The sequence below is a fragment of the Zooshikella sp. RANM57 genome (genome assembly GCF_050749885.1).
Lineage (GTDB): Bacteria > Pseudomonadota > Gammaproteobacteria > Pseudomonadales > Zooshikellaceae > Zooshikella.
In genome coordinates this window covers 1-56,879 of record NZ_JBOIUB010000001.1, presented here as the reverse complement: position 1 = coordinate 56,879, position 56,879 = coordinate 1, and the positions used below count along the sequence as shown (strand labels likewise).

Genomic DNA, 56,879 nt, shown 5'->3' with positions numbered 1-56,879 from the left:
GTTGTTTGATGTATTTCTCAATTCTCTTATTCCAGATTTTTGCTTTTTTGGCATATAATGAAAAACCTAATTTTATTATTACTTCATGGTTTTTAATTTTTCTTGAGTTACTCCTGGACTAACCAACCCTTCATTATAAATCATACAAATAGTGCGAGCTAAATACGCTATATTATATGCATTCTTTTCCATATTACATTTTCCAACAGACTCATTTAAAATAATTCCCTCACCCCAACCCATCAGCTTGTACTAACCAACACACTGCAACTTAATTTCATAACTTTTTAATTCACAGTAATTTTTTTCAGAAAGCTCAGACAAATATCCATACATACAACATTGTAAATCGTATTGATTACATGCAGGATCAAAAAACATCCAAGCCGCCCCAGCATCCTCAGAAAAAACACGTTCGTACATAGCTACCATCACTTTTTAATTTTGAGGGTTTATTTTATTATCCTCTTGCCCAAACATTTCAAAAAAGTAGTATTTTTCTCGAATCCTTCAAAGTGGTGAAGTATACCCAAACTTTGATTACTGTCGTATTTTTTGAGGGATATGACATTGATCTCGAGTGACTTCCCAACTTTCATACCTATTGGCATCTGGATTAAATAACTTGGGTATTTTTGAATATTCTAAGGCAAACACACCACACAATGAATGTCCCTATAATCCTTTTTTAGCCAGCATATAATAAAAAAACCCGAAGAGTAAATAGAAAACTCAACGGGTGATCGGAAGAGAAAAATTAAATTACTGATTTTTTTATTTTTGCTTTCTTTTTCTTAAACCAGCGATACCCACCAGACCTAGTCCAAATAAAGCAGCGGTTGCAGGTACAGGAATAGGATCTGGTTGAGGAATAATACGTGGGTTATATTCTACGAAAAAACCACGTGTACTTGTTGAAGGTAAATCATTCCAAGTTCCACTTGAAAGCTCAAGAAAATCTTCTCCAAACAGGTCATTAGGTTCGCCTGGACCCCAGCTTGCGTATGTAGATGTGCTTCCTCCTGGGCCCCCTGACCAAAACTGCGTTCCCGCTTCAGGACCATCGACCCAGCGCCAGTCACCTTCTAATCTTGCATCCGATCCGCCCAACCACCCATCTAAAGACAATGTGGTTAAAAATGTATTTTCGAGTGCGGAGGTCACTGTAGCCAAGTATCCAGGGGCACCTAAGTAACTCATACCTAAAGCTGCTGTACGAGCTGTTGTCCAAGTAGTTGCTCTTGGAATATATTCATAGAAATGCCCTGTCCCTGGAAAAAACACAGGTACAGCAAGAGCAGAATTAAATGATGTAATAGAAGCCACTAAAATAGCCGTTTTAAGCAGTATTTTTTTCATGAGAGTGAACCTAATTAGTGCAAGTTAAAATTCACTATGTACTTTGCTATTTAAGTGCCAATAAAAAAAAACTGAGCGATATCAGAATGATAATTCAACATGTTGATACATATATGTAATTGTTTATTAGAACTGTATAAATGACTGATCATTCACTCAATATATTTTTCAAAATATTATTCGGAATACCCGACGCTGTTTAGACTGATTTATTTCCGCTTCAAGCTGCTGAATATAACGCTCCAAATCTTCAGGCTTGTGATACGTTACCATTGCCCCATCCGCATCACGGATGGAAGCACGCAAATCCCCCGTGCGTAATTTATGCAAAGCCTGTCGTGCTTCAAATAGTGTTAACAGGCCCTAAGGTATGCATCGTACGGCGTACTTCTTCCGCTTTGCACAATAAGCCTTCCTGTTGCTCAAGCTGTAAGCGTTGGATCTCGGATTGATACCAATCCTTGCGGTCCTTGGGTTGCATTTTGTCAGGATCAGAAATCACAGGCAGCTGATTCTGTCCAAATAAAGCCGGTCCAACTTGGTCTGACGGATACACCGAATAACCTTTGACTTTATCAACCGGTTCAATACCCGCTTGTTCTAATCGTTTCGAAATGGTTTTACGGCACATACCAAATAGCAACGCCATTTGGCTGATCGACCATTTTTCATAGGCCTCAGAATTCATGAGCATTCACCTCAGAAGGAATTGGGCAAAAGTAGTGTTTTTTAAGGGGTTAAGGCTAACTGCTGGTGCGGCGTATAGGTGGGGAATTTTTTGCGTTTACCGCGAGGTTGGGTGTAGCGAAAATTAGCATTACCTTAATAAGGACCCACGATCACTAAACCCTATTAAACAAGGCATTTTATAACCTTAAAAGCCAATTATTAATTAATTTATTTTTTAACTTAATTAAACAACAAATACAAATTAAAACAATTGTATCCATTAAAAATTCAGCTTTTTATAGTGATGTATATCAACTTACCAACAACATCTTACCAGTAACATCTTTTTTAATAGTTAGACAATTAGACGGTTTTCAAAAAATGATTAGACGTTACATTAATTTTATTACTTTGGTTCTATTAAGCTCAAGCCAAGTCTATGCCAACGCAGACACAGTGGTCATTAATGGCAAGAAAGTTAAGATCGATACCAATCAAGTTATGGAACAATTAAAAGATTCTATATTAAGACACAGTGATTATAGACTTAAAACCAATGTTCTTTCTCTTCAAAATAGCTTAGATAAATTATCAACGATTAAAGGTGTATCTTATAACTATGACATACCTATGAGTGAAGAACACAATGCATTAATTCAATCATTGCCTGCAGCAGACCAACAAAGTTGCTCCGAAAAATTTAACAAACTAACTCAAATACAAAATGAACAGATCGGTGTTATTGCTCAAGATGTTCAAGCTGTTTTCCCTGAGTTAGTATCAAATAAATGTGGTTATCTTCAAGTGGATTATGTTGGCTTAATTCCTGTAATGATTGAAGCCATTAAAGAACTAAAACAAGAAGTCAATGATTTAAAAAACGAACGTCAAATTTAGTGTTTTTTAAAGATGTTGATTCGCCACCATGAGGCACATAAAGTGTGCCCATGCCCTTAAACACTAATGAAAATCTGCACGCATGCGTTTCAGTTTCACTAAACCTCTACCTGTGATTAATGGCGTTATTCTATCTTTTACGCCTTGTCGTGGATGCTCAAACTGACTTAATTTTAAATCCATATCACCACTTTCAATCTTAGCTTGATAAGGTTCATTAAAGCGATTGATCCAACTATGATGACGTAAGAACTGCATTAAACGATTACGTCCTGTATCCAATATTTTAGCCGCTTCGGCAATGGTCAACGAATCCTCTGACTGAATAACCTGATCATGAAACTTTGCTTTCGGCGTTAACATCGCGATTTCTTCATCCTGCTCCTGAACCCGCTGGAGAGATTGCGCTAAAAAACCAGCTATTTGTGTTGGATTATTCCAATCGATTTGAGTAACACCATAACTACCTGTTTTACGAATGCAGGGTAATACATCTCCAAACACCCACTCTTCAAACCTTTCAGCTTCAGGTAGTTTGGACTTCATTATTAATCTGTATACATCTCGCTCATGTATGATTTTTACTGTTTGAAGTACGCCATTGATAGGGGTCTGTATTTCACCGACCCCTTTACAATGTGTTCTTACTGCGTCTGCTGTTCGTTTGTAACCTAATAAATCAGCCACATCCTTCGCCACAAACCAAGGCTCACCTTCTTTATTAATAACGCGAACAGCGGTTGATTCAAATTGGAAAGGAATTATATTCATTCACTGCTACCTTATTTTAGTTAAAAAAAAGCCCACTGAAGTGGGCTGTGCACAAGAGGTATTTAATAACCTTCTGAAATACTCTTATAGCCATTAACTATACGAATGGATTCAACTTAATCCTTTATCTGCTTTAACAAAAAAATAACTTACTCTGCGCTTATTAGACATTAACTCTTCATTTTCACCACAATCCCTGCTTGCTATTTAATGCCATAATTAAATACGAAACATGAAGTAAGGGTAATAAACTCAAGCATCAAAAGGAGAGGATGCTATGAAAATACTTTCAACATGGAATATCAGGTTAATACCTTATTTATTTTTACTCTTATTAACTATTAACGAAAAGATAAGTGCTAATGAATTTAATTGCTCTGGGTTACCGGATGGCAGTTACTCAGCTTGTCCTTGTTGTCAAAATTTTTATTATTGCGCTGGAGGTGTTTCTTTTTCACTACAATGCCCTGGTAATACATATTATAACCCCGTAACAAATAGATGTGATTCATGGTCAAATATTCCAAGTTGTGGTGGTCAAAATACTACATCTGGATGCCTAAATACCTGTGCTGAACAGCAAGATGGTATCTATCAATACTGTGAAAACTGTAATCAAGCTGTAGTCTGCATTCAGCAAATGAAGTTCATGTTCACATGTAACCAACCTGGGCTAAACGAGTATGATAGTGACTTAGGAAGATGTGTTGAGAAGTCACACACCTGTCCATAGTATATTCGCTACAAGTCCTATAAGAAAATATCAAGAGGACTTGTAGCTTTTAAAGATCTTTTAAGCTTACTAATTTTTCAAGCTCACGTTTATGTCGTTCGACTTCCCGCTTATCCTGCCGATGCTTATACACCCAGTTCACGATGACGGTAATTAAGGTAAGAATTACTCCGATAATGACGCCCCAATCTCTCACGGTAAAACCCGCTATGATGGTAAACGTACTCGCCGCATAGGGCGCATTAGAGATCATTTTTTCGGTAATCATCGGAGTAACCATTTTTTAATATGATAAAAAAATATTCATACATCCTTAATTAGAGTAATTTACTTTGGTTCTGCTGTTCTAAATCAAATAAGGATATTTAAGGGGTTATTGATGGATAAGGTAGCAAAACTCATAGTATTTATTACTATTTTTTGTACTGTTAACGTATATGCTGAACAAGAAAAAGATCAGATCACACTACGTGAAAAGCTCCTCCAGTTAGAAACTGAAATTGCAAATCTAAAAGCGACATCACCTTCCCTCGATATGCCTATTACATCTACATCAGTGGGGAATAAAATTGACTGCCGCTCAATTAGTGGCGTAGGAGACTTTAGATTGTGTCAACATGATACATATGGAACAACTCAGGGAAAAGTTATCATTGAAGGTACATGTGTACAAGGATATATACAGGCATTAGAAATTGAAACCGTCGTAGTCACTTCAGAATCAACAAGCTGTTAAACGTCCAAAAGGGTTATTTCTTTTTATACAAATGAGATAACCCTTCAAACAAAACATCAATGACGTGCAACACCTTTCATCTTTTCCATGGTCCGAATACCACCTAAACCCAGTAGCGTAAGGACTAATGTAATCAGCTGGCTGGTATCAATTGTAGGAAGCAATTTCACTACATCAGGACGATTGGCAAGGGATAAGCCAATAATAATTAAGTCTCTTAACACCCAGGCATACGTCAGTAAGCCTACACATAACCACCCTAAGCCAGGCCGCCAACCTGATACAAAAATGGATGGGTGCTTGGCTTCTTCTAGTGTGGTTAAGGCTTGGAGGATATGCGGCTGGTTGAGTGTTTCTAAGGTTTTATTATGGGCTTTTAACCGTTCTTCATCGCTGGTAAATAAATCATCTAATCCATTCATGATGGAACCAGCGATATCGGGAATTAATTTATTAATACTCATCAATTTGCGAATCCATTACTTTATCAACAATTTTGTTGGAGATTTCCCGCCGCTTTTGGCACTCAGGGTTATCAGGATCATTATTAGCACCTAGCCACGACTTAGGATCTTTTGCATAAGCACGCTTTTGCCTATAAAAATGCTCTTCATACTGATGCCAAGCACTATCCATTAACATTGGTTTTCTTTTTTCTTGTTCAGCTTCAGCCAACCGCATCAACGCTAAAGAATCAAAACAGGATAATGCCGTTAAAGCGCATACTGAGTATCGAAGCTCGTCATATGTAGGCCGTTGTCCAGCTTTCGTTAACTCAACAATGTCATTAAGCGTTCTCATAACGGTTACCTTTTACTTTTGTCCACCACCCTTTCACATCAAAATTTGGACAGGTTTTATGCGGATCTAAGTCGCGATGCCCACAAACCTCAGCATCAGGGTATTTCGCTTTCCACTCTTGTAATACCCGCTCTAAACTTTGCATCTGCGCATCCGTAAACTGATCACGACCAATTAAGCACACGCCCAAACTGGTTGAGTTGAAGCCTTTTACATGGGCACCTTCCCAGTAATCAGGACGCCCCTGTTCAATAACCCCATTACGTCGTATAACACGGTGATAACCGATTCCTGCCCATTTCCGCTGAATGTGCCATTGGTGAATCTCTTCTGCCGTTACATCCCTATCGTTAGGCGTGTCCGCACAATGGACGACCAATTTGGTAATCTTCATGGTAAATTCCTTTCTTACAGGCATAAAAAAAGCCCACCGAGGTGAGCTTTAAGAGTTTGATTTGAAGTACAGAGAATTGATTAAAAAAGAGTCAAAAACAAGAAACCCCGCCATGTAGGCAGGGTTATCCAACTATAGAAATAAGGGTATAAAATTAGTAATCAAGTGTCAAATTGTTGGAGGTAGCGATTTGTGACTTATTGGTTTTAAAGTTATTTAATAAAGCTCTTGTGTTTCGTATCATAATCCTTGAGATCGAATATTTTGTCTACTCCGATATAAACCTCATCGTCTTCGACCATACCCCAATGCAAGCGTTCAGAGGGAACAGACTGACTTTCCGCAATAAACTTTCCTGTTTCATTTTCATATAGCTTACCAAACAGCTCATATGGTTCAGTCAATGTAGATAGCTGATATACAACAACTTTAAATTTTCCATTAGGGCTATCAAACTCATAACGAGGATCGGCCAGCCCTCTTTCAGCCCATTTTAAAAAACCCAATATAGAACTAACAACTAAAAGAAGAACCAAAAGAGCACATTTATTAATTCGCATAAATGAATACAGTATTAATAGAGCTACACATAAAAACTAGTGATGCAAAGGTATGAACCCTAGCATTGCCGCTCCAGCGAAAACGAATGAACCCACAACAAAAAGCACAATAAACAACAATGGTAAAAGTTTTAAAACTATATTTCTTTCTTTCCTATTACGAACGAGACAAATCAATACCACACAAAAAAGGCTTAAAAATAAGAAAAAAGCAATACACAAAAATTCTAATCTATATTCATCAAGAAAGTCTATAGCGGTTAATAAATGTACTAACATCGCTAAAACAAACCAAATGTAGAGTTTTTTTACCATGCAACTAATACTTTTTCTTTACATTAAAATACTCAGCATCCTTTCTCATATCATCATCGCTTTTACTTTTATAAGGATAAATATCATAATACTGAAAATAGTGATCTTTAGTAACCTCTATATCCTTTATATTATTATCACTCGCATCAATGTAATAAATCTCTTTATTATTAAGAATATTAACAGATTCAAGCTTATTACCGTCAATCAGAAGCTGTTTAAGCTTAATATTATTAGATATATCAATCTCAGTCAGGTTATTATTAGACAACCAAAGCTGTTCCAATTCAATATTTTCATTCAAATTAATTGATTCAATATTATTACCTGAACCCCAAAATACTTTTAGCACTTCATTACCTGAAAGATCTACATGCTTAATTTCATTATCAGTTAGCTTCAGTTCTTCTAGCAACGAAAACTTCTTTAACTCATCAACATGCTTTATGCCTTGTTTCCAGCATGTTAATTTTGTTACTTCCTCTGTTCTTTTATAATTATACTTTTCAATACACTTTTTAAAATTTTCATCTTTAAACTTTATACTAGCAATAGGTTCTGATACCACTATTTCAGGGGATGAATCACAGCCACTAGAAACAATAGCCATAACTAACATAACCATGGTTAGTTTATTGACATTTAAACTACTAATTTTCATCTTCAGTTTTTCTATATTCATTTTTTAAAAGTATTTCATCAGCGGAATTTCCACGAAAATCTAACGTATCAAAAAAATAGCTAAACTTATTGTTAGTTATAAAACAGTTAGCATCTGGGGTTAATAACTTCATCCGATAACATTCCAAATTAAAACCATAGTCAGCTGGAAATCTTGAGCTGATGTAATTTTTATTCCATTTTCTAGGTCCTTGGTAAGAGTCCATTATTTCTGAATCAGCTATATACTCTCCAGTTAAGTCATTATAAAGCTTAACATATGTATAATCTCGCGAATCTCCAAATAGTAACCAAGGAGTATAAGACTCAATCCGATAAACTTTATTTGGGCTTATAACGACAGAATAGCGAACAGCCAATCCCTTACCAGCCCATTGTATAAATATAAAAAGTACTACAACAATAATAAACAATGGGTTTCTTATAAATGTCTTAAGCTTCCTGACTATTTCCATAAAATATCTCGGCAAACATTATTTTTGTCTTTCAAATCTTTTTCATCATAATCACTTATACAGTCAAAGAGATTAACGATTGATCCTGGTTGATTTTGCACATCAAACCAAGCTATATCTGAAAGTAAAATAAAGTCACAACCCACTTGGCGTGCTTCTCGCCAAGCATTGAAATGTTGGTTATAAACAGCAACAAAACCCTGCTTTGCATATTTTTTTTTACTTTCAAGTAGAACTGGTGAAAGGCTTCCCAGTTGCGGTCCACTTAACCCCGGAACATACCAAAATTCGCCACCAAAAAACTCTGTTGTTTCTGTTTTATTTAAACAGCGTTCCTTATTCCAAACTCCAAGAAAATTACTAGGAGAGTATGTTGCAATTGTTTTATCAGCCAAAGTAAAGTCATATGTATCTTTTATATAAAACCCAACTTTTTCTATATAAAAAAGGTGCTTTTTAGCAACACCAGATACAGCAATATTTAATGTACCTTTCCCTATAGCACCATACATATCATCTATAGTATCTATGGCTCTACCAAAAGATCTATAGTTTACTTGCGCAGAAACATGAATTTCATCTGTAGGTTTATTCTCGTTTTTAAAATCTAATACTGGTGTATCAGGTGTCCATCCTAAATCTAGCAAATGTGCCACCAATTCCCTGATACCTGCTCTCGACTTCCATCCTAAAAATAGCTCTTCCATTGCTTTTTGAACTTGTGGATACTGCAGAGCCCATTTCATGGTAATCACATCAGTACATTTATGCTCCTTTGGCAAATCTGCAACTTTTATATCTCCAACTCTAGTATCTTTATCCATAACCCAGTATTTTCCAGAAAACCAACGCCTCATTAGCTTTGGCCCCATAACCCAACCCATATTATCCATTGCAGCAGGTATATCGGTAATTGCAAAAGAATCATATTCGACTGTTTTGCCTTTAGTATTACTAACAGGGCTTGTTACTGACTTTGCAATACTCATGGCTTTATTACTGGCTCCATTTGAATAACATAATCAAGCGTTAAATCTTCTGGTGTATTAGAAGTATGTTTTTTGGTATAGCCTTGTTGATTTGTTTTATCTTCAACGGGTTTACCTGCAGCAGTAAACTGATAATAAAACCCAGTTAAAGGCATCTGCGTAGTAAGCTCGATAATTTCAAAGTGCTCATCATAAGCACATTGTTCATTAATGTTATTCGTTGACGTTTGCCCTATCTGGTTTGCCAATCCCAGCTCTTTACTCCTCGATGATGACTTCGATTTTTTCCTTAAAGGTTCCTTCCGCAAAGGATTCCCATCATCTGCTTCTTCAGCCAGACCAGGACGTTCAGGGGTAATGATGTTAACAGGTAGCGGCTGTCCTGATGGACCTTGTACATTTATGGTCTTGCCATCAATAAACACACCTTCCTGAGTAATTGTGATAGAGCTACCTCCAGCCACAAAGGTAATTTCCGTATCCGATTCCAAGACTACTTTATCACCGGATTTAAAGTTCATATCTTTGGCTTCAATCCTGTGCTCACCATCAACATTTAAATGACGGGTATCCATTACGGTTTCGTGATAATCCCCTTTCACCGCCCGCTCATGGTTTTGATCAACTTTAATGTGCTGATCTTGCTTTATATGTTTGAAGTCATGTTGGTAAATGGTAACCGTATTATCACCCACAATATGCTCACGACGATCATTTTTGATGCGAACATCCAGGTCTTTTTCTGCCGTGACCATAATTACTTCTTGGTCTTTTTTATCCTCGAACGTAAATTCATTAAAACCTCCACCGCCCGGAGTTGAATTTGTTTTAAAGCCCGAGCGGGTTTTATGATCAGGTAATTTATACGGCGTTTGGTGTTTGCCATGATAAACAACACCCGTTACCACAGGGTGGTTCGCATCACCATTTAAATAGTCGATGGTCACTTCCTGCCCGATTCGCGGAATCACCATACTGCCCCATTGTGGCCCAGCCCAGGTTTGCATGACACGTACCCAGCGCGAAGAGTTTTCATCCAGTTTCCCTTCGCGATCCCATTTAAACTGAACCTTTATCCGGCCATATTCATCGGTATAGATTTCTTCACCTTCAGGCCCGGTCACAACAGCGGTTTGTTTACCCGGCATTTTCGGTGCTTTATGTCGTTGCTGAGGACGGTACACGGTGATTTTGGGGATGAAGACGCCACGTGAACGATAATAAGCACCCTCACCCACGGCATATTCATCCGAGCCTTGTGGTTGCCGCCCTTCATGGATAACTTGGGTAATGATGTAAGCTTTATTAATGACTTTGACAGGATGATCAGTGATTGCAGCGGTATACCCAGGAATCATCGTTCGGTATGTACCACCGGCTGTGACAATTTCCTTTTTAGCCTGATGCATTTCACACCGAATCCGTGCATAACGCTGACCGGCTTCAATGGTTTTATAGCCACCAGGGTAAATATTCTCTACAGCGTTGGCGTCACCTAAGGTATGTTCCACTTCCAGATTTAAACTGGGTTTGTGAAAATTGTAGTCCCGCATGACTACCTTACCAATGGTACGGCTCACACTCTGCTTTAACGAATCCAAACAGTCTTCATCAGGCACCATGCCGGTTTTCATGTGAAAGGCAAGCGTGTCACCTACAATGGGTTCCAGACTTTCATTACGGTCGACAAAGATCAATTTATGGCTGTCAGCAGTGTGTTCGAAGTAATAAAAAATACCTTCTTTTTCCAATAGGCGGGATATAAAGTTGAGATCAGACTCATTAAACTGGACGATATACGTCTCTTTTTCATAGTCTTCAGTTAAGCGAAATTCAAAGTCGATGCCTTTTTGAAATTCAGCACGAACCAGCACCTGCTCAACGATTTCCGGCACCGTGAGCTTTTGATAAGTGCGACATTCTTCACGGTATTGCAAAAACCACAACTTAGGCACGATTTTAACGGCATATTCGGTATAACGATTACCTGGACTTGCTTCGACCAAAGAAGCCACCAGCCCATGGATAACCCGGTCCTCGTCTTCGCCTCGAATGGTGATACAAGCAGGCTTACGAATAAGGTTTAAATTACCCAGCTCAGGATGACGACTGACTAAACTAAGCTCAATACTGTACGGGTCTGAGATCCCTTCAACACCATTGATCTCCGTTACCAGCAATTCTGCATGGCATCCGGTGATCTCCAATAAAAATACACTGCGATTGGCACCCAATTTCATGACTTCGCCTTACAATCAATAACTGGTCGCTATTGTAAGCGAAAGCCATGAAGGGCTAAGGAATGGACGTCACAAGGCTACGATCTGTTACAAGACTGTTTTTTTGACCAGTTGATAAACTATAATCTCACATGTATTGTGGTATTGGGAAAGCTGAAGTAAGCTGAATGTCAGCTCTTATATGATGACACTTTCTATAAATCTGGTAAAACAGTTGGATCAAAGCCCCATATATGATCAGGGTTTCTTGTACACCTAACAACTGTAGTTTTATTGTTTTTGGGGCCTATTGATCTAAGTTTGAGTTTTCCAGTGCATTTAGGACAACTACCCTCTATCTTAGTAAGATATATTTCGCCTTTAGATCCAGATTCAAGGTTGAAAAATGGTGGAAAACTTATGTGTTTAGTTTGTAATAACACCATACCAATGAAAAATAATATCGCGCTAACAATCATAAAAAAGATAAAAAATAATTGATATTCAGTACCTATAAATCCAAGAATACTTGCGATACTACCAAAAAAACCAAGTAGACCAGAAATAAATAACCAAAATGCTCTTAATTGTGTCCCAGCGATAGCAAGAGGTTTAACTTTTACACGATCGATATATGCTTTCTCAGAATCACCTTCTCTTGAGCTTATATTAATCGTATTACCAGTAACATGATTCTGCAGGCCAAAGTTCACTGAGTTATCTCCAGAGGAAATATTCACACTATCAATTACACATAAATTGCGCCCACATTCAAAGCAAAATTTAGCTTGCTCAAACACCTCTGTTCCACAGTCACTACAGTACTTCATTATTATTTCACCTAAGGTTTAACCAACGCAATTAGCTCAAGCATCTGAATTAACACTCTTGTTAGCTACATTACTGGAACTGATTAAGAAACTCTAGTAGAGCTTCTTTTGGATCACTTTCCGTAGAGGTAATCATTTTTATACCCCATTGATCCAATATTGTTTCTTGAATTGGATTTGGTCTATGTGTAAAGACGTAAGATCTCGGCTGAACCCCACCGCCATTATTGGATTTCCATAATTTAGCAAGCTTATAGAAAAGAAACCTAAGATTTACGTCTGTTAGACTGTAACCAATAAATAGGATCGATTTCCCAAGAACATCCGATCTAAGCTTAATGTCTAAAGGGGTTTCAAACTCTAGGCGCTCATAATAACTTGACTCGTCAAGCACGATAGTATCATCATTATCAAAGTCACCGTGAAATTTTATTATTTGGGTTACATCATCTTTAATCTTTGCAATATCAGATACACTCGCAATTTTTATGTATCGCTTTTTATATAGCTCATATGATTTTTCTAACCATCGATCGTAATTCGTGGTGTAAACTATTGAGAATTTTGAGTTTACAATTAACTTATGTATTTCAGAGCTTTTCAAATCAACGCTGCCAGAATGCCAACTAGTATCCATCCAACTTCTGAGAGGGCCAATACTTCCTGTTTTAACTCTGTAATATTCTGCTAAGGCTAAGTTATCGCCAAAAGACTTATAAATTTCTGGGTCGTACCCAAGTTCATGAGCAATATGATCTATTAGTCCTGACCATGTCGGCAAGCCAAGGTTTTTGGATATGCCAGCACCCACAAAAAGGATAACATTTTTTTCTAGATAGGAAGCAATAAGATTATCCATGTCAAGGCCTCCGACATAAAAACTCTCTAAATTTATCAAAAGCTAGTTTCCTCATGGATATATCATTCTTCTTTTCACCCATTTCAGCAAATGTCTCGTGAAAGCCCTTTGGGATAAAGATGCAGTCCCACTGAAAATCTTTACATCCTCTTGGAGAGGGTGCAATATTTCCTTCTACTTTCCCTTCAAAGATATATATTTTTTTTGCATCACAATATGCGATAACAGTTTTTGCAGTTAAGGATGTTATTGATAACTTACCAAGTAACTCACAAAATTTTTCGGCTTCTAATTTATCCCAGAACACTTGAGTTAATCCCCCAGGAAAACCTTGTAAACTGTCAATATATAGCCCGGTATGCTCAACAAATACAGGACGCCCAATTTGTCTGAACGCTTTTAAAATCTTATCCCTTACAATAAGATTTATATCTTCTGTTTGTATTTCATGAATTTTTAAAGAAGCATGGACTATCGAAACACCAATATCATTTCCCAGGATAGATTGTACCTCTTTTGCTTTATGGGGATTTTTTGTGACGAAGTTAATTTCCATACTCCCCCTTAATAAAGCTATATTTTTTTTGATTACTATACATATCGCGTAAAAGCTGAGACGAATTTGTCTCGCGGTAAAATTCTAAATAATCTTCAGTAAGACTCGAACAATGAATTGCAGGATTATCAGAACATATAACAAATGGAACATTATGCGCGATAAAATCAGCGACAGGGTGAGATTCAGATTCATCCACAGCATTCGTTAATCTGTTACTAATTGGACAGACCTCAATGCATATATTTCGTGTTTTCAATAAGTCCATTACCTCAATTGATTTTGAGGCCGCTGTTCCATGACCTATTCTGTCAGCACCAAATTCATTAACTGCGCTAACTATGTTCTCAACTCTTCCTGTCTCCCCCGCATGAATTGTTACCTTTAGTTCATACTTATCTTTTGCCTTCAAAAAAAGAGAACCTGTTTCTGGTGGAGATTCAGATTCTTCATTTCCAGCTAAATCAAGTCCAACAACAATATCTGGTCTACCTAATTTCTCATATGCATCTAAAAGAGATCGCAAGTGCTCCGGAGCATAATCTCCTCTAGAAATCGTCAAAATCAATGCAGCTTTTATTTTATGTCTTTCTGATGCACACTCAATTTCAGATACTACCCAGTGCATCGCCTCATCTACCGCAATATTATTTAGCAATGCCAAATACAGAATGCTATTACGAATCTCTACAAATGTAATATTCTGAGATTTTAAATTCAGAAAAGCACTTTCTATTATTACCTTAAGACAGTTCTTACTCTTAGGTATGAGCCGTAACACCTGCCAGGGCTTCAAGTATGATAATAGAGAGTCTGCTGGTTGTAATATGTTCAAATCTTTTTCTAAATCAAACCCAAAAGGCAGTTCAGCCTCATCATGTACCAATAAGTTTCGAATAACATCACTACTTACCAAACCATTTAAATGAACGTGAAGCTCCCCTTTTCTCATTAATTGAATTTCATTTCTGTCCATTCATCCTCACTTAGTTTTTGAACTAATCACCATATACAAAAACTATAGCCTTTAACATCCGTACGCTTTGTCTTGTTAAGCTACTTTCTTAGTTTATCTCGCACAACAACCTAGCCACACCACCCAACGCTCTCCCACAATACCCACTCAAAACCTCCTGCATAGACCCATACAACTGACCATAATCCCGCTGAAAGTTTTGGTGATGGATACCCAACAGTTGCGCCCTTTTGTAATCAGAATAAAACTCTCCAGTCCATTGCTGGTTTTTGCATTCCTCAATGGCAATATTGCACATTGTCACTAGCCGTATACATCGAATACGACTCTTGAGGTATGTATCGTCCAATTGTTCCACCAACAAGGCATACAGTCGATCGGCTACGCGTGACTTATACGTTTCAGTTTTAGCATGATCGGGTGCATAGCAATACATTCCCCATTCCCGAATCGGTTTAGGCAACTTCGCAACAGCATCCTGGACAATCCCCTTTTCCAGACTCCGGCCAATTTGGTCCAGGTTATCAACTGAACCATTACCCTCGCACTGAACCAAAGGCTTAGATCTCATACTCATAAACGCCTCATGCCAGGCTATTTTGGCTGAACGCCAGGGCAACACCAGGTTGGTACCATTTTTTTGCTGTGCAGGCTGATAGGCGTCAGTTGTAGCCATCTAATCCCCTCCCCTCAGTGAATCGTCGAGTTCAACGCTTCGTCTAACGTGTCGTAGGTTGGAATCCGTTTCACGATGATCTGTCCCTCGTCACCCCAATACTTACTCACGCGTCCATCCCAAATATGGGCATCGTCCACGAACAAGGCATCCAATAAACCTTTTTCTAGATTGTCCTTATCCGGTGTCGCTTTATGAGGCTGTCCTCGCATCTCAGCTCGTTTTTTCTTCGACCATGACTTGGGCATGGGTAACACGAAAATAAGATGGTAGCCGCTCTCAGGCAGCTCAATAGACAACTCTCGTAGTGCATCCTTGTACGCGCGGTACTGCATGACACAGGGGCGTTGTTTCCATTTGTCGGCACGGGTCATACGGGGCTTGGTGTTGGGGGTAATAGCGTAGGCTTGCAGGTTCATAAGGCACTCGTAGTATGTGACAGATTTGTTTCAAGGAAGAGGTCTAGGCGGGGGTTTTCACAAATTATCACAGAGTTTTCACATGTATATTTGTGAAAACTAATACTTCTGTAAGTGTTTAATATATAAATAAAAAAAATAATAATATATATAAATAATAGTTTTCACATTTTCACATAAAAAGTACCCCCCCTGGCTTTTTTCTGGGGTCTTTCTAGGGGACTTTAGGAATTCTTGTGAAAATGTGAAAAGGCCATTTTTTCTAATAAAATCAAGAAGTAATTTTAACATGAGTTCATGTGAAAACTCGTGAAAACTTGTGAAAACCCCTTGATCCGTGGCCTCAGCAGAAATTGGCATGCACATAAGCCATCCTCGGACGTCCACCGGTTGGTTTAGCTCGGGCATGCCCTCTGGAACAGATGTCGTCTAGTATCTCCTTGCGCTCTTTACTACGCATCTTAGAGAAACAAGGGTTACGACCAATTTCATAGAGGGTGAGACCGCGTTCCTTTGCTTTCTCAATTTCATGAACGCATTCTTTTAATTGAGTTTCAAAGGAAGAACCACCTACACGGTTCACTACGGTATCTACCATATAATAATCGTGATAGCGAACATAATCAATAGCCCAATCCGTCACCTGTCGTGTAATCGTCTCCGCAAACGGATCGACCGACAGGGCCAGAATTAATGCAATACGCATGGCCTTTTCTCGGGTGCGCCCCAGCAACACTTCAATACCATACTGTTCCAGTTCATCCATCTTCTGAATGATTTCCTGGTCAAGCGCTTTTAATCGCTGGAGCGCCGACTCCTCGAACACAAGAATATTCTGTGCGGGCTTATTTTCCGGTGGCATATGGCTGGTTAAGTTACCAGCTAGATTCTCCCGAATAGTCGCCACCCACTTGGTAATGTTCTCGGGGACTTCTATTAGTCCTGGATCACTCGACACCTGTCGTTTTAATTGGCTCTCCATGACAATAAAGCGTCCTAGAAAACCATCTTTTACTAATTCCGGTGACAGTGCACTGTAAAAGGTACCAGGTGTCGTCAACGCTAAGAGCGTTAACGCCGGATGCTTAATACACCGCTTACGCAACTCCTCTGCCGCCTGCTTACTCATACCCATGGTTGAATACACCGGGGGATAGAGTGAAGACCCACACTTGCTCCAGGCCTCGACTAGTCGGGTAATCGCCTCCGCCTTATGCGGATTCATTTTGTGCTGACTGCCTTCCAGGTACTTACCAAACTCATCGATGATACTGATATGGTTCGGTTCATGGAGCAGTTCACTGAACAAGGCACCGGATGACGTATAACCAGAACCAGAAATAAGTCGCCCATAACCTGATGCTTCCAAAATCTGTTCAACAACATCCTTACAGTGCTCTTTACCACTCGCAGACTTGGCAATATTGAGAAAGTACAGCGACGAAAAATTTCCCTTATCCGTTTTGTAATAACGCCCGCATACCACACTGCCCAGTGCCAACGCACTTTGTACTGCCAATGCGGGCTGTTTTCGTCGTGCCGTCTGATTCGCAAACTGCACGACTTCACCCAATACACCCGGTATGTCGTATAAATGGCCAGGCATACCACCACTGTCAGGTAGTGATAGGTTACTCGCCTTGGCGGGTTCGGGCGGTGCCGATTGAACAGGAATCACATCATGAGGATGTTTACGTAAGTGCGTCAATATTGTGCTGGCAATACAGGTATTGAGCTCACTGGGATCTAACGGCGGACTGTTGCCTGTGTTCCAGGTATCCAACATCTGTTTTATGGTGCGTAGATCCATCCCTGAAGCGATATATTGACCTGTTAACGACACAGCGGATTGGTTACGTGAACCTTCACTTACTGCCTCCCCACTGGCTTTTGGTTGGTAATCAGCGGTACTAAAACCTAAGTTACCTGTGATTTCAGGTTCCGGATTTGTTTTAGGTGAGTCAGTCTTCACTTGGCTGCTTTTACTTAATACGTTTCGACCATTAAATTGCTGGATCGCTTGTAAATCTTCTTCAGATAAACAAGGCAAGTCATCAATGCTATCAATCACCCAACTGGCGTCGTATTCCCATTCATAGCGGTTACCATTGGCATGGGTTGAGCCTGGTGCAACGACATAACCACCCTGCCCCCGGATATCGATCTTGGAGTGAGCATTAACTGAATTGCGAATTTCTACGTTGGGATTAACGGCATAATAAAAATGTTTACCTTTGCCAGTCTTCACCTTCCACGGCGTTCGACCGACAGCTCCGGATTCCATAAACTGAACTGCTTCTTCAGAGTCAGCATCCACAACAATGACACGCGCCCCTGTAACAATGGCCCAATTAGCACGAGGATAGGAAGCGGTCCAATAATCCATATCCTCTAACGATGGCGTGTTTTTTTGGTACTTGGCCCACGGTACGCGCGCCTGTTTAGGCCACTCCTGTTGGGCTTTTTCTTTATTGCCGTCAAAGCGTTTGTTGACAAAGTAAGGTGGTGGTGTTTCAAATGGCGAACCTAACGGGATAACGGTGAACCCTCTGTCGTAGAGTTCCCAAGCTGTTTCTTCTGTGATGGGTGGTTTATCAGCTTCCATTACTGGTGATTCCTGTTATTTAAAGTTGACTACTCCCGTGTGAGGGGATAGAAGGAAGCAACCGCAACAACTACATTAGAATGAGAGAAAACTTTTGGACTAGTGTGTAGCGGTTTGTAAAGCTAATAATGCGACACTGTAGACAGTTGTAGCAAACTAGTCAACACATTGCTTGCATTTTTGAAATTTTTATTTACATATACGTTACAATGAGTTTGACATGCAAGAGCTGGAACTATGGGAAAAAATCAGAAACTCAAGGATAGAAACAGGTTTAACCCAGATTCAGTTTGCTCAAAGAGTTGGAGTATCAAGAGCTACTGCCTCTCGCTGGGAATCTGAAGACCCTTCTGTTAGACGAGGACCACGAGTTGAGCATCTTCATAAGATTGCAGAAGTAACAGGTAAAGACTTAAAGTACTTTTTACCTCCAAATAGTAAAAAGGTTGCTGCCGCCAAAGAAGCATTTATTAGGCTGCAAAATGAAACTTATGAGCTAGACCCAGAACAGATTCAAACTCAAATTCAAGAAAAGCTTAGAACTTTAACTAAGGATTTCATGGACTTAGTTATTGATGGCAAGCTGCGCGAAGTAGAAATAGACCTTCTTCAAACCTTAGTATCCAGCATCAAAAATAAATAATCTATCAGACCAATTGGTCTAATAACAAATTACTTATGTAGCACTTGTTGACATATATTCCCTTTTGGGGCGATTATATATTTACATTATGTAAATCGATCAAAAGGGAGTGTTACTCATGGACGACACGATCACCATAGGCCACTGGAAAGCCTACCTGAACAACCTTCAGCTCTCCCCACGACAAACGCTGTATACCTTTGAAGCTCTGCATGGCTTATCGGATAAGGAAATTGCCCGCAAGTATTCGGTTGCGCCGGACACCATTTCCAAGACCATTAAAGCCGCACTGCATAAACACAACCTGAAGAATCGTACTCAACTGGTCGCCGAGCTGATCCGGTCAAAGGTGATCTGCCCGTTGTCCATGGGCATGTTAGCGTTGTCCTTGGTGATCGTTCCTGTTTTCTCTGATGACCCACTCCTACGTAATCGAATTTACCGAACCCGAACGACGCGGTATGAGTCGATCGTCCCTACCCTGCATACAACATAAAACAAGAGGTGCACATCATGTGGTTTAAAAACGCAATATCTTTCCGCTGTGAACAGGTCGCCAAGCTCGATCAGGCGTTACTCAATGAAAAACTTTCAGCCCAGGCCTTTAAGCCCTGCACGCCCCAACAAGCCGAAAGCTATGGCTGGGTTCGTCCCTTCGGTGAAGAAGCCGAACACTTTGCCGAGCATATTGGCAACTTCCAATTACTTTGCCTGCAGAAAGAAAAAAAGATGTTGCCTAACTCGGTCATCAGCAAATACGTCAAAGAACGTATTAAAACCCTGGAAAAAGAACAGGGTGAGTCCATTGGCAAAGGCGAAAAAGACCAAATTAAAGAGTCTGTCATTCACGAGCTGTTACCCAAAGCCTTCAGTGAATACCACAGTTGGTATATGTATTTAGATCCTATTAATAACTTAGTTGTCGTGGACAGCTCCAACGTAAAGCAGGCTGAGGAATGCATTCATCTCTTACGCATTGCCTTGGATGGATTAGCCACACATCCGGTGGTTACAGAATATAAGCCTTATGAAGTCTTAACCTGCTGGTTAGCGCGAAGTACTCAACTGCCTGAAGGTCTACTACTGGACCAGTGTGCAGAACTCCGTTTTGTGGGGAGTGAAGATGCGGACATTGTAAAACTCAGTAAAAGCGATTTAGAGCTGGAAGAAGTCGAACCGCATATTGGCGCGGGCAAAATGGTCACTAAACTGGGCTTTCACTGGACCGATTATTTAACCGGTATTATTCACGATGATTTTCGTTTTACCCAATTAAAGTTTGAATTAACGGATCAGGAAAAAGCTGAAGATTTTATAAGCCAGGCACGAGCCGATTTTATCTTAATGGCCAATGCCCTCTCTCAACTCTACCGCAATTTTATCGAATATTTTGGTGGCTACAAAAAAGACAAGGAGGCTGCATGATGAACAATAATAATAAACAACCCACACCTGAAGAATTAGCCCTGGTGACACTGGATGCTTATCTCGATGCGAACCAGCCTAAAACCTTTATTGATGCGATTAATCAATTGAAAATACTGCAAACGCAGTTAAGTGCAATGAGCTTGAATTTACAACGCATTATTCAAGCCCCTAATACCGAGTCACTGACCGTTCATTAAAAGGAGAAAAATCATGGCTTGCTATGCCGTTTTCCAGCTACGGAACCCGGTTAAAGCAGTAACCACCGGATTGGTAGAACAGATTAATAAAGTACGGCCTTACTGGGTCACCAACCATTACCTGATACAGTTTGCCTCACCGCTCTACGAACATTATGAATATGTGTATGAGAATCCTCAGCACCTCTTAGTGCGGGTGGTGATTACTCATCAATCAAAACTTCAGTATTTTTATATTTTATTTGATAAAGCCTCACACATGGTGTTGGTGGAAAATAAAGACGTTAACACTATTCCCGTCGATTTATTACAGGCCTTCCTCGCCCGTTATATGCCGTTCGATGTTGAGCATGTGAAATGTTTTTCTGATGTACTCGCCTTCGCGAATTATTATAAAACGTTAAAGCACCTTAAATTAATGACGCTCGAAGCGGCTTAAAAAAACAATCAATAAACTCAATTTAATAACCTGATTTTTCAGAGGTTACCACAATGAATATGACAATGGCAGCGCCCGACCCGGTGCGCATGGTGGACTTTTACGCCCAAAAACTGCAGGACATCAAACAGCAGATCACGGATTTAAATCAGGAAAAAGCATCCATTGAGCAGGAATTAATTAACTTGGTGGGTGCTCAAGAGGAAGGTTCTAGCGCTCATGAAACCACGTTTTTTAAAGTCACCACCACCGGGAAAATCGATCGAAAAGTCATTACTAAACACTTAAGCACCGTAAAAGAAGTGGTTACACCGGAAATCTTTAATTCGATTTTTCGCCTTAATATTGCCAGTGATCAGCCACTGGAAAAATTAAATGAAGATCCCAGCTGGTACGAGTGCAAACTCTGCGATCATCATGCTATTTGTCATGGTGAGCAAGTCCCCACCGTTAATTGCCGAACCTGCTTACATGCATCAGCGGTTGATCAGGGCCAATGGCATTGTGCACGATTTAATTTATTGATCCCTGAAAATAATCAACGCGTCGGCTGTCAGGCCCATTTATTCATTCCCGATTTAATTCAGCGTTTTGCGGAAGTGATTGATAGTGGCGAATACTGGATTCGTTATCGCCTGAAAAAATCCGGGGAATGTTTTATCACGGGCGAAGCGCCTGAGCAGTTTAACAGCCGTGAATTACGCGCAGTCGAAGATAAAACCTTATTAACCGACAACCATATTCAAACCTTACGCACGACGTTTAATGCCCAGTTAGTGGAGGACGCGGCATGAAATTACGCTGGTATCAGGACGAATCCTTAAGCGCTATTTATCAATACTGGCAACAACAGCAAGGTAATCCATTGGTTTGTGTACCCACCGGAGGCGGTAAATCAGTCATTATTGCTGAATTTATTCGTCGGGTGATGCAGTTTCCCAACCAACGGGTACTTATGCTCAGCCATGTCAAAGAGATCCTGGAACAAAATTACGCAAAATTAAATCAGCTCTGGCCCACCTGCCCCTCGGGTATTTATTCGGCCAGTTTAAGGCGTAAAGATCACCAGGCGGATGTGTTATTTGCCGGGATTCAATCAGTGTATAACAAGGCGTTTGACTTGGGTCCCTTTAATATCATTATCGTCGATGAGTGCCATTTAATTAATGCCGGTAAAGACGACAGTATGTACACCCGCTTTTTAAATGACGCGAAATTAATGAACCCCTTGGTGAAATTAGTGGGCTTTACTGCCACGCCTTACCGTATGAAAACCGGGTTATTAACTGAGGGCGAAGGTGCATTATTTAATGAGGTGGTGTACAACGTTGATATTCAAAAACTCATTGATCAAGGCTTTTTATCCCCGTTAATTTCACAACCCGGCACTGAGCAAATTGATTTAACGAACGTGAGTATTCGCCAGGGCGAGTTTGTCACCCGGGATTTAGAAAAAGCGTTAAATGCCCAGGACCTTACCCGTAAAGCGTTAAAAGAAATCAGCGAATGGGGGCAGGATCGTAAAGCCTGGTTAATTTTTGGTGTCTCGGTGAATCACTGTTTGCAGATTATTACCATGCTCAAAGACCATGGTATACAGGCAGAGTGTGTGCATGGTCAGACGCCTATCAGTTTACGTTCGCAACTCATTGAAGACTATAAACAAGGCCGTATTCGTTGTCTGGTCAGCCAAGGTGTTTTAACCACCGGCTTCGATGCACCCCGCACCGATTTAATTGCCATTTTACGCGCTATTCACTCTCCAGGTTTGTATGTGCAAATCCTGGGGCGTGGTTTACGTATTTCACCGGAGACGGATAAGACTGATTGCTTAGTATTGGATTATGGCGACAACATCGAGCGTCATGGACCGATTGATAATATCCAACCACCTAAGTCTAAATCCCGTAAAAATGGCGAGTCTGGTGAAGCACCTACCAAACAATGCCCTAAATGTGAGTCACTGTTACAAGCTACTTTACGGGAGTGTCCTAGCTGTGGCCATGCCTTTCCGGCCAGTGAATCCCTGCCCCATAACGATCAAGCATCCAAAGGGGCATTGTTAAAATCACAAATTAAACCCGTGTGGCTCAGTGTGACTGATGTGTCGTATAGCATTCACCGTAAATTAAATGCCCCACCATCATTAAAAGTTACCTATCGCTGTGGCTTTGAATTCGTCAATGAATGGGTGTGCTTTGAACATAAAGGCTATGCCAAGGCGAAAGCAGCAAAATGGTGGTTTAAACGCGCCGGTTTAGGTGGACAACTGCCCCGCTCCACCGAAGAAGCACTACAGGATGCGCCGACGTTAAAAATACCCAACGCCGTACAAGTCAGCCAAGCCGATAAATACCCACACATATTAAATTACGATTTTTCCGAATCACCTCAACAAGCGAGTGCTTAATCATGGAAATTTGTCGTACTTTTTTATCCAAAAAATCTGCAAAAACAATACACCGCGTCCAGCAATATATTGAATATTATCAGCTCGCGAAAAAGCGACGACCGCCGTGTGTCAGTGTTCATCCTGATGAATATCAAGCATTAAAAAATGATATGGCCCAGTGCCACAATCAACCACCCTTTACCCTACAAGGCGTACCTGTCAAAGCCGTGAATACGGTCCACTGAGGAGACTTGAGCATGTTAATTTTAACCTTTCGCCGCTCAGAAAGAGCTTTTATCAACGAGCATACCATTCTGACCTTCGCTGAAAAAGATTACCAACATAACGCGCGAATTACGATTAAAGGTCCTCAACTCGATTATAACCAGTGGCTGAGTATTGGCGATAAACTCACGCTTGAAACCATACCCTTAACTCTTTTTCTTCTGGAACGAAATAGTCGTCACCAAATTCGTATTGGTTTTGATGCGCCTGACAATATCATTATTTTGCGGGAAAAAGTGTATTTACGAAATCGTCAAAAAAGATTGGCCGCTTAATTTGTGCGCGTTGGGAGATAATCATTATGCGTTTGATGCGATTAAATACCTATGCCAAACAGCGTTATCCGCTGGGTGATGGTCCCACACTGCGAACCTTACGCAACCGTTGTGAAAGCGGCTTGATACCTGGCGCCATTAAAGAGGGTGGACTGTGGTATGTGAATATTGATGTCCATGAAAAAGCCAGCAGTTCATTGGTCAGTAAAGTCTTAAGTGAGTCAAAATATTATGGCCGCCCGTCCTAGAAAAAAACGAGGGCTTTGCCCGAATTTATATGAGTCCAATGGTTTATTTCGTTACCGTCATCCCGTCAATAAAACCTGGCATGCCCTGGGCCGCGATAAGCAGGAAGCGGTCCGTGCCGCACGGGAATTAAATAGTATTTTAATACCGAGTACCCAGCAGTTAATTAATTCTATTTTAGCCATAGGCGAAAAAACTATTGCGGATATTATTGAAGCCTTTAAAACGGATATTGTACCGAATAAAGAATTAATGCCTCGTTCTGCTCAAGAATTAGAGTACCGATTAAATCGACTGAATAATGATTTAGGCGACATGAGTATTCGTTCATTATCCGTGGAGCAAGTGGCCAGTTATTTGGATTTAAGTTTTAAGGGCGATGCCTATAAACAACATCGGTCTGTGTTATCCCAGCTGTGTCAGTTTGCAATCGTCAAAGGCTGGTTAGTTGAAAACCCCGTGGCGCCAACGTTATCAACACGACAGAGTCAGCGTATTCGTAAACAACGGCAGCGGATAACTTGGGAAGCTTACCAAGCGATTTACCAGCATGCCGAGGAATGGTTACAGATTGCTATGGACTTGGCCATTATCACCCTGCAACGTCGCTCTGACTTATTACGCCTGAAGTTCAGTGATATTAAAGACGGTCGCTTGTACCTGGTGCAAAGTAAGACCGAAAAACATGGTGACTGTGCACGGCTGGCTATTGGCTTGGGTCCCTCGCTCAAGAAAGTCATTGAGCGTGCGCGGTGTACTGGGATGAACTCTCCCCTACTGATTCATAAGCAACCTCAAAGAATCTTAACGGGCAATGGTCATTGGTCTGCAGTTAAACCTGATTACTTGAGCCGAAGCTTTTCCAAAGCACGTGATGAGTCGGTTATTTATGAAAATATTTCCAAAGATGTATTACCCACATTCCATGAGTTACGATCATTGGGCGGGTTACTTTATGAACAACAAGGTTGGAGTAAAACTCAAGTTCGTCAGTTGATGGGTCACACTTCTGACAAAATGACTGAACATCACTTAAAAGGACATGACACAAGATGGACACAAGTTGAAGCCGATTTAGACTTAGAAAATTAGACGACAGGTTTCGTCTAAGCAGCGTTCAATAAAGTTGAGTTTTGCAGGATATTGCAGAATTTTGCATGATGCAAATGATTATCAAAAGCAAAAAGCCCGTAAGTCATTGACTTACGGGCTAATTTTTGGTCGGAGTGAGAGGATTCGAACCTCCGACCCCCACAACCCCATTGTGGTGCGCTACCAGGCTGCGCTACACTCCGAAAATAAAGAGGCTTCGCCTCAAATGTGGTGCGAATACTACTACAATTAACTAAGCTTGTGAACTAGCAATTTAATGAAGCGTTATTATTTTTTTAACACTCTTAATACATCTTCTAGCTCAATAATCATTTGTCTTATTAACTGTCTATAGTAACTCATATCTTCTTTAGAGTTTTCACTCTCCAGCCGATTACGCGCTCCACCAATTGTAAATCCTTGCTCATATAACAAACTACGAATTTGTCGTATAAGCAATACATCCTGGCGCTGGTAATAACGGCGATTCCCTCGCCGTTTAACCGGTTTTATTTGAGCGAACTCCTGCTCCCAATAACGCAGTACATGAGGCTTTACCTCACATAATTCACTGACCTCACCAATCGTAAAGTAGCGCTTTCCAGGAATGGGTGGCAGTTCATTGTTGTTGCTTGGTTCCAGCATAGGTTTCTACCCGAGCTTTTAGTTTTTGCCCTGGGCGGAACGTAACCACACGTCGTGCACAAATAGGTATTTCCTCTCCTGTTTTTGGATTACGACCGGGACGCTCTCGTTTATCTCGCAAGTCAAAGTTGCCAAAACCAGAGAGCTTAACTTGCTCATTTGCTTCCAAGGCATGACGAATTTCTTCAAAGAATAATTCAACCATATCCTTAGCTTCTCGCTTATTTAGGCCCAATTCCTCAAACAGGCGCTCCGCCATTTCTGCTTTCGTCAATGCCCCCATGGTCATTACTTCCTTAAGATTGCGTTAAACCTCTCTTCTAGCTTTTGAGTCACTCTGGTCATCAAGTCGTGTACCTCATCCTCATTAAGAGTGCGTGATGGATGCTGTAACGTCAAGCCCATTGCAACACTTTTTCTATTAGGATCAATACCTTTGCCAATATAAACGTCAAATAACTTCAGGTCTTTCAATAGTTCGCCGGCTTCAAATTCAACTATTTTCATTAAATCAGCTGCATCAACGTCCTGATCAACTACAACTGCGATGTCACGACGAACACCAGGAAATTTTGAAATTTCTTGGAAACTGGCAACACTTCCTTGGGTTAATAAGTCTAGCTGCAATTCAAATTGATACACTACTTCCGGTATATCCAATTGTTTTTGCAACTGTGGATGTAAACGACCTAAATAACCAACACATTTATCCTTTAGATACAGTGCAGCGCATTGTCCTGGATGAAATCCTTGCCGTATTTCGCGACGAAACTCAAATTGATCTGCTTTTCCACCTAATGCGATCAATTGTTCAACGATTCCTTTGCAGTCATAAAAATCAAATTTATCCGAATTACTGGTCCAGTTTTCTGGGTTACGTGACCCACAAACAACACCAGCCAACATCTGAGGCTGTTGAAGTGCATCCCCTTCAGGAAGGAACACTTGACCCACTTCAAACAAACGAATGCGAGACTGCTGACGATTTAAGTTATAACTTAGGGCACTCAGTAGACCTGGCAACAAACTGGTCCGCATAACCCCCATATCGGCTGAAATAGGGTTAGCCAGAGCCAAAGCATCAACTTCAGGCTCAACAAGCTTTTGTAGTTCAGGAGAAATAAAGCTGTAATTAATAGCTTCCCGATAACCTTGAGCCACTAAAAGACGACGAAGTTGACGAAGTGTCACTTTGTCCTCAGGCAAGCCAGACATTGCAACATGAGCCATAGGCGATGTTGAGGGAAGGTTGTTATAGCCATATAAACGCGCTATTTCTTCAATAAGATCCACTTCCAATCGAATATCAAAACGATATGAAGGAATACCAACAACCCAAGCACCTTCCTTCACCGTTTCCATGACCATACCCAGGCCACCGAGTAATTCAGCAATTTCTTCGTTTGATATTTCAAGGCCTAACAAGCTGCGAACACGGTTAGCACGTAACTTAACTGCAATAGTATCAGGCAACTGTTCTGGATCAGACTGGTTGATAACGGGTCCTGGCTGCCCTCCACAAATTGTTAAAATAAGTTGGGTCGCACGCTCAATTGCTTTCCGCTGCAGCTGGAAATCAACTCCACGTTCAAATCTATGAGATGACTCTGTATGTAAGCCATATTTACGCGCTTTTCCAGCAATAAAAATGGGGTTGAAATACGCACTTTCTAAAAACACATGACGTGTATTTTCTGAAACACCAGAATGCTCACCCCCCATCACTCCCGCAAAGGCTAATGGCTTACTCTGGTCCGCAATGACCAGTACATCACTACTCAGGGTAATTGTTTGACCATCCAGTAATGTCAGTTTTTCCCCACCTTCAGCCATCCGAACGACAATACCACCATCAAGCTGTTCCAAGTCAAAACCGTGTAAGGGCTGCCCCAACTCCAGCATGACATAGTTTGTGATATCAACTATTGGGTCTATGCTACGCTGCCCAGCTCTTCGTAACTTTTCTTGCATCCATAATGGTGTTTCAACGGAAACATTAACATCCCGAATGACTCGTCCTACGTAGTTTGGACACCCTTTTGGAGCCTTAATTTCTACAGGAAAAATGTCTTGATGGGTGGCTGAAACCGATGAAATTTCTACCGCATTAACCGCTTGACGATTAATTATCCCGACCTCTCTTGCAATACCTGCAATACATAAACAGTCTGCCCGGTTGGGGGTTAAATCAACGTCAATAATCGTGTCATCCAGGTACAAATATTCTCGTATATCTACTCCCACAGGTGCATCACTTGGTAACTCCATCAACCCATCGGATTGATCCGCCATACCCAGCTCTGCTTCTGCGCACAGCATTCCAAAGCTCTCAACACCACGGAGCTTGGCTTTACGAATTTTAAAATTCCCTGGCAAAATCGCGTTAATTTGCGCAAAGGGTGCTTTTAAACCCACCCGTGCATTAGGAGCACCACACACTACTTGGAATGTTGTTTCACCACCTACAGACACCTGACACAATTTCAATTTGTCTGCATTGGGATGCGGGTCTGCAGCAATAATTTCACCTACTACAACCCCGGTAAACTGACCTGCTACCGCCTCTGTTCCATCGACTTCCAGTCCTGCCATAGTTAACTGTTCCACGATGGTATGGGTATCAACTTTGGGATTGACCCACTCGCGTAGCCAATGTTCACTGAATTTCATGTTCAATCCTTACATTACACCTGCTGTATAACTTTTTGATGAGGCAAGCACTTATTTAAACTGCTCTAAAAAACGCACATCATTTTCAAAAAACTGGCGTAAGTCTTGAACGCCGTAACGCAACATCGCCATCCGTTCAACACCAAGACCAAAGGCATATCCCGTATATTTTTCAGAGTCAATATTGGAGTAATCAAAAACCTTTGGATGCACCATACCGCACCCCATAATTTCCAACCACCGGATTTTTCCGTCATTGTCCCTTCCCCACTCAATATCCACTTCTGCTGAAGGCTCAGTGAAAGGAAAATAAGACGGACGAAATCGAACCTGCAAATCGCGACCAAAGAATGCTCTCAGAAAGTCAATAATCGTACTTTTTAAATCTGCAAAGCTTACATTTTCATCAACTAATAGTCCTTCAACCTGGTGAAACATAGGTGTATGCGTTTGGTCAGAATCGCAACGATATACTTTACCAGGGCAAATAATTCTTATCGGAGGCTGGCTTTGCTCCATAGTGCGCACTTGCACAGGAGAAGTGTGAGTGCGAAGCAATGTGTGCGCATTAAAATAAAATGTATCATGCATTGCTCTAGCAGGATGATGGCTAGGAATATTTAAAGCTTCAAAATTATGATAGTCGTCTTCAACTTCTGGTCCTTCAGCTACCGAAAAACCAATTTTCTGAAAAATATCTTCTATACGCTCAATCGTCTTAGTAACAGGGTGAATACTGCCCAATGACTCTGTACGGCCAGGAAGCGTAACATCAATCGATTCTGCCGCAAGCTGCGCTTCCAGTTGAGCCGTTTGTAACTTCTCACGACGATCATTCAACGCAACCTGCAGTTGTGTTTTTGCCTCATTAATCTTGGCTCCCATAGCAGGTCGTTCATCTGCAGATAATGCACCAAGCGTTTTCAAAAACTGAGTAATTTCTCCTTTTTTACCCAGATATTTTACCCGCACCTGATCCAGTGAGTGGGTATCTTCTGCAGTGGCTGTTTCTTCCAGCGCACTGGCTAACAGCGATTCCAAATTATTCATGGTTCACTCCGCAGACAAAATAGTCGTTAGCGTCGTTATGTAATAATAAGCAGTTGCTTGATTGTTACTGCCAATGACCATGACAGACGCTTACCTCTAGTCCAACTGTTAGAAAAATCTGATACTACCAAATCAATACGACAAACGCTGTCAAATAAAAAAAGGAGGCTCATGGCCTCCTTTTAATCAAGCTAACAACAGATAATGCTGTGTGTTAGGCCAGCGCTTGCTTTGCTTTCTCTACGATAGCGGCAAACGCTTGCTGCTCATGAACAGCTAAATCTGCTAAAACTTTACGATCAATCTCAACAGATGCTTTCTTAAGTCCCGCAATAAAACGGCTGTAAGAAAGACCATTGACACGTGCGGCCGCATTGATACGTGCAATCCACAATGCGCGGAATTGACGCTTACGCTGACGGCGGTCACGGTAAGCATATTGACCAGCTTTAGTTACCGCTTGCTTCGCTACGCGAAATACACGACTGCGGGCACCGTAGTAACCTTTAGCTTGCTTTAAAATCTTCTTATGGCGGCGACGAGCCACAACTCCACGTTTAACACGAGGCATGATAAATTCTCCTCAGATGATACTTTTAACTATAAGCAAAGCTTTGGGATTAGTTGGTACGCAGCATGCGTTCAACAGATGCTTGGTCACTACTTGCAACCATAGATGTGCCCCGCAACTGACGCTTACGTTTAGTAGTCATCTTGGTAAGAATATGGCTTTTGAAAGCGTGCTTACGCTTAAAACCTGAAGCCGTCGCTTTGAAGCGCTTTGCAGCACCTCGTTTGGTTTTCATTTTAGGCATACAGAATACTCCGCATTCATAGGCCAGGATACCAATTAAGTAGCTCCTGGCTAATTTTATTGAGCAAATTCAACTACCTAATTAATTGAATTTACTTTTTCTTTTTGGGAGCCAAAACCATGATGAGTTGTCGCCCTTCCATTTTTGGGTATTGCTCAACGATGCCGATATCCTCAAGATCCGATTCAACTCGTTTCAGCAATTCCATACCCAATTCCTGGTGGGCCATTTCTCTACCACGATAACGTAGTGAAACCTTGGCTTTGTTCCCTTCTTGTAGGAAACGTATCAGGTTGCGTAGTTTGACCTGATAATCCCCTTCTTCGGTACCCGGGCGAAACTTTATTTCTTTCACCTGAGTTTGTTTTTGCTTTTTCTTCGCGGCCGCCTTTTGCTTCTTAAGCTCGAACAAATGTTTGCCATAGTCCATGATCTTACAGACTGGAGGCTCAGCACTGCTGTTTATTTCTACTAAATCTAACTCAGCCTGCTTTGCAGTCTCCAGTGCTTCACTGATAGGTACAATACCAACTTGTGTACCTTCGGCATCTATTAAACGCACCTCCCGAGCTTTAATCTCTTCGTTCATGGCGGTTGTTGGTGTGCGTTTATCTTTTCTGTTGTCGCGCTTAATTGTGGTATCTCCTACTTCGTATCTTTCTCATTGCTGCTTCTGCCATGTTGAGCGATTTCCTGTTTTAGTGAGCTTATGAAATCATCAACAGGCACAGAACCTTGGTCTTCGCCTAACCGCGTTCTGACAGCGACCGCATTTGAATCGATTTCCTTATCGCCAACTATTAGTAGATAAGGAACTTTCTGTAAAGTATGCTCGCGAATTTTAAAGCTGATCTTCTCGTTTCTCAAGTCTACTGCAGCTCTTATTCCATGTTTTTTGAGCTTTTCCTGTACCTGAGTAACATAATCTGCTTGCTTGTCGGTAATATTTAGCAATACGACTTGTGTCGGAGCAAGCCAAACAGGCATAGCGCCAGCATAATGCTCAATGAGTATACCGATAAACCGCTCAAATGAGCCTAAAATTGCTCTATGGAGCATTACAGGCACTTTTCGTGAACCATCTTCAGCTACATATTGAGCATCCAACCGCTGTGGCATAGAAAAGTCAACCTGAATTGTACCACACTGCCAAACACGACCAATGCAGTCTTTCAAAGAAAATTCAACTTTTGGTCCATAAAAAGCCCCTTCTCCTGGCAGCTCTTCCCATGGCAAGCTTTTCGCATTGAGCGCTTCAGCTAATGCTTGCTCTGATTTATCCCAAATTTCATCACTTCCAACACGCTTTTCAGGCCGAGTTGAAAGCTTATAGATAATCTCAGAAAAACCAAAATCAGCATACACTTCATGTAAAAAATCAATAAAACGAGCTACTTCTTGCTGGATATCATCTTCATCACAAAAGATATGAGCATCATCCTGAGTAAACCCCCGAACCCGCATTAACCCATGAAGAGCACCTGAAGGCTCATTTCGATGGCAAGAGCCAAACTCAGCAAGACGTAATGGTAAGTCACGATAACTTCTTAAACCTTGGTTAAAAACCTGTATGTGACAAGGACAGTTCATGGGTTTAATTGCAAAGTCATGGTTTTCAGACTCTGTAGTAAACATTTCTTCATGAAATTTATCCCAGTGGCCGGATTTTTCCCATAAAGTCCGTTCGACAACTTGAGGCGTCTTAATCTCTTGATAACCATGATCAAGCAGTTTACTTCGCATATACTGCTCAATTTGCTGATAAAGTGTCCAACCTGCTGCATGCCAGAAGACCATACCTGGTGCTTCTTTTTGCATATGAAATAAGCTTAATTTTTTGCCTAGCTTTCGATGGTCCCTTTTTTCAGCTTCTTCAAGTCGCTTTAAGTATGCTTTAAGCTGTTTCTTATCTGCCCAAGCAGTACCATATATGCGCTGTAACATTTCATTACTAGAGTCACCTCGCCAGTATGCTCCAGCTAATTTTGTTAATTTAAAGGCGCGCAAGAAACGGGTATTAGGCACATGAGGACCACGACACATATCAATGTATTCTTCGTGGTAGTACAGCCCTACTGCTTTAACTGATGAATCCATATCATCAATCAGCTGCACTTTGTATGTCTCATTACGTGACTGGAATATAGCTCTCGCTTCATCCACTGGCGTCATACGCTTGATGACATCATAGTCTTTAACTATCAGCTCATTGATACGCTTATCAATTGCCTCAACATCTTCTTGTGTGAATGAGTGCTCGTAAGCAATATCATAATAAAAACCATCATCAATAACAGGACCAATAGCCATCTTAGCATCAGAATAAAGCTGCTTTACCGCATGCCCCATAAGATGAGCAAAAGAGTGACGGATGATCTCAAGTCCTTCCTGATTTTTAGCCGTTATTATTTCTAGCTTGGCATCTTCGGTGATCAAGTCACATGCATCAACCAACGTGCCATTAACACGGCCAGCAATAGTTGCTTTAGCTAAGCCTGGACCAATGTCCTTGGCAACAGTCAATACACTGACATCATGTTCGTAGTGTCTTTGACTTCCATCAGGGAGGGTAATAACTGGCATAAACTTACCTTAATAGGTGACAGTGGTGACCCATACCAAAGGCCACATGAAACAATGAATACTTTACGTCTGTAGCACGTTTACTCTGTGCTGAACAAATTAGACAAAAGGCTGCTATTTATACTGTTTTTGCAAAAAAAGTCAACTCTCACTGATACAATTAGCTTGATCAAATTACTTTAAACGCACCTATTCATTGATAATTGAGCGGTTTGATCTAGAAAATAGCCATTTCCAAATACACAAAATAAACGGGTTACATTTACCCCCTGCATATAGATAAAACAGGCCAGATAGCATTTTGCTAAACCAAATTGAGAAAAGATTGGGCTGAACGCGACAAGAAAACCACCTGACAAAGTATAAGTATCAACCGAACCACGTTAAAGGTCATATTAATACTATCCGATGTATTCACTTGCAAATAGAAAAGGAAAATTACTTTAAAGAAAAACGGATAACATTTTTTGCAGATAATAAAAAAGCCAGTAAATACTGGCTTTTTTAAAATTTGGTAGGCGCGATTGGAGTCGAACCAACGACCTCTACCATGTCAAGGTAGCGCTCTAACCAACTGAGCTACGCGCCTAAATCATGGGCGTAAGATACCAGCAGATTTTAAAAAGCGCAAGCCCTTTAGCTTGCTTGTTTTAAACTTAAAATTTACGGTTCATTTGGTAGTTAACTATACCACAAGTGTTTCATTTACACTTACATTGTTCAGACTTGATAAAAGTCTCTATACCACTCAACAAATCGTTTTATACCAGTTTCTACAGTTGTGTTCGGTTTATAACCAACATCATTAACCAAATCATCCACATCCGCATAGGTATCTGGCACATCCCCTGGCTGTAATGGCAATAAGTTCATTTGAGCCTTTTTCCCTAACGCATTTTCTAACGTTTCTATATAAGTCGAAAGTTCAACTGGCTGATTATTACCAATATTGTAAACCCGCCAAGGAGCATTTGAAGTACCAGGATCAGGCTGCTTGCCCGACCATGACTCATTGGGCTGAGCCACATTATCCAGAGTACGAATTACTCCCTCAACAATATCATCAACATAGGTAAAATCTCGACGGTGTTTACCATAGTTAAAGACATCTATTGTCTTACCTTCCAAAATGGCTTTGGTAAATAAAAAAAGTGCCATATCAGGCCTACCCCATGGCCCATAAACGGTAAAGAAACGGAGCCCTGTAGTAGGTAAACGATATAGATGTGAGTAGGTATGCGCCATGAGCTCATTCGCTTTTTTACTAGCCGCATATAATGAAAGAGGGTGATCAACATTATGGTGAACAGAAAATGGCATATTTTCATTCGCACCATAAACAGAACTTGAGGAAGCATACACAAGGTGTTTCACGTGATGGTGTCGGCATCCCTCTAGGATGTTCATAAACCCTACAATATTACTATCAACATAAGCATGAGGGTTTTCCAAAGAATAACGAACGCCTGCTTGTGCTGCCAGATTAATCACTTTATCAAACTTCTCTGTCGCAAAAAGCTGTTCGATGCCCTCTTTATCTGCCAGCTCCATTTTGATGAAGCTAAAGTTTTCAGCACCAGGCTTGGAACGAACATGCGCCAAACGAGCTTCTTTCAATGTTACATCATAGTAATCATTGAGATTATCCAGCCCTACAACCTCGTCACCACGAGCCAACAACTGAATGCTGACATGACTACCAATAAATCCGGCTGCACCGGTCACTAAAACTTTCATTGTTTATTACTTTTACCTGTCCAACGTATTATGTTGAAATTGTATTTAAAAAATAATCAATTACCGCGGCCTATGCCATAGTACTGCAAACCATAAAACTTAAGACGCTCAGGGTCATACAAATTTCGGCCATCAAATATGACTGAACTGCTGAGTTGTGCTTTTATCAACTCAAAATCAGGTGCTCGAAATACATGCCACTCAGTACATACCACTAAAGCATCAGCACCTAGTAGTGCCTCCTCTGGACTACTAGCCAAACTAAAATCATCACGGTGGCCAAATAAACCATGAGCAGCGTCCATTGCCTCTGGGTCATAAGCTCGTACTCGCCCTCCTGCAGCCCAAATTGCACTCATAAGTGATATACTGGGTGCTTCTCGCATGTCATCAGTCTTAGGTTTAAAAGAGAGTCCCCATACGGCAAATGTCTTGCCTTCAAGCCCCTCAGAAAAATAAGTCTGTATTTTTTCAAATAAGCGAAGTTTTTGGCACTGATTCACATGAATGACTGACTGCAAAATATCTGCTCGATAACCTACTTTATTTGCAATATTAACCAAGGCATTCAAGTCTTTTGGAAAGCAAGAACCACCAAAACCACAGCCAGGGTATATAAAATGATAGCCTATACGAGGATCGGCCCCAATACCTTGTCTAACCTGCTCAATATCAGCTCCTAAATGCTCAGCTAAATTGGCCATTTCATTCATAAAACTAATTTTTGTAGCAAGCATGGCATTCGCTGCGTACTTAGTCAGCTCAGCTGAGCGTGTATCCATAAACATCATACGATCATGCTGCCGGTTGAATGGAGCATAAATCTCTCTCATTAACATACGGCATGCGTCATCATCTGTACCTACGATAATACGATCAGGCCGCATGAAATCAGCAACAGCTGCACCTTCTTTAAGAAACTCTGGATTAGCAACTACATCCACTGAAAAACTACCCTCTCGCAGCGATAACTTTTCCTGAATTACAGATCGAACTTGATCTGCCGTTCCCACAGGTACAGTTGATTTAGTCACTACAATTTTATGACCATGCATGTGAGTTGCGATGGCGTTTGCCACCGCTAGCACATGCTGTAAATCCGCAGATCCATCTTCTTCAGGAGGTGTACCCACAGCGATAAAAAGCGTAGACGCAAAATTTATAGCCTCGACCATATCACTCGTGAAGTGTAACCTACCCTTTTCAGCATTTCTCTGTACGATCGCGGCCAACCCTGGCTCAAAGATTGGAATGTGGCCTTGCTGCAATGCCCGGACTTTAGTTTTATCAATATCAATAACACAAACTTGATGACCTACATCAGCAAGGCAGGCGGCTGTAACTAAGCCAACATAGCCTGCCCCGATTACAGATAATTTCATGCACCTTAGTCCAGTCCAGCTACTTTTCTTATGCCACTAACTTTTAACTATAAACGAGTATCAACCCATGCTTTGGGAAAAGCACTTTTCACATCCACCACGACTGCCGTAGATTTACACAAGCTTTCTAAATCTTGCTTTTCCCAATTCATAAACTGTTGGTGAGCTACCGCAAGCACCACTCCATCATAGGTTGTACCTGGCTTTTCTGTTAAAACTTCTACACCATATTCATGTGCGGCTTCTTCCGGATCAATCCAAGGATCATAAATATCAACCTGGACACCCCATGCCTGCAACTCTTCAATAATATCAATTGCTTTAGTGTTACGAAGATCAGGACAGTTTTCTTTAAAGGTCAGACCAAGCATTAACACTTTAGCTTCAGCAATATGAATTTTTTTCTGTACCATCAATTTAATCAGCCGTTCAGCGACATAACCACCCATGCTGTCATTGATTCGGCGACCAGCAAGAATAACTTCCGGCCTATAACCGATTTCTTGCGCTTTATGTGTAAGATAGTAAGGATCAACACCAATACAGTGGCCGCCCACCAATCCTGGTCTAAAAGGTAAGAAGTTCCACTTTGTGCCTGCCGCTTCAAGCACCTCTAGCGTATCAATACCCAGCTTTTCAAAGATCAAAGCCAACTCATTTATGAGTGCAATATTTAAATCACGTTGTGTGTTTTCAATGACTTTTGCAGCTTCAGCCACTTTAATACTACTAGCTTTATGGGTTCCAGCAACAATGATAGATGCATAAATCTGATCTACAACCTCTGCAATTTCAGGAGTAGAGCCTGATGTTACTTTTTTAATATTGATCAAACGGTGTTCTTTATCTCCAGGGTTAATACGCTCGGGGCTATAACCTGCAAAAAAGTCCTGATTAAATACAAGCCCACTATCCCGTTCAATAATTGGAATACAATGCTCTTCTGTGGCACCAGGGTAAACAGTTGACTCATAGATGACAATATCGCCTTTACTGATGACTTTAGCTAGCGCCTCACTGGCTTTAGTTAAAGGAGTCAAATCAGGCTTTTTAAAGCGGTCTATTGGTGTGGGCACTGTAACAATATAAATATTACACACACTTAAATCTTCTAACTTTGCACTATAAGTTAACTTTGAAGCCTGTTTTAACTCCTCAGCTTCAACCTCCAATGTACGGTCTATACCTTGTTTTAACTCAGTAATACGTTGCTCATGAATATCAAATCCTATGGTGTTGAATTTCTTTCCAAACTCAACAGCAAGTGGTAAGCCGACATAACCTAACCCTATAACACCAATCGTTTTAGCAGCTAACTGCTCCATGTTTAATCAAACTCCACGCAAGTTAAATATGAATGTAATGCCTAAATTAAAGATAATAGGTAATACTGAATATGTTTAACTATAACCAAAGTATTACCACATCATGTGAAACACTAAATACACTTGTCGTGCCTCTTCACTACGATCTTCACAGAAAGTTTTCCCACTCTCTTGATCACTAGCAGAGACTCATCAAATCACTGGTTACCAACAAGTGTAATTCAATCAACATGGAATTCTTATTGCAGGAGGGTATTTTGTTTTAGCTTTGTGATCTGATCCCTAACAGCAGCTGCTTGCTCAAACTCCAAATCCTTTGCATGCTGATACATTTTTTCCTCAAGCGTCTTTAACAACTTAACCATCTCATGAGGAGAAGTGGGCACTGTAACTGCGTATTCATTTTGTACTTCTGCCACCTTACGTTTGTCTCCTCGTTTACGTTTACCGGGGATAACCGCTCCTTCCATAATATCAGCCACAGATTTCTGAACCCCTTTGGGTATGATCTTATGCTGTTTATTATACATTAACTGTTTACTACGACGTCGCGCTGTTTCATCAATTGCTCGCTGCATAGAGCCCGTCATACGATCGGCATAAAGAATTGCTTTTCCATTAATATTTCGTGCCGCTCGGCCAATAGTCTGAATTAATGAACGCTCCGAACGCAAAAACCCCTCTTTATCTGCATCAAGGATAGCGATAAGTGAAACCTCTGGCATATCAAGCCCTTCTCTTAGCAGGTTTATACCCACTAATACATCAAAAGTACCCAATCGCAAATCACGAATAATTTCTACTCGCTCCACGGTGTCAATATCAGAATGTAAATAACGAACCTTAACATCATGTTCAGAGAGGTACTCTGTCAAATCTTCCGCCATACGCTTGGTGAGTACTGTAACAAGCACTCTTTCCTGATTAGCTACACGTTTATGTATTTCGGTAAGCAGATCATCAACTTGAGAAGTAGCAGGTCGTACCTCAATTTCAGGGTCGATCAAGCCAGTTGGCCTCACGACTTGCTCAACACGCTGTCCCTCATGCTGAACTTCATAGTCCCCTGGTGTAGCCGAAACAAAAATTGTTTGTGGTGAGCGCTGCTCCCACTCTTCAAACTTAAGAGGACGATTGTCTAATGCAGAAGGTAAACGAAATCCAAAATTGACCAGTGTTTCTTTTCGAGAACGGTCACCACGATACATCGCACCAATTTGAGGAATGGTTACGTGAGACTCATCTATAACTAATAAAGCATCATCAGGCAAGTAATCAAATAGTGTAGGTGGTGGCTCACCAGGATTTCGACCTGATAAATAGCGGGAATAGTTTTCAATGCCACTGCAATAGCCAAGCTCAATCATCATTTCAATATCAAACTGAGTACGCTGTTCTAAACGTTGCGCTTCAACCAACTTATCTGCTTTCCGTAATTCAGCCAAACGTTCTTTTAATTCAACCTTTATTTGTTCAACAGCATCAAGCACTATTTCTCTTGGCGTGACATAGTGAGTTTTTGGATAAATAGTAACTCGAGGCAACTTTGTGATTACAGCGCCGGTAAGCGGATCAAATAAAGAGATATTTTCTATTTCATCATCAAAAAGCTCAACACGAACAGCTTCCAGATCAGAGTCAGCAGGAAAGATATCAATAACATCCCCCTTAACTCGATAAGTACCTCGGTGTAACTCAACATCATTCCGTTGATACTGAAGTTCTGCTAATCGACGCAAAATAGCACGTTGATCAACGTGGTCACCTCGACTTAAATGCAAAAGCATTTTTAAATAACTGTCTGGATCTCCTAATCCATAGATAGCCGATACCGTCGCGACAACTATACAATCATTCCTCTCCATCATTGCTTTTGTCGCTGAAAGACGCATTTGCTCTATGTGATCATTAATAGACGCATCTTTTTCAATGAATGTATCTGTGGCAGGCACATAGGCTTCAGGTTGATAATAATCATAGTAGGAAACAAAATATTCAACTGCGTTATTAGGAAAGAACTCTTTGAATTCGCCATAAAGCTGTGCAGCTAGAGTTTTGTTGTGTGCCATTACTAATGTAGGACGTTGAGTTTGAGCGATTACATTGGCGATGGAGAAAGTCTTACCTGAACCAGTAACGCCAAGTAGGGTTTGTGTGGCTAGCCCAGCTTCAATCCCACCAACCAAAGACTTGATTGCATTAGGCTGGTCACCCGCAGGTTGGTAGTTTGCTACCACACGAAATGCTTTACTCATTACTAGCCTCTCAACGAAAAATCCTTAACTTGATAGTACTTTAACCTGCTCAAGCCATTTTTGCATGTGACAGCACACTATACTCTCATTGAAAGGTCCAGATTTAAACCAGGATTATTTTTACACGCTTTACAGTCTACTTTACGCATATACCATTATGCACTTATCTGAGAAGCATATTTATCACTTACTTTCTTATTTTTAGTACACATAAAAAAGCATCAAACTGAACAGCGTCAAGTTTGATGCTAAGATTTGCTAACCCAATGTATTTTATCTTTTAATTTTATAATGCCCCTGTAGGGTATTGACGTCTACGCTATCTACGATTACCATAACAACCGTCCTTCAGGAGATCCCCGATAGCTCAGTTGGTAGAGCAAATGACTGTTAATCATTGGGTCGCTGGTTCGAGTCCAGCTCGGGGAGCCAAACTCGACACAAAGATTTAGAATGAAATCTTTTCTTTGTTTTTATCTAATGTCTTCTTACCAATACCTTTTACCTGTTCGACTTCATCTAGCGAACCAAAAGCACCAAACTCTTCACGGTATTCAACAATAGCTTGTGCTTTTGAAGGTCCTACCCCCACTAACACGTCTGCAATTTGCTCTGCAGTTGCTGTATTAATATTTATGGATTGCAATACTGCAGCTTCATCATCAGCAAAAGAAAATGATGTAGTTGCAAGTGCAAACACCATAAAAATACAAGCGATTAATTGTTTCATCCAGTTATTCCTCCTGGAAAATCAAATAACACCATCATCCTTGTCGTTATTTAATAGTTTAATTCCTTTAACCTTTTCCTTAAGATTAAACTTAAAAATAATTCGTGCAATAACTTAACAACTAATCTTTAAATTGTACATTATTTAAACAATGCAAAAATACAAAATATGGAATTTAATCACATAAGGTTTTGCTATAAAAAATAGTATTTTTAAGAAAGCTAATCACTCATGTAATCAAATATTTGTATAATGGCATTATATCTCCCCCACAACTTATTGATTAAAAACCAAAAGAAATAGATTATTTAAATTTAGAAAAATAACTTTTCCGCTTCTCCTTTAAAACAATTGACTTAAATCAATTAAATTTTATCAACAAATACAAACACTCAAAAAAATTTTCACGTCACATAAAAAATACTTGTGTTATAGCCGAAGGGTTGAAACATAGAAATTTTAAAGTCGTATCCTGTTAATTAACCAGATTTGTGGAAATTAATCACAACATTCGTCTTAATACCTTTCTACATAAAGGAATCATAAACATATAAAACCAAATAATGACACAGATCATTTTATTATCTTAAAGAAAATAATAGAGATTCTTAAATTATAAAATAATTAATATATTAAATAGCTTTAAACTATAAAACAGTTATACAGGTACGTGAAAATTTCTTTGTCGTACGTAAAAAACGTATTTAATTCGGTAGAGCTACGCATAAAAAAAAACAAGGTTCTTTATTAACATTAGTTCCGCGTTGAGTTACTCCCTTACTATCTCATCAGAGAAGCTAGAACCCTGACGATCCTCCTCCCCCTTTCTCGTCAGGGTATTTTTTTGTCCTGCAAAAGCAAATTTGACATAGATCAATGTCGTAAAATTACCAACTTCTCATAAAAAGCTTATGATTTAACGCCACCACAAAAAAAATTTGCAATTATGTAGTAAACATACATATAATCAAAATCGTCGATACGTACATGGCGTAGTAGTAACAGTAAAGTTACGACTTTGGTCGCACTACTGCTTCTACTACTATTTAGTCTCACACTCTAAGGTTAGTTTTGTATGAGTAGGCTCCCTGATCCCAAATAGGATCAGGGTTTTTTTTGTGCTAAAACCATAAAAATCATTATAAATCAGTAGGTTATACTCATCACCCACAAGTAACACCTGTACCCCCTAACCCACAATACCCATCAGGATTTTTGGCTAGATACTGTTGATGGTAATCTTCTGCAAAGTAAAATATCGATGCATCTTCTATTGTTGTAGTAATTTGACCGTATCCTGCGTCTCTTAAGCGTTGCTGAAAATGTTGTAAACTTTCATACGCAGCAGTACGCTGTTTTTCTGTATAAACAAGAATGATTGACCGATACTGGGTTCCTTTATCATTCCCCTGCCTCATTCCTTGTGTTGGGTTATGTGATTCCCAAAATACTTGTAATAATGTTTGGTAATCCACTTGCTCAGGGTCATAAATGACCCGAACAACTTCTGCATGACCTGTTAACCCGGTACATACATCCTGATAAGTAGGATGCTTAGTAACCCCTCCAGCATAACCAACCTGAGTAGAATACACTCCAGGTACTAGCCAGAATCGCTTTTCAGCCCCCCAGAAGCAGCCCAAACCAAACATGGCTGTCTCAAGTCCTTTAGGAAAGGGTTCAGTCGTTGCATGACCATTTACCGCATGAGTTTTAGCTACTTCTATAGGTACTTCTCGATCAGCTATAGCTTCCTGAGCACTGGGTAGTTGGTTGTTACTCATTACCTTGCAAACCCCTCATCAAAGTGAATTTTCTTGAACACTACATTAACTGAAAATCACTTTCATTATCACCCTCAAGCAAAAACACATCTTTCCAACCACTATTTGTCGTTAATGTCATTCCCTTGTCTCGATCACTCGCCAAAATAGTCACAAAACAACACCTCATGGGACTCTTTAGCATTAAGGAGAACAAGTCATGCACAGCAACTTCATTAGGATTTTCTTCCTATCTTTATTGTTATTCCCCTTATTGGGCTTATCAGCAGTTAAACATGAGATCGTGCACTATCAAACACCGGATGGACATAAAATGAGAGGGTATATCGCTTTCAGCGAAAAATATCCCCCTCCTCGACCTGTTGTCATTGTTGTTCACGAGTGGTGGGGATTAAATGATTACGCCAAAAAAAGAGCCTACATGTTAGCGGAAGCAGGCTATCTTGCATTTGCTATAGACATGTATGGCCAAGGAAAAAAAGCTGAACATCCAGACAGCGCCCAAAAATTTGCCCAAGAAGCAACACAAAAATGGCCTATTGCGCAAAAGCGCTTCCAAGCAGCACTAAATACAATTCAACAACACCCAAAAGCCAATAAAGAATTAATCGCCGCCATTGGCTACTGTTTTGGTGGAGGCGTTGTGTTACAAATGGCAAGAATGGGCGAACCTTTAACTGCAGTCGCTAGCTTTCATGGCAACTTGAAGCCTGTCAAACCCGCGCAGGCAACAACCCTAAAAGCAGCCATTCGGGTGTTTAATGGCGCCGACGATAAAATGGTGACAACAGACGACATTAGCGCCATAAAGGAGGAGATGAAAAAAGCAAACGCTGACTTCAAGCTTTACAATTATCCCAACACCAAACATAGCTTTACTAACCCAGAGGCAGATCAAATTGCCAAGCAATTTAAACTACCTATCGGGTATAACGCTGAAGCAGATAAAGACTCCTGGCAAAAATTACTTGAGTTCCTGGCAGTTCAGTTTAAACGTGCACTGCCTGAGCCAATGCCAAGCTAATCCACTGCTCTTGCAGTATTTCTAGCAGTAATAACGAGATCCTGAGGACAACTGATGAGATACGCTAAAAAATTGAACGACCCAACTTGGTTGTAAATTTCTCTAGCATTGCGGTTCCTACAAGAGAATTACCCGCTTCGTTCAATGCGGGTGACCACACACAAACAGACAACTCACCAGGTATAATGGCAATAATCCCACCACCAACACCACTTTTCCCAGGCATACCAACTCGATAGGCAAAATCCCCAGCTGCATCATACAAACCACTGGTCGCTAATAATGCATTTAAGCGTTTAGTTTGTTTAGGAGACAATATTGGCTTATCACCAAATAAAGGACGACCTCTATTTGCAAGAAAAACAAAAGCTTTGGCCAAATCCACACAGCTCATCATAAATGCACACTGCATATAGTAACTTAGCAGAACTTGATCAACTTCACTGTTAAAGTTGCCAAAGGACTTCATCAGGTAAGCCATGGCCGCATTTCGTGCACTATGTGGATGCTCATACTCACTTCTTGCCACCCATTTGTCCGCCATAATTCGACTATTCCCCGATAACTGCCGTACCAAAGCCAACGACTGTTGTTTAGGTGCAGATAATCGAGATTGAAGAATATCATTTACCACCAGTGCCCCAGCATTTATAAAGGGGTTGCGAGGAATACCATGCTCATACTCCAACTGACTAAGCGAATTAAATGATTGTCCTGAAGGCTCTTTACCAACCCGAGTCCACAGAGCATCTCCCACCCGATTCATAGCAAGTGTTAAACTGAACACCTTGGATATACTTTGAATTGAAAAAGGCTCAAGGGCATCCCCTGCATAGCTCATTTCCCCATCAACGGTACATACCGCAATGCCAAGCTTATTTGCACTGACTTTAGCTAAAGCAGGAATATAATTGGCCACTTTGCCTTGTCCCAAAAGGGGGCTGACCTCAGTAAGAATATCTTCAAGCATATCGTTACTTGGCATGTTCCAACTACCTCTTAACTGCATAAAACACCCCATGTTGACGGGGGAGGCAATCATACCTGATAACAAAGAAAATGACTGCTATTAGTCACAAATTATTTTCATTTACAAATAAAATAAATTCCCATTATTTAGAAAATCCATTAAGTCGTTCGACCTAGCTAAATGACTCAAGAACAAAATCATGTAAAAAGCCAGGGTAAAACGCACTAAACAGCGTTATTAGGGCAAAAGTGTCGCGTTTTCTAGCCATTCTCATAACAGGAAAGTAAGTAAAAGACTACAAAGCACTTATTCTCTTATTTTTTATATGGTTATAGATACCCATTGAAGTAGTAATATAACCACTTAGTGTTAGTCCAGCTTAACTCTCACTTTAAGATGATGCCAACTTAATTATACAAATAAATGCTTTTATTAACTTTAAATTGAGCGACATAAATAACTTAATAAATTAATTAGGTTAAAGTTTTTTCATGACTATCGCTGCTATCAACCGAAGCATGGTATAGTCGCAAAAATGCTTAAGCATGTAATGTTGAAAACTTAATTAAGGGATTTCCAATGAAACACTTAATATCCTTACTTAAACTTACTTTTTTCTTAGTCTTCTTCACTATACTCAACCCAACAACCCAAGCTGACGCTCCAGTCGAAAATTTTGATAAAATTGCAGAGATGCTCAAGCAATCAGGGAAACTTTCTGAAACAGCAACGGAAGAAGAAACAGAACAAGCTGTGAAAGATTACATCAGAGAACGAACAAAATCATTTAAAGACGCCAAAAAGAAACCACCTAAAAAAAATGAATCTTAAGTCATCCTAAATTAAGATGATTGCATATCAAAAAAATAGCTCACGGCACTTGTCTCCTAGATAATATTTTTGCTATAACAAACACTTAGAAGAATGGCTTGTTTTTCAAAGCTAAACGGTATCTAGTAAAACAATACAAAATATCGTTTATTAAGACTTTACCCTCTATTATTCACCCTCTACAGAGGTATAGAAAAGTGATAACAGAAATAAGGACAATCGCTTATATTCCCACAAGGAAACACTCTTAATAAATGACTTATAAAAAAGGAAAAACAAGCCAAGTTCCAAACTTTCCTTTATCGCTAATAAATGTAGTTCGAAGATAGACTGGTCGTTATTCTAACCAGCTTCAAACCACTTATTAACTAGAGAATGACTCAAGACACGTCATGCTAAAAGATTACGATAACTTAAGCATTCTGCTATTTAATAGTCAGCGTTAAGGAACAATTTTGTGCTCACACACTAATAATAAAAACCGGGAGAGTTTTAAAGTGTCTCAAAAGCGAGTAATGACCTCTCTGCTAGCAGGCTCTTTCCTGTTTAGCGCCTTGGCTGTAGGTAAACCTGTTTCTCATGTACAACCATTTGATTTACCATTGGCTGATAATGATAAACTCATAAACATGCTGAAAAAGTCTGGCAAACTTTCAGCTAATGCAACAACACAGGAGGAAAAAAAAGCATTATCAAAATACCTCGCTGACAAAAAAGTTCAATTTAATAGCCTACCACCAGGAGAATGGGCTGATCTGGCCAATAAGCGCTCAGAAACTCAAAAGCAACGTGCAAAAAATTTTTCTACCAGTCAAAATAACCTAAATGATCGTATTTTTACTGATCAACTCACGCCGATCAAACCTGAAATCTATAATGGTAGCATCACCTCTGATCGTATTCTGGCTATTCTTATAGACTTTCCTGACTATTTACATAATACAGTGACGAGTGAGTCTACTGAAATGTATTATGACGACTATCACCGTCAACACTATCAGGATCTTTTATTTTCACCCAAGGGCTATGAAGGACCCAATGGCGAAAACCTGTTATCGATGCGCCAATTTTATAAGGCCCAATCAGGAAACAGTTATGCCGTTAATGGCAACGTCGTTGGCTGGTATACCGCTAGCAAAAGTGCACGTCACTATGGTGCTAATGCAAATTCACAAGGTGCTCGCGAATTAGTACGTGAAGCACTTGAAGCAGCAGCAAAAGAAATTGACCTTTCCTGGTTTGACCAAGAAGATAGATATGATTATGACAACGATGGCAATTATCGTGAACCAGATGGAGTCATTGACCATTTAATGATTTTCCATGCCAGTGTAGGTGAAGAAGCTGGCGGCGGTGATTTAGGTGAAGATGCCATTTGGTCACACCGCTGGGATTTAGGCGATGTGTTTGTCATTCCAGACTCTACGAATAAAAGCTCTGATCGGTATGAAGGAAAAATGGCAGCCTATGATTACACCATTCAGCCTATAGATGCTGCCGCGGGTGTAACCTCTCATGAATACGGCCATGATTTAGGGCTGCCCGATGAATATGACACAGAATATTCAGGAAAAGGCGAGCCTGTATCTTACTGGTCAATTATGTCCAGTGGTAGCTGGGCAGGAATGATTCCAGGCACTGAGCCAACGGGTTTTAGCCCTTATGCTAGAGAGTTTCTCCAAGCCAATGTTGGTGGTAACTGGTTAAAAGGCACATCAATTGATCTTGATACCATTACGCCATGGGGTATGACTTTCTTCCTGGATCAAGCAAGCAGTAAAGGTACTCACAACGATTACCTACGCATTAATGTACCAGACAAACGCATTCACATTACTGCACCAGCAAGTGGACATTACGCTTATTACAGTGATCGTGGTGATAACTTAAATAACACCATGACAATTTCACTACCACTGACCAAAACCAACCAACCCAAGCTTATCTTCAAAACCTGGTATGAAATTGAAGAAGGCTATGACTATGCCCGGGTGCTTGTTGATGGGAAACCAATCGCAGGCAATATCACCGTTGACTTTGATCCCAATGGTATAGGCTTCGGTATTGGTGTCACAGGAAGTTCTGGTGGCTGGATTGATGCCGAGTTTGACCTAAGCCAGTTTGCGGGGCAAACCGTGACACTTACCTTTAACTACATGACTGACAGTGGTGTAAGTCGACCCGGTTGGTTTGTAGATGACATCCAAGTCGTTGATGGAAGTAATGTCATTCTAAGTGATGATGTAGAAGGCGATAGTGCTTTCGAAATGACTGGATTTAGAAAAGACCCAGGCTATCTTCTTGCCAAAAACTACTACCTGCTTGAATGGCGTAACCATGATGGTGTAGATATGGGATTGGCCCATATTAATCGTGGAAAAGGTTTAATGAGCTTTGATCCAGGCTTAGTCGTATGGTATGTCGACCATAGTCATACCGATAACTGGGTTGGCATTCATCCAGGTGAAGGCTTCTTAGGTGTTGTTGACCAAGATCAATCTGTCGTCTATTGGGAGGATGGCACCATCGCAGAAACACGCTATCAATTAAAAGATGCAGCATTTGGCTATAACTTACAGTCTGCACTTAATATTGAGCGCAAAGGAAAAGTCATCACCGACCAATCTCGTTACAGCGACCCCGTCTTCTTTGACCGGTTACGCTACATTAACGACACTATCCCTGATGCAGGGAAAAAACTGCCTGAGCTAGGTCTAACATTTGAAGTTACAGGCCAAAGTGAAGATCAAACTGTTGGTCGCATCATGTTACGCCGTTTTGATGACAACCTTTGGGGATCTTCTAAATAAGCGTAATACGACAGATGCAAGCTAAGTAAAGTACACTGTATCTATATCTACCTTTAGTGACCTCTGTGACTAAAGGTAGATATCAACCCCATTAGCAGACTTACATACACCAAATTAAAATCTACTTCCCTGTTTACAGCTATCTTTCCTCAACCTACTTTATTTAGCTTTCCAATTTACCTTGAGCTTAAATCCAACTGGCTTATCTTTAAGCCAAGCTACAAACCTAGCGATTTCAGTACTACTCAATAGTTTTTCCTGAGAGTTATACTCTAACCCAAGCATTTTCTCTGAAAATGTCGCATGTAAATTTTTATGGCATGGAGTACATATCCATAAGATACGCGTAATCATATCTTCTTTAGTAAAGAGTTTACGAAATTGACGACGACTGTGGTATGTACGTGGAATCAAATGATGTTTTGTCAACTGCTCTGGCCGATCACACAATTGACAGTTTAAAGGACGAGTTGGAATTCTTAACATTTCAACTGCTTTATTCATTCTAAAAATATAATTAAGTTCAAAGTAGCCCACATTTAGCCATTTTCTTACCGATAACCTTTAAGTACTTAATTATATCCCAATCAGTTTAACCAAACGAAATGTCAAATTAACACGAGGCTGATTTACAGTATTAAGGCTTCTCTTGGGAACACTGTGCTGCCAATAGTGTTGAGTAGTTCCCCTCATTAGCAAACAGCTGCCACTGGTAAGTACCTGATTAACCACAGGTAGTTGATTCTTTCTATACTCTTTATGGCGTAGCTTGAAATCACGGCTGGCACCAAAACTTACAGAAGCTATTACTGGCTCATCGCCCAACTCAGGCTCATCATCACTATGCCAGCCCATATAGTCTGCCCCATTCTGGTATAAATTCAGCAGTACGCTATTAAAATGCTCTCCACATACATGCTCAACTTTTTGCTTGATGTCGGTAAGTTCAGCCGTCCATGGTAAGGGTTGATGTAACACGCCACTATAAGCATAAACCGCCTCAGGGTCTCCATACCAGGCTACTTTCCGAGGGACTAGCACCTGCTTGCCAAAAATGCTCAACGTTTCGTATTGCCAATCCACATTGCTCATTAAAAACTGAAAGTAGGCTTGTTGTTCAGATAAGTTAAATAGCTGGGAAAGGTAACCAACTTCCCCATCAAGCAATGTTAACCATTGAAACCTTGGGTCCATAAACACCTTTTCAAACAATATCCTTTATAAAGAGTCCCAACGAAAATTATAACTAAGGTATATATTTACTAAAGGTATAGACAAGGTACAATCCAAGCCGCTGTTATTTTAAACTACTCATACTATGATTGAATTTCACTTCTTAGGTACAGCGGCAGGCGTACCTACCCCCAAACGTAATGTCACAGCTTTAGGTGTTCGTTTTCCTCAGCAACGTAACTGGGTATTGATTGACTGCGGAGAAGGAACCCAACATCAATTAATGCATAGCGAGTTAACCTTAAGTCGTTTAAATACTATTTTCTTAACCCATCTTCATGGTGACCACTGCTATGGTTTACCTGGTATCCTTGCTAGCCGTTCCTTGCAGGGAAGCGGCTCAGAGCAAACCCTTACTGTCATCGGTCCTCCCGGAATAGAGCGGCTAATCAAAACCATTATTGAACTTACTGAGCTCAATTTAAACTACCCTCTACACATAGTTGAGTTCACAACTGAAGACTGGCAAAAACAGCATTGGGATTTTCCTGGCTTTAGTGTACAACCTGTTGCACTTTCTCACTCAATCCCCAGTTTTGCGTATCGTTTTACAGAAGCACCACGGCCTGGACGTTTTGACGTAGCAAAAGCTAAAGCCGATGGTATTCCTCCAGGACCTATTTATCAGCTACTGCAACAAGGTAAAACAATTACCCTTGCTGATGGCCGACTTGTGAATGGAGTAGATTATATCGCTGCCCCCCCTAAACCTCGGCAATTTATTATTGGCGGCGATAACGACAAACCGATGTGCCTTCAGTCAGCTTTGAGTGATTGCGATCTGCTAATACACGAAGCAACCATGACGGAGGAAATGCGTGCTGCTATTCAAGGACATGTCAGTCATTCAACTGCCAGTGGTGTAGCCCAAGTAGCTGAACAGACTCAACTACCTAATTTGGTTCTGACTCACTTTAGTGCTCGATTTATGGATCGACACCATGTGTTACAAAATGTGATTGATGAAGCTAGGCAACATTACTCTGGCCAGCTGTTTCTAGCCAATGATTTTGTACAGTTTCACTTAGATCGTGAGGGTAAATTAACGCAACACAACCCTTCTCGTACAACCTAATCATAGTCATTACAATCCACTTTTATATGTTTCCCCAAACTTATAGTCACCGTCAATCGAGTTCTCTCTAAAAATAAAAAAGGCTGCATAAAGCAGCCTTTTTGTTTGTACATTACCACTATTTTCTAGAATGTATCAGGAAGTCGGAACAACCATACACCCTCATCTTCATTATTAAAGCCTAAGAAGCAATCATAGTCAGGTAAATAGCGCCAGCGTCCATAAATACCCCGGTCCCGACGCCCTCCCCAGCTGGCGAGAGCACTTGGAGCTCTACTTTCTATTTGTGGTTGAAACTCTTTAATTGACCAATCACTAGGATCAAGAATCAATACACTGTAATGACCATCCCATAATACAAACACATCACGCTTGCTATCATAGTCAATTCCATAGTGGCGTAAGGTTGGGGCTTCATAACTCAACATACCCTGACCATTATTAAAATATGCAGACTGTTTTCCTTTGAGCTTGATGGGCTGAATCATCATTTCGGGTATTGAAGCTTTTGGATCCTGCCAGTCAACTTCACTCAAGTCATAAATAGCCAGGCTATGATTTAATAGTTGAATGAATAGTTTACGCTTAGGATCATAAACACCTGGAGAAGCACCACCATAGTTTGGCCCGACAGGTGACTGATGTTTAACCTCATCAGTCTTTGGATCATAGGCAATCAACTTGTAGCCATTAGCAACCAGTAAGTAACCTGTTGAAGGATCAAAAGCTGAGCTGAATTCACCTTTAATAGTAAGAGACGACTTCTGCTCCCATTTTGGATTATCGCTATCAAACCAATAGTTCTTCTCAGTGGTATAACCGGCACCATATCGTGTGCCATTACCCATCCAAAAACGTTGGACATTTGGTAGGTACTCTATGCCATCATAAGAATGAGCAGAGGTTGGTGAACCGTCTTTTGTTATACAAGCAATTGCAGGTTGCCCTTCTGCAGTAACACATCCACCATAGTTATCTAAATAGTACTTACTGGGTTCAGTCAACCGAGTCCAATTAAGCGTGTCAAAATCCATTTGGTAGACTTCGTTACCACCATAGTCTGTTTTTCCACCACCCCAGACAATCAGTTTGTTATCACCTACTGCACCACCAGACCAGGCATCAAGAACACCTGCAGGCCCTAGTGATCCCCAAGCATCATGATAAGCAGGGAATGTATCGGTTAATGTATTAGAGCCTTTTGCTTCAAGCCACTGACCTGGCTTCAACTCCTCGATAAATGCCTCAAGGGATTTATGTGTTGTAGGTGCCTCTGGCGTATCATCGGTAGGATCAGAAGGCGTGTTTGGTTCAGAGCCAGGCGTTTGTGGTTCTTCAGGACTACCATTATCGACAATAATTACGCCACCATCATCAGTACCTGAGTCTCCTGTATCCGGCGTATTAGGGTCGGTAGGGGTTGATGGTGTACCTGGATCACTGGGAGTTCCAGGATCTGAAGGAGTATTAGGGTCCGAAGGCGTTCCGGGATCATTAGGTGAACCAGGATCAGATGGTGTATCACCAGGGTCAGAGGGTGTACTAGGTACAGTAGGTGGTTCAGGTGGCTCTGGGTAACGAGGAGGCAATGTGCCCGTTAAAGGACCAGGTTGATTCGTTGCAACAACTTCATTCCCTTTTGTATCAGCCCCATACTCACCGTCCAATGTAATTTGCTTATCAGAAGCAGGGGCAAAAATTGAACGTGGTACCACGGCAAACTGAGGTTCAATACTATAATCCGGCTTATAAGAACGCTGCTCAAACTTGTTCCAAGCATCACTTGCATTTGGATAATTTGAATCAGTAGCAGCCGCCAAAGCTATCTGCATGTTAGCAGGAAAGCCTTCTGGAGAAGCCGCATAACCCAACATTTGCCCTGGATTTAACTCTAAAGGAATCTGATCTTCTGAGGCAGAGAAAGTCTCAGCTAATGGAATGATTCGTTGAGAGTTACAGGGAGCACTATTCAAACTAATTGATGTTGTTCTGTTGAATGCTTGGGCAAAAGAATCCAAAACTTTTGCTTTGTTATTTGGCTCTAAAACCCGAATGCCTTGTTGTAAGCTTGCAAAAATCCAACAATAGCCAGGGTCAATCATACGACTTACACTGAATTTTGCACGTTTATCCATGACTTCACCCGCTTTAGTGAAGCCTAAATCTTTAAGAAAACCGATAGACCATGCATGAAAATCATCCATCCAAGGTGATAGCGCTGTTCCACTCTTATAAACGACAGCATATTCACCTGTTCTCACACCAAATCGGTCAATCATTACTCCAGGGTCATAACCTAGACGTTTTTTCACATCTTCACTATCGCGGTCCGCTTCATTTCGAGCCACATACAAGTTATACAAATAATCCACGTTATTATTAATTAACTTGGTAAAATAATATTTCATTGGGTGGTTATCAGGCGTGATAAATGCTGCCTCACCTAATGCCCTCAAAGACCACGCTTCACCTCTAACCTGACCACGCCGCAAAATACCTTCCTCTTTACGACGATAATAAGGATGCATATTAATTAAGTTGTAGTTAGCCCAGAACTGTAACTCTTCAAGCAAATAGTAATCACCCGTTACAACATAAGGTAAATAAGCTAAAGAGGGCTGATGCGCACTATCAGGTTTATAAGGTGACTGGCATTGCTGACACGCAGGAAAGGCCTCACTACGATCAGTTTTTGGATTATGGTGATCATAGTCATTCCCCCACAATCCAGCATAGGGCCAATCATCTATACGCAGCATATAACCTGTTTTTTTGTCCCGGTAATGAACAGACCAGCTTCCTGCTAAGCTGGCATTTCCTTCTGTTACCGTTTTAAGACGTTTATCCTGAGAGAGTAGATAAGCTGTGGACCACGCTGGCATAGGACCAATATCATACCGTCCTCCAGCCATTGGCATAATAGGCTCAACAGTACCCACCTTCATTAAATCATTCTTAGTTTGGTAGTCACTGTATAAATTAGTAATTAACCCACCAGCAACATTTAAATCGGGTTCATAGAGAGGAAAAGCCTTACTGTTCATAAGGTAGTTACGATTAAACACGACGTGTGTTAATGCCTTCCCTTGTAAGAAAATATCTTTTTTCCAGCGTGCATGATGATAGTGAGTGACATTCGACTTTTTATATACTGACTGCTTATTCGCAATCAGTTCTATATCATATGTTACATTGCTCGGGTTGGCAGCATAAGAGTAACTATTTTCAACAACAACAGAAACACGTACTTTTTCTCGCTTTCCATATGTTCGCACATAAAATCGTGCATGAAGCAATGGGTGCTCAGCACCTCCTGCTTTAAGTGGCGCAGTAAAAATAAACTCGTTTGCGATTCCACCCTCTAGCCATTGACGCTTCAACTCTCCAGACTCAATAACATCAGATAGTTTAGAGGTATAAGCTTTGCCACCAATTGTCAGTTGCAGGGTAAAATCAAGATCTAGCGCAGCGAGTTGAGTTCGATTAAGCCCTGTTGTCGATCCAGCTTCATCAATGGTATATAAGCGAAGGGTTTGCTGTTTTGCTGACGGGATATTAACTTTGGCAGAAATGATCGCGTGTTTTAAAGAACCATCCTGATAAGTTGCTTTTTTATCGACCTGAGTTGCAATCGATTTACCTGCACTATCAACTAAAAGCACAGTCTTACCTTGAGGTACATCACCCTCTTTAAAAATATGACCAAATGTCACATAGTCTTCAACTACAGTAGCGGCTTTATCATGAACCAACGCTACATCAGTTACATACTGACTGTTTGTAAGCGTGGCATCTTCTGCTTTTGCCTGACTAAAGAAAAAGGCACCAGGTAAGGTTGACTTTGTCGTCGATGCTAACTTAGGTATAACCTGTGTTGAGGCACTTGCACCTACAATACAAGCTATTAATACGTTATATGAAAAATATCTCATAAAAAAAGAATCCCGCGCTTCAGTCTTGCTTAACCAGTTGACGAATAAACCATGATCGACCGCTCAGGTATACGATAAAAACGCCTATTTTACGAGCGATCACAACCCAAAATAGCGAACCAGTTAACAATTATTAATGGATTTTGCTTGATCATTTACGAAAGTCGACAAAATTATAACTTTTCGTAAATACATTCCTCTCCACATCCTGTGTCGGACAAAATGACTCAAGAAAAACAGCACAGGTCCTACTGCCGTTAACAATTAACACCTAAACCATCTCAAAGTAGAAACACTAATTACTCTGCTTATCTACCAAATAAACTATCACTACTACACTTATCACTACACAAAAGTCCTTAAAACTCCCACTCCACCAAAGTTATCTTTCTGATTGAGTGGTTTGCAGTGCAAATGTGACTTACCAGACAACTTGCCGAAATCAGGCTTAGCAAACCCAGTTCCTTTCCTGCTGTTGTAACCATATAATCCCTTGGTAACCTGGTAAAAATTATTTCCTTTAATTTAGACTTCTGCACATTTCATTCTACAGTCAATGGCAATCACAACTATTTGATCAACTCGACCTTCTCAAAGAGGAATGTAGAACGTTTATATGTGCCACCTACACTACCATTCTTTTTAAAGCTAATCTTAAACGATATAACAGAGTAAAACGTTGCTAATGCTCTCAGTTTAGTCGTTTCAATAGTGTTAAACCCTTAATAAAATATATTGTTGAAGTTTACACTACACTAATTGCCTAGTTCACAAATCATTTTTTATAGTTCGATCAAACTGTCCATAACTTCATATAAAATCCCTCTTGATAAGAAAATTCACTGGGTTCAATTAGACTACCTTAACCTCAAAACAAATTTTGAAATTTCAGTAGTTAGTCGTAATGACTTCAATGGTAGTTCTATTTGTCGTTTACGGAAAAGAATAGCTCAAAAAAACACTATACCCACTCATAAATTCCAAGTAGATCTGTCAACTACCATTTGCCCAACCCGTTACAATATAATACAAATCAATCAAAACCTGATTACTCTTTTCATAAAAGAGTAAAATCTCAATTAATATTTTTAAAGTACAACTAGTTACGTTGAGTAACCAGATAATATCAAGTTCAACCAAAGTGTCATAAAACCACCAATTCGTGTTAACTATCAATAAAGAATCAAAATTATTTCTCTTTAAACACAGTTTCATTAAATCTTATAACGACTAACAAAACGCCCAAAGTCATATCATACTGATACTGTTTTTTCACTCATATTAAAAAGCAGCAAGCATGTAGCTTATATACGAATATTGACATTACCTAACACTTAAAACAAAAACTTTTCTGACTAGGTAGTAACCTCTACCTTCAAGATCAAGCAATCTATTTTCAATCTAAAAAAAATCCCCTTAGGAATCTTTACAAAAAACAAAGTTACTCATTTTACTCTTATATAAAACAATAGAATAAACACAACAAACCAAATTCACTTTTTAAGTGACAAAAGCCCATAATCACGCCCCCATTGCAATTTTATAATGACAATTAAACTGTTTCCTAGTTAGCAGCATAAGTTGCTAACCCATGTCACCTAACTGTACCTATAGCAAGATTTGCTGGGCTTAACTTCATCATCTAATAGCTACACCAAAAAATAATTTGTTATGGATATAATAACACAAAAAAAACGGCCAATATTAGGAGAAAAAATACGATAAAAACCCACCAAAATACTACTATTAAAATAATAAATAACGTAAAAAAATAGTGCGCTATTATTAGCAAGACTAAACAACCCTTATAAAACACAAGAAACACCGTACAGGAAGAGCTTTAGTTTATGTCTTTGCGAATCGTTTGTTGTCGGCGTTAGTGACCAACAAAGCTGATGGGAAGGTGGCAATTCAGTGGATGTAAGAGTTTTTAACTGCCACCAAAGTCACTTACTACCTAGTCACTAGCAAAGGATACCGTTGTTTCTCTAAAAAATGATTTTATTAATGCTTTATTTTGTGCAATCAATTCTAAATCGATAAATGTTCTTTCTAGCAGTGATTCCCCCTTTTTAAGTGGCATCCGAGCAGTGCCTGTCTGTCGAATGTAATTCCATACCAGTTCATCAGGATTAAGATCGGGGGCATAGGGTGGCAAGAGAAAAATGCTTAGTTTTCCTTGCTGTCCTGCTACAAATTGACGTACTTTTATGCACTGGATGACCATCCATGATCACAAAAATTGGTTTTTTGCGATTGCTAATAAGGTCTTTTAAACACTCGATAAAAACATCTGAGTTAAAGCGCTCTGTATAAACATGATACCAAAAACCACCTGTATTCGAGAGCGCTGAAATAGCGTTAATGCCTTGTCTTTTACCGCTAGTTTGAACTGTAGGTGTCTGGCCTTTTAAACCCCATGTTCTCATAAGTGGGTCATCAGAGCGGATTGAAGCCTCGTCCAGCCAAAATATTTCAGCTCCCTCTTTTTTGGCTAATTGCTTTATCTTTGGGTAGGTTTCTTCTTTCCA

59 protein-coding genes, 3 tRNA genes and 1 pseudogene are annotated in these 56,879 nt (G+C 40.3%); 19 read left to right on the top strand and 44 right to left on the bottom strand.

Features of this window, described 5'->3' with window-relative positions; genetic code table 11:
* Positions 1–78: 78 nt before the first annotated feature.
* The 5 genes from ACQ96U_RS00315 to ACQ96U_RS00295 form a co-directional block, all read right to left on the bottom strand.
* Positions 79–243, bottom strand: a complete 165-nt coding sequence (locus ACQ96U_RS00315; protein ID WP_431719231.1) for a hypothetical protein — start codon at positions 241–243, stop codon at positions 79–81.
* 9 nt (positions 244–252) lie between these two features.
* The gene (locus ACQ96U_RS00310; protein ID WP_431719230.1) at positions 253–423 is read right to left on the bottom strand and encodes a hypothetical protein; all 171 of its coding nucleotides are present in this window, start codon (positions 421–423) and stop codon (positions 253–255) included.
* Positions 424–774: 351 nt separating this feature from the next.
* Entirely contained in the window at positions 775–1,359 is a 585-nt protein-coding gene (locus tag ACQ96U_RS00305; protein ID WP_431719229.1) for a PEP-CTERM sorting domain-containing protein, read from the bottom strand.
* 168 nt (positions 1,360–1,527) lie between these two features.
* Positions 1,528–1,689, bottom strand: a complete 162-nt coding sequence (gene gpW, locus ACQ96U_RS00300) for a gpW family head-tail joining protein (RefSeq protein WP_431719228.1) — start codon at positions 1,687–1,689, stop codon at positions 1,528–1,530.
* Positions 1,690–1,702: 13 nt separating this feature from the next.
* Entirely contained in the window at positions 1,703–2,047 is a 345-nt protein-coding gene (locus tag ACQ96U_RS00295) for a DUF1441 family protein (RefSeq protein ID WP_431719227.1), read from the bottom strand.
* Between the two features lie 362 nt (positions 2,048–2,409).
* Here ACQ96U_RS00295 and ACQ96U_RS00290 point away from each other — a divergent pair, with 362 nt between their 5' ends.
* Positions 2,410–2,925, top strand: coding sequence for a tail fiber domain-containing protein (locus ACQ96U_RS00290; protein WP_431719226.1), 516 nt, complete (start codon positions 2,410–2,412; stop codon positions 2,923–2,925).
* A 63-nt stretch (positions 2,926–2,988) separates the two neighbouring features.
* On the opposite strand, the gene ACQ96U_RS00285 is transcribed toward ACQ96U_RS00290, so the two are convergent.
* Positions 2,989–3,696, bottom strand: a complete 708-nt coding sequence (locus ACQ96U_RS00285) for a BRO family protein (protein WP_431719225.1) — start codon at positions 3,694–3,696, stop codon at positions 2,989–2,991.
* Positions 3,697–3,973: 277 nt separating this feature from the next.
* On the opposite strand from ACQ96U_RS00285, the gene ACQ96U_RS00280 reads away from it, so the two are divergent.
* Positions 3,974–4,429, top strand: coding sequence for a chitin binding peritrophin-A domain-containing protein (locus ACQ96U_RS00280; protein ID WP_431719224.1), 456 nt, complete (start codon positions 3,974–3,976; stop codon positions 4,427–4,429).
* A gap of 49 nt (positions 4,430–4,478) precedes the next feature.
* Here the strand turns inward: ACQ96U_RS00280 and ACQ96U_RS00275 are convergent, their stop codons facing one another.
* Positions 4,479–4,709, bottom strand: a complete 231-nt coding sequence (locus tag ACQ96U_RS00275; protein WP_431719223.1) for an HP1 family phage holin — start codon at positions 4,707–4,709, stop codon at positions 4,479–4,481.
* A 99-nt stretch (positions 4,710–4,808) separates the two neighbouring features.
* Here ACQ96U_RS00275 and ACQ96U_RS00270 point away from each other — a divergent pair, with 99 nt between their 5' ends.
* Complete coding sequence (locus ACQ96U_RS00270) at positions 4,809–5,165, top strand: hypothetical protein (protein WP_431719222.1); 357 nt, start codon at positions 4,809–4,811, stop codon at positions 5,163–5,165.
* Positions 5,166–5,221: 56 nt separating this feature from the next.
* Here the strand turns inward: ACQ96U_RS00270 and ACQ96U_RS00265 are convergent, their stop codons facing one another.
* The 16 genes from ACQ96U_RS00265 to ACQ96U_RS00190 all read right to left on the bottom strand — a co-directional run bounded on the left by ACQ96U_RS00265 (position 5,222) and on the right by ACQ96U_RS00190 (position 18,500).
* The gene (locus tag ACQ96U_RS00265) at positions 5,222–5,629 is read right to left on the bottom strand and encodes a 3TM-type holin (protein WP_431719221.1); all 408 of its coding nucleotides are present in this window, start codon (positions 5,627–5,629) and stop codon (positions 5,222–5,224) included.
* A complete protein-coding gene (locus tag ACQ96U_RS00260) occupies positions 5,619–5,966 on the bottom strand; it encodes a hypothetical protein (RefSeq protein WP_431719220.1) in 348 nt (115 codons plus the stop codon). The genes ACQ96U_RS00265 and ACQ96U_RS00260 overlap by 11 nt, the downstream gene beginning before the upstream one ends.
* On the bottom strand, positions 5,953–6,360 hold the full coding sequence (locus ACQ96U_RS00255) for an N-acetylmuramoyl-L-alanine amidase (RefSeq protein WP_431719219.1): 408 nt from the start codon (positions 6,358–6,360) through the stop codon (positions 5,953–5,955). The genes ACQ96U_RS00260 and ACQ96U_RS00255 overlap by 14 nt, the downstream gene beginning before the upstream one ends.
* Positions 6,361–6,572: 212 nt before the next feature.
* The gene (locus ACQ96U_RS00250; RefSeq protein WP_431719218.1) at positions 6,573–6,920 is read right to left on the bottom strand and encodes a hypothetical protein; all 348 of its coding nucleotides are present in this window, start codon (positions 6,918–6,920) and stop codon (positions 6,573–6,575) included.
* Between the two features lie 36 nt (positions 6,921–6,956).
* Complete coding sequence (locus ACQ96U_RS00245) at positions 6,957–7,235, bottom strand: hypothetical protein (protein WP_431719217.1); 279 nt, start codon at positions 7,233–7,235, stop codon at positions 6,957–6,959.
* A gap of 4 nt (positions 7,236–7,239) precedes the next feature.
* Entirely contained in the window at positions 7,240–7,896 is a 657-nt protein-coding gene (locus ACQ96U_RS00240) for a hypothetical protein (RefSeq protein WP_431719216.1), read from the bottom strand.
* A complete protein-coding gene (locus ACQ96U_RS00235; RefSeq protein ID WP_431719215.1) occupies positions 7,886–8,371 on the bottom strand; it encodes a hypothetical protein in 486 nt (161 codons plus the stop codon). The genes ACQ96U_RS00240 and ACQ96U_RS00235 overlap by 11 nt, the downstream gene beginning before the upstream one ends.
* On the bottom strand, positions 8,362–9,360 hold the full coding sequence (locus tag ACQ96U_RS00230) for a DUF6402 family protein (protein ID WP_431719214.1): 999 nt from the start codon (positions 9,358–9,360) through the stop codon (positions 8,362–8,364). Before ACQ96U_RS00230 ends, ACQ96U_RS00235 begins: the two co-directional genes overlap by 10 nt.
* Positions 9,357–11,600, bottom strand: coding sequence for a type VI secretion system Vgr family protein (locus tag ACQ96U_RS00225; protein ID WP_431719213.1), 2,244 nt, complete (start codon positions 11,598–11,600; stop codon positions 9,357–9,359). The genes ACQ96U_RS00230 and ACQ96U_RS00225 overlap by 4 nt, the downstream gene beginning before the upstream one ends.
* Positions 11,601–11,794: 194 nt before the next feature.
* Positions 11,795–12,409 (bottom strand): hypothetical protein, encoded by a 615-nt coding sequence (locus ACQ96U_RS00220; RefSeq protein ID WP_431719212.1) that lies wholly within the window; start codon positions 12,407–12,409, stop codon positions 11,795–11,797.
* Positions 12,410–12,479: 70 nt separating this feature from the next.
* Positions 12,480–13,268, bottom strand: a complete 789-nt coding sequence (locus tag ACQ96U_RS00215; RefSeq protein ID WP_431719211.1) for an SIR2 family NAD-dependent protein deacylase — start codon at positions 13,266–13,268, stop codon at positions 12,480–12,482.
* A 1-nt stretch (position 13,269) separates the two neighbouring features.
* Entirely contained in the window at positions 13,270–13,824 is a 555-nt protein-coding gene (locus tag ACQ96U_RS00210) for a non-canonical purine NTP pyrophosphatase (protein WP_431719210.1), read from the bottom strand.
* Complete coding sequence (locus ACQ96U_RS00205) at positions 13,814–14,800, bottom strand: adenosine deaminase (protein ID WP_431719209.1); 987 nt, start codon at positions 14,798–14,800, stop codon at positions 13,814–13,816. The genes ACQ96U_RS00210 and ACQ96U_RS00205 overlap by 11 nt, the downstream gene beginning before the upstream one ends.
* 88 nt (positions 14,801–14,888) lie before the next feature.
* Entirely contained in the window at positions 14,889–15,476 is a 588-nt protein-coding gene (locus tag ACQ96U_RS00200) for a hypothetical protein (protein ID WP_431719208.1), read from the bottom strand.
* 14 nt (positions 15,477–15,490) lie between these two features.
* The gene (locus ACQ96U_RS00195) at positions 15,491–15,895 is read right to left on the bottom strand and encodes a RusA family crossover junction endodeoxyribonuclease (protein ID WP_431719207.1); all 405 of its coding nucleotides are present in this window, start codon (positions 15,893–15,895) and stop codon (positions 15,491–15,493) included.
* Positions 15,896–16,238: 343 nt separating this feature from the next.
* Complete coding sequence (locus ACQ96U_RS00190; RefSeq protein WP_431719206.1) at positions 16,239–18,500, bottom strand: bifunctional DNA primase/polymerase; 2,262 nt, start codon at positions 18,498–18,500, stop codon at positions 16,239–16,241.
* Between the two features lie 220 nt (positions 18,501–18,720).
* Here ACQ96U_RS00190 and ACQ96U_RS00185 point away from each other — a divergent pair, with 220 nt between their 5' ends.
* The 11 genes from ACQ96U_RS00185 to ACQ96U_RS00135 all read left to right on the top strand — a co-directional run bounded on the left by ACQ96U_RS00185 (position 18,721) and on the right by ACQ96U_RS00135 (position 25,497).
* Complete coding sequence (locus tag ACQ96U_RS00185) at positions 18,721–19,143, top strand: helix-turn-helix domain-containing protein (protein WP_431719205.1); 423 nt, start codon at positions 18,721–18,723, stop codon at positions 19,141–19,143.
* A gap of 118 nt (positions 19,144–19,261) precedes the next feature.
* Positions 19,262–19,639, top strand: coding sequence for a helix-turn-helix transcriptional regulator (locus ACQ96U_RS00180; RefSeq protein ID WP_431719204.1), 378 nt, complete (start codon positions 19,262–19,264; stop codon positions 19,637–19,639).
* Between the two features lie 17 nt (positions 19,640–19,656).
* Positions 19,657–20,568, top strand: a complete 912-nt coding sequence (locus ACQ96U_RS00175) for a recombination-associated protein RdgC (protein WP_431719203.1) — start codon at positions 19,657–19,659, stop codon at positions 20,566–20,568.
* Positions 20,565–20,768: a hypothetical protein gene (locus ACQ96U_RS00170; RefSeq protein ID WP_431719202.1), complete on the top strand. Its 204-nt coding sequence runs from the start codon at positions 20,565–20,567 to the stop codon at positions 20,766–20,768. The genes ACQ96U_RS00175 and ACQ96U_RS00170 overlap by 4 nt, the downstream gene beginning before the upstream one ends.
* 13 nt (positions 20,769–20,781) lie before the next feature.
* Complete coding sequence (locus ACQ96U_RS00165) at positions 20,782–21,207, top strand: hypothetical protein (protein ID WP_431719201.1); 426 nt, start codon at positions 20,782–20,784, stop codon at positions 21,205–21,207.
* Between the two features lie 65 nt (positions 21,208–21,272).
* Positions 21,273–22,001 carry a hypothetical protein gene (locus ACQ96U_RS00160; protein ID WP_431719200.1) on the top strand — a complete coding sequence of 243 codons (729 nt, stop codon included), beginning with the start codon at positions 21,273–21,275 and terminating at the stop codon, positions 21,999–22,001.
* The gene (locus ACQ96U_RS00155; RefSeq protein WP_431719199.1) at positions 21,998–23,617 is read left to right on the top strand and encodes a DEAD/DEAH box helicase family protein; all 1,620 of its coding nucleotides are present in this window, start codon (positions 21,998–22,000) and stop codon (positions 23,615–23,617) included. Before ACQ96U_RS00160 ends, ACQ96U_RS00155 begins: the two co-directional genes overlap by 4 nt.
* Positions 23,618–23,619: 2 nt before the next feature.
* Positions 23,620–23,844 (top strand): hypothetical protein, encoded by a 225-nt coding sequence (locus ACQ96U_RS00150; RefSeq protein WP_431719198.1) that lies wholly within the window; start codon positions 23,620–23,622, stop codon positions 23,842–23,844.
* A 12-nt stretch (positions 23,845–23,856) separates the two neighbouring features.
* Entirely contained in the window at positions 23,857–24,159 is a 303-nt protein-coding gene (locus ACQ96U_RS00145; RefSeq protein ID WP_431719197.1) for a hypothetical protein, read from the top strand.
* Between the two features lie 26 nt (positions 24,160–24,185).
* Positions 24,186–24,407 carry a hypothetical protein gene (locus ACQ96U_RS00140; RefSeq protein ID WP_431719196.1) on the top strand — a complete coding sequence of 74 codons (222 nt, stop codon included), beginning with the start codon at positions 24,186–24,188 and terminating at the stop codon, positions 24,405–24,407.
* A complete protein-coding gene (locus tag ACQ96U_RS00135; RefSeq protein WP_431719195.1) occupies positions 24,376–25,497 on the top strand; it encodes a tyrosine-type recombinase/integrase in 1,122 nt (373 codons plus the stop codon). The genes ACQ96U_RS00140 and ACQ96U_RS00135 overlap by 32 nt, the downstream gene beginning before the upstream one ends.
* Positions 25,498–25,623: 126 nt before the next feature.
* On the opposite strand, the gene ACQ96U_RS00130 is transcribed toward ACQ96U_RS00135, so the two are convergent.
* The 14 genes from ACQ96U_RS00130 to uvrB form a co-directional block, all read right to left on the bottom strand.
* Positions 25,624–25,700: transfer RNA gene (locus ACQ96U_RS00130), tRNA-Pro, on the bottom strand.
* 85 nt (positions 25,701–25,785) lie between these two features.
* Positions 25,786–26,142, bottom strand: a complete 357-nt coding sequence (locus tag ACQ96U_RS00125; RefSeq protein WP_431719194.1) for a MerR family transcriptional regulator — start codon at positions 26,140–26,142, stop codon at positions 25,786–25,788.
* Entirely contained in the window at positions 26,117–26,425 is a 309-nt protein-coding gene (gene ihfA / locus ACQ96U_RS00120; protein ID WP_027709077.1) for an integration host factor subunit alpha, read from the bottom strand. Before ihfA ends, ACQ96U_RS00125 begins: the two co-directional genes overlap by 26 nt.
* Positions 26,426–26,430: 5 nt before the next feature.
* Positions 26,431–28,812: a phenylalanine--tRNA ligase subunit beta gene (gene pheT / locus ACQ96U_RS00115; protein ID WP_431719193.1), complete on the bottom strand. Its 2,382-nt coding sequence runs from the start codon at positions 28,810–28,812 to the stop codon at positions 26,431–26,433.
* Positions 28,813–28,863: 51 nt separating this feature from the next.
* Positions 28,864–29,862 carry a phenylalanine--tRNA ligase subunit alpha gene (pheS, locus tag ACQ96U_RS00110; RefSeq protein ID WP_431719192.1) on the bottom strand — a complete coding sequence of 333 codons (999 nt, stop codon included), beginning with the start codon at positions 29,860–29,862 and terminating at the stop codon, positions 28,864–28,866.
* Positions 29,863–30,076: 214 nt separating this feature from the next.
* Positions 30,077–30,433 carry a 50S ribosomal protein L20 gene (gene rplT, locus ACQ96U_RS00105; RefSeq protein ID WP_027709074.1) on the bottom strand — a complete coding sequence of 119 codons (357 nt, stop codon included), beginning with the start codon at positions 30,431–30,433 and terminating at the stop codon, positions 30,077–30,079.
* A 49-nt stretch (positions 30,434–30,482) separates the two neighbouring features.
* Positions 30,483–30,677: a 50S ribosomal protein L35 gene (gene rpmI, locus ACQ96U_RS00100; RefSeq protein ID WP_215819551.1), complete on the bottom strand. Its 195-nt coding sequence runs from the start codon at positions 30,675–30,677 to the stop codon at positions 30,483–30,485.
* A 91-nt stretch (positions 30,678–30,768) separates the two neighbouring features.
* Positions 30,769–31,266 (bottom strand): translation initiation factor IF-3, encoded by a 498-nt coding sequence (infC, locus tag ACQ96U_RS00095; protein ID WP_431719191.1) that lies wholly within the window; start codon positions 31,264–31,266, stop codon positions 30,769–30,771.
* A gap of 56 nt (positions 31,267–31,322) precedes the next feature.
* On the bottom strand, positions 31,323–33,260 hold the full coding sequence (thrS, locus tag ACQ96U_RS00090; RefSeq protein WP_431719190.1) for a threonine--tRNA ligase: 1,938 nt from the start codon (positions 33,258–33,260) through the stop codon (positions 31,323–31,325).
* 512 nt (positions 33,261–33,772) lie between these two features.
* Positions 33,773–33,849: transfer RNA gene (locus ACQ96U_RS00085), tRNA-Val, on the bottom strand.
* A 131-nt stretch (positions 33,850–33,980) separates the two neighbouring features.
* On the bottom strand, positions 33,981–34,997 hold the full coding sequence (locus ACQ96U_RS00080) for an NAD-dependent epimerase (protein WP_431719189.1): 1,017 nt from the start codon (positions 34,995–34,997) through the stop codon (positions 33,981–33,983).
* Positions 34,998–35,053: 56 nt separating this feature from the next.
* On the bottom strand, positions 35,054–36,379 hold the full coding sequence (locus ACQ96U_RS00075; protein ID WP_431719188.1) for a UDP-glucose dehydrogenase family protein: 1,326 nt from the start codon (positions 36,377–36,379) through the stop codon (positions 35,054–35,056).
* Positions 36,380–36,426: 47 nt separating this feature from the next.
* Entirely contained in the window at positions 36,427–37,704 is a 1,278-nt protein-coding gene (gene tviB / locus ACQ96U_RS00070) for a Vi polysaccharide biosynthesis UDP-N-acetylglucosamine C-6 dehydrogenase TviB (RefSeq protein ID WP_431719187.1), read from the bottom strand.
* Positions 37,705–37,943: 239 nt separating this feature from the next.
* The gene (gene uvrB, locus ACQ96U_RS00065) at positions 37,944–39,959 is read right to left on the bottom strand and encodes an excinuclease ABC subunit UvrB (protein WP_431719186.1); all 2,016 of its coding nucleotides are present in this window, start codon (positions 39,957–39,959) and stop codon (positions 37,944–37,946) included.
* A gap of 356 nt (positions 39,960–40,315) precedes the next feature.
* Between uvrB and ACQ96U_RS00060 the strand changes: the two genes are divergently transcribed.
* A tRNA-Asn gene (locus ACQ96U_RS00060) sits at positions 40,316–40,391 on the top strand.
* A gap of 16 nt (positions 40,392–40,407) precedes the next feature.
* On the opposite strand, the gene ACQ96U_RS00055 is transcribed toward ACQ96U_RS00060, so the two are convergent.
* On the bottom strand, positions 40,408–40,689 hold the full coding sequence (locus ACQ96U_RS00055; protein ID WP_431719185.1) for a ComEA family DNA-binding protein: 282 nt from the start codon (positions 40,687–40,689) through the stop codon (positions 40,408–40,410).
* Between the two features lie 1,163 nt (positions 40,690–41,852).
* A complete protein-coding gene (msrA, locus tag ACQ96U_RS00050; RefSeq protein WP_431719184.1) occupies positions 41,853–42,473 on the bottom strand; it encodes a peptide-methionine (S)-S-oxide reductase MsrA in 621 nt (206 codons plus the stop codon).
* 199 nt (positions 42,474–42,672) lie between these two features.
* On the opposite strand from msrA, the gene ACQ96U_RS00045 reads away from it, so the two are divergent.
* Positions 42,673–43,497, top strand: coding sequence for a dienelactone hydrolase family protein (locus ACQ96U_RS00045; RefSeq protein ID WP_431719183.1), 825 nt, complete (start codon positions 42,673–42,675; stop codon positions 43,495–43,497).
* A gap of 64 nt (positions 43,498–43,561) precedes the next feature.
* Here ACQ96U_RS00045 and glsB read toward each other — a convergent pair whose 3' ends face one another.
* Entirely contained in the window at positions 43,562–44,506 is a 945-nt protein-coding gene (gene glsB, locus ACQ96U_RS00040) for a glutaminase B (protein WP_431719182.1), read from the bottom strand.
* Positions 44,507–45,046: 540 nt separating this feature from the next.
* Between glsB and ACQ96U_RS00035 the strand changes: the two genes are divergently transcribed.
* Entirely contained in the window at positions 45,047–45,298 is a 252-nt protein-coding gene (locus tag ACQ96U_RS00035) for a hypothetical protein (RefSeq protein WP_431719181.1), read from the top strand.
* Between the two features lie 497 nt (positions 45,299–45,795).
* Positions 45,796–48,108, top strand: a complete 2,313-nt coding sequence (locus ACQ96U_RS00030; protein WP_431719180.1) for an immune inhibitor A domain-containing protein — start codon at positions 45,796–45,798, stop codon at positions 48,106–48,108.
* 159 nt (positions 48,109–48,267) lie between these two features.
* On the opposite strand, the gene ACQ96U_RS00025 is transcribed toward ACQ96U_RS00030, so the two are convergent.
* Together ACQ96U_RS00025 and ACQ96U_RS00020 are read right to left on the bottom strand one after the other, a co-directional pair.
* The gene (locus tag ACQ96U_RS00025; protein WP_431719179.1) at positions 48,268–48,645 is read right to left on the bottom strand and encodes a hypothetical protein; all 378 of its coding nucleotides are present in this window, start codon (positions 48,643–48,645) and stop codon (positions 48,268–48,270) included.
* A 39-nt stretch (positions 48,646–48,684) separates the two neighbouring features.
* A complete protein-coding gene (locus ACQ96U_RS00020) occupies positions 48,685–49,302 on the bottom strand; it encodes an alpha-ketoglutarate-dependent dioxygenase AlkB family protein (RefSeq protein WP_431719178.1) in 618 nt (205 codons plus the stop codon).
* A 124-nt stretch (positions 49,303–49,426) separates the two neighbouring features.
* Between ACQ96U_RS00020 and ACQ96U_RS00015 the strand changes: the two genes are divergently transcribed.
* Positions 49,427–50,416: a ribonuclease Z gene (locus tag ACQ96U_RS00015; protein WP_431719177.1), complete on the top strand. Its 990-nt coding sequence runs from the start codon at positions 49,427–49,429 to the stop codon at positions 50,414–50,416.
* A 125-nt stretch (positions 50,417–50,541) separates the two neighbouring features.
* On the opposite strand, the gene ACQ96U_RS00010 is transcribed toward ACQ96U_RS00015, so the two are convergent.
* Positions 50,542–54,348, bottom strand: a complete 3,807-nt coding sequence (locus tag ACQ96U_RS00010; RefSeq protein ID WP_431719176.1) for a hypothetical protein — start codon at positions 54,346–54,348, stop codon at positions 50,542–50,544.
* 1,957 nt (positions 54,349–56,305) lie between these two features.
* Positions 56,306–56,777: pseudogene (locus ACQ96U_RS00005) on the bottom strand (IS630 family transposase).
* Positions 56,778–56,879: the final 102 nt, after the last annotated feature.

Excerpts from the sequence above, each read along its gene's own strand:
- ACQ96U_RS00255 (WP_431719219.1), bottom strand. The coding sequence starts at position 6,360 with ATGAAGATTACCAAATTGGTCGTCCATTGTGCGGACACGCCTAACGAT.
- pheT (WP_431719193.1), bottom strand. The coding sequence starts at position 28,812 with ATGAAATTCAGTGAACATTGGCTACGCGAGTGGGTCAATCCCAAAGTT.
- ACQ96U_RS00225 (WP_431719213.1), bottom strand. The coding sequence starts at position 11,600 with ATGAAATTGGGTGCCAATCGCAGTGTATTTTTATTGGAGATCACCGGA.
- ACQ96U_RS00305 (WP_431719229.1), bottom strand. The coding sequence starts at position 1,359 with ATGAAAAAAATACTGCTTAAAACGGCTATTTTAGTGGCTTCTATTACA.
- ACQ96U_RS00245 (WP_431719217.1), bottom strand. The coding sequence starts at position 7,235 with ATGGTAAAAAAACTCTACATTTGGTTTGTTTTAGCGATGTTAGTACAT.
- ACQ96U_RS00220 (WP_431719212.1), bottom strand. The coding sequence starts at position 12,409 with ATGAAGTACTGTAGTGACTGTGGAACAGAGGTGTTTGAGCAAGCTAAA.
- infC (WP_431719191.1), bottom strand. The coding sequence starts at position 31,266 with ATGAACGAAGAGATTAAAGCTCGGGAGGTGCGTTTAATAGATGCCGAA.
- ACQ96U_RS00180 (WP_431719204.1), top strand. The coding sequence starts at position 19,262 with ATGGACGACACGATCACCATAGGCCACTGGAAAGCCTACCTGAACAAC.
- ACQ96U_RS00205 (WP_431719209.1), bottom strand. The coding sequence starts at position 14,800 with ATGGACAGAAATGAAATTCAATTAATGAGAAAAGGGGAGCTTCACGTT.
- ACQ96U_RS00315 (WP_431719231.1), bottom strand. The coding sequence starts at position 243 with ATGGGTTGGGGTGAGGGAATTATTTTAAATGAGTCTGTTGGAAAATGT.
- ACQ96U_RS00295 (WP_431719227.1), bottom strand. The coding sequence starts at position 2,047 with ATGAATTCTGAGGCCTATGAAAAATGGTCGATCAGCCAAATGGCGTTG.
- tviB (WP_431719187.1), bottom strand. The coding sequence starts at position 37,704 with ATGGAGCAGTTAGCTGCTAAAACGATTGGTGTTATAGGGTTAGGTTAT.
- ACQ96U_RS00175 (WP_431719203.1), top strand. The coding sequence starts at position 19,657 with ATGTGGTTTAAAAACGCAATATCTTTCCGCTGTGAACAGGTCGCCAAG.
- rplT (WP_027709074.1), bottom strand. The coding sequence starts at position 30,433 with ATGCCTCGTGTTAAACGTGGAGTTGTGGCTCGTCGCCGCCATAAGAAG.
- ACQ96U_RS00155 (WP_431719199.1), top strand. The coding sequence starts at position 21,998 with ATGAAATTACGCTGGTATCAGGACGAATCCTTAAGCGCTATTTATCAA.
- ACQ96U_RS00055 (WP_431719185.1), bottom strand. The coding sequence starts at position 40,689 with ATGAAACAATTAATCGCTTGTATTTTTATGGTGTTTGCACTTGCAACT.
- ACQ96U_RS00075 (WP_431719188.1), bottom strand. The coding sequence starts at position 36,379 with ATGAAATTATCTGTAATCGGGGCAGGCTATGTTGGCTTAGTTACAGCC.
- ACQ96U_RS00185 (WP_431719205.1), top strand. The coding sequence starts at position 18,721 with ATGCAAGAGCTGGAACTATGGGAAAAAATCAGAAACTCAAGGATAGAA.
- ACQ96U_RS00210 (WP_431719210.1), bottom strand. The coding sequence starts at position 13,824 with ATGGAAATTAACTTCGTCACAAAAAATCCCCATAAAGCAAAAGAGGTA.
- ACQ96U_RS00310 (WP_431719230.1), bottom strand. The coding sequence starts at position 423 with ATGTACGAACGTGTTTTTTCTGAGGATGCTGGGGCGGCTTGGATGTTT.
- ACQ96U_RS00265 (WP_431719221.1), bottom strand. The coding sequence starts at position 5,629 with ATGAGTATTAATAAATTAATTCCCGATATCGCTGGTTCCATCATGAAT.
- uvrB (WP_431719186.1), bottom strand. The coding sequence starts at position 39,959 with ATGAGTAAAGCATTTCGTGTGGTAGCAAACTACCAACCTGCGGGTGAC.
- ACQ96U_RS00165 (WP_431719201.1), top strand. The coding sequence starts at position 20,782 with ATGGCTTGCTATGCCGTTTTCCAGCTACGGAACCCGGTTAAAGCAGTA.
- ACQ96U_RS00190 (WP_431719206.1), bottom strand. The coding sequence starts at position 18,500 with ATGGAAGCTGATAAACCACCCATCACAGAAGAAACAGCTTGGGAACTC.
- ACQ96U_RS00140 (WP_431719196.1), top strand. The coding sequence starts at position 24,186 with ATGCGTTTGATGCGATTAAATACCTATGCCAAACAGCGTTATCCGCTG.
- pheS (WP_431719192.1), bottom strand. The coding sequence starts at position 29,862 with ATGAATAATTTGGAATCGCTGTTAGCCAGTGCGCTGGAAGAAACAGCC.
- ACQ96U_RS00260 (WP_431719220.1), bottom strand. The coding sequence starts at position 5,966 with ATGAGAACGCTTAATGACATTGTTGAGTTAACGAAAGCTGGACAACGG.
- ACQ96U_RS00080 (WP_431719189.1), bottom strand. The coding sequence starts at position 34,997 with ATGAAAGTTTTAGTGACCGGTGCAGCCGGATTTATTGGTAGTCATGTC.
- ACQ96U_RS00160 (WP_431719200.1), top strand. The coding sequence starts at position 21,273 with ATGGCAGCGCCCGACCCGGTGCGCATGGTGGACTTTTACGCCCAAAAA.
- ACQ96U_RS00150 (WP_431719198.1), top strand. The coding sequence starts at position 23,620 with ATGGAAATTTGTCGTACTTTTTTATCCAAAAAATCTGCAAAAACAATA.
- ACQ96U_RS00285 (WP_431719225.1), bottom strand. The coding sequence starts at position 3,696 with ATGAATATAATTCCTTTCCAATTTGAATCAACCGCTGTTCGCGTTATT.
- ACQ96U_RS00020 (WP_431719178.1), bottom strand. The coding sequence starts at position 49,302 with ATGGACCCAAGGTTTCAATGGTTAACATTGCTTGATGGGGAAGTTGGT.
- ACQ96U_RS00290 (WP_431719226.1), top strand. The coding sequence starts at position 2,410 with ATGATTAGACGTTACATTAATTTTATTACTTTGGTTCTATTAAGCTCA.
- ACQ96U_RS00240 (WP_431719216.1), bottom strand. The coding sequence starts at position 7,896 with ATGAAAATTAGTAGTTTAAATGTCAATAAACTAACCATGGTTATGTTA.
- ACQ96U_RS00045 (WP_431719183.1), top strand. The coding sequence starts at position 42,673 with ATGCACAGCAACTTCATTAGGATTTTCTTCCTATCTTTATTGTTATTC.
- ACQ96U_RS00230 (WP_431719214.1), bottom strand. The coding sequence starts at position 9,360 with ATGAGTATTGCAAAGTCAGTAACAAGCCCTGTTAGTAATACTAAAGGC.
- thrS (WP_431719190.1), bottom strand. The coding sequence starts at position 33,260 with ATGCCAGTTATTACCCTCCCTGATGGAAGTCAAAGACACTACGAACAT.
- ACQ96U_RS00125 (WP_431719194.1), bottom strand. The coding sequence starts at position 26,142 with ATGCTGGAACCAAGCAACAACAATGAACTGCCACCCATTCCTGGAAAG.
- ACQ96U_RS00215 (WP_431719211.1), bottom strand. The coding sequence starts at position 13,268 with ATGGATAATCTTATTGCTTCCTATCTAGAAAAAAATGTTATCCTTTTT.
- ACQ96U_RS00250 (WP_431719218.1), bottom strand. The coding sequence starts at position 6,920 with ATGCGAATTAATAAATGTGCTCTTTTGGTTCTTCTTTTAGTTGTTAGT.
- msrA (WP_431719184.1), bottom strand. The coding sequence starts at position 42,473 with ATGAGTAACAACCAACTACCCAGTGCTCAGGAAGCTATAGCTGATCGA.
- ACQ96U_RS00280 (WP_431719224.1), top strand. The coding sequence starts at position 3,974 with ATGAAAATACTTTCAACATGGAATATCAGGTTAATACCTTATTTATTT.
- ACQ96U_RS00170 (WP_431719202.1), top strand. The coding sequence starts at position 20,565 with ATGATGAACAATAATAATAAACAACCCACACCTGAAGAATTAGCCCTG.
- ACQ96U_RS00035 (WP_431719181.1), top strand. The coding sequence starts at position 45,047 with ATGAAACACTTAATATCCTTACTTAAACTTACTTTTTTCTTAGTCTTC.
- ACQ96U_RS00010 (WP_431719176.1), bottom strand. The coding sequence starts at position 54,348 with ATGAGATATTTTTCATATAACGTATTAATAGCTTGTATTGTAGGTGCA.
- ACQ96U_RS00015 (WP_431719177.1), top strand. The coding sequence starts at position 49,427 with ATGATTGAATTTCACTTCTTAGGTACAGCGGCAGGCGTACCTACCCCC.
- ACQ96U_RS00235 (WP_431719215.1), bottom strand. The coding sequence starts at position 8,371 with ATGGAAATAGTCAGGAAGCTTAAGACATTTATAAGAAACCCATTGTTT.
- ACQ96U_RS00195 (WP_431719207.1), bottom strand. The coding sequence starts at position 15,895 with ATGAACCTGCAAGCCTACGCTATTACCCCCAACACCAAGCCCCGTATG.
- ACQ96U_RS00270 (WP_431719222.1), top strand. The coding sequence starts at position 4,809 with ATGGATAAGGTAGCAAAACTCATAGTATTTATTACTATTTTTTGTACT.
- ihfA (WP_027709077.1), bottom strand. The coding sequence starts at position 26,425 with ATGGGGGCATTGACGAAAGCAGAAATGGCGGAGCGCCTGTTTGAGGAA.
- ACQ96U_RS00200 (WP_431719208.1), bottom strand. The coding sequence starts at position 15,476 with ATGGCTACAACTGACGCCTATCAGCCTGCACAGCAAAAAAATGGTACC.
- ACQ96U_RS00145 (WP_431719197.1), top strand. The coding sequence starts at position 23,857 with ATGTTAATTTTAACCTTTCGCCGCTCAGAAAGAGCTTTTATCAACGAG.
- rpmI (WP_215819551.1), bottom strand. The coding sequence starts at position 30,677 with ATGCCTAAAATGAAAACCAAACGAGGTGCTGCAAAGCGCTTCAAAGCG.
- glsB (WP_431719182.1), bottom strand. The coding sequence starts at position 44,506 with ATGCAGTTAAGAGGTAGTTGGAACATGCCAAGTAACGATATGCTTGAA.
- ACQ96U_RS00275 (WP_431719223.1), bottom strand. The coding sequence starts at position 4,709 with ATGGTTACTCCGATGATTACCGAAAAAATGATCTCTAATGCGCCCTAT.